The organism is Saccharibacter floricola DSM 15669 (assembly GCF_000378165.1).
GTDB lineage: Bacteria > Pseudomonadota > Alphaproteobacteria > Acetobacterales > Acetobacteraceae > Saccharibacter > Saccharibacter floricola.
The window spans coordinates 57672-115342 of record NZ_KB899333.1 but is presented as its reverse complement, the minus strand read 5'-3'; the positions used below and the strand labels follow the sequence as shown (position 1 = coordinate 115342).

The following is a 57671-nucleotide window of genomic DNA, read 5'->3' as shown; positions in this document are numbered from 1 at the left end:
AGAGAGCGCAACTCCTTTGCGAAAAGCTTAGCCATACTCATCAAGACCCAGTGCACGTAAACGGGCTGTCTCCTTATCCCACTCGGCACGTTCCTTCACATTCAGGAATAAATGACAAGGACAGTCCAGCAATGGCTCCAGATAATGCCGTGCCCGCGTGCCAATTTCACGGATTCGATTGCCTCTTTCCCCAATCAAAATAGCCTTATGACCAGGGCGAGAGACATAAATCGTCACATCAATCCGCACCGACCCATCACGACGTTGTTTAAACGATTCTGTTTCAACCGTCGCATGGTACGGGATTTCTTCATGCGTTTGTAAGAACACTTGCTCACGCACCATTTCAGCAGCCAACAAGCGATCAGGCAAATCTGTTAAATCATCTTCAGGGTAAAGATATGGACCTTCTGGCATAGCTCGCGCTAAATGATCCAAGAGCTCGTCCACACCGTCACCAGAGCGTGCGCTGACCATAAAAACCTGGTCAACTTTCAGCGTATCACTCACCTCTTGCGTTAAAGGCAGGAGCTGCTGTGGGGTCACCATGTCTGTCTTGTTAAGCACAAGCCAAATGGTACGCTTGCTCTCGGCGAGCCGTCCCATAATCTCGCGCACATCATCAGCCAAGCCACGCCGCGCATCAATCATAAAGAGCGTCAGGTCAGCATCCTGAGCACCACTCCACGCCGCGTTCACCATTGCCCGGTCAAGCCGTCGTTTTGGTTTGAAAATCCCTGGAAGATCAACAAAAATTAGCTGCGTCTGCTCCCGCATGACGATGCCCAATGTCCGAAAACGCGTTGTCTGCGCCTTGGGACTAACAATGGAGAGCTTAGCGCCCGCCATGCGGTTAAGGAGCGTGGATTTCCCAGCGTTGGGCGCCCCTACGAGCGCAACGAAGCCACAACGTGACGAGAGGTGATCAGGCATGCTTTTTCTCCTGCCCTAACTTATGAAGCAAATCTTTTGCTGCAGCACTTTCGGCCAAACGCTTACTTCCCGCTTGCCCATGCCCAGTGTGACCCATTGCTTGCACCTGCACACAAAAAACAGGAGCATGAGACGGCCCATCAGACGATACCATTTCATAACACGGCAAAGACTCACCGCGGCCTAGCAAAAACTCTTGAAGCAATGTTTTAGGTTCTTTATGCGGGCGCGCCCCACTCTCGATGCTCTTTCCCCATAGCTGCCGCACAATGCGGCGCGCAGGCTCTAGGCCACCATCAAGATAAATCGCCCCTAAAAGAGCTTCCATCGCATCGGCGCGAACGCTTGCAAGTGTGCGAATACCGGCCGCCTCTTCATGTTGTGCGATATGGAGCATATCTGCCAAGGAGATCGCATCCGCAACCTCTGCCAACACAGGACGAGAGACCAGATGAGCATGCCGTGCCCCTAAGGCCCCTTCTTGCTCCTGAGGATAGCGCTCAAAAAGCCATTCAGCCATCACCAAGCCAAGAACGCGATCCCCGACAAACTCAAGACGCTCATTAGAGCCTTGCCCTTTCGTGTGAGATCGCTTGGATTGTTGCCCAGAACGCCCCTTTCCCTTAGGCGGACGACGCGACAAGGCTGAACGATGCGTCAAAGCCTCATGCAACAGCTCGGAGCGCGCAAACTGATAATGCAGCAAACGCTCAATCGTTTGAGCTGGATTCCCCTGCTCTGCCATTAATGAACACCGTGCAAAAAACGCCCCCAACGGATCTCGGCAGGCCAATACCAGAACTGCCAAGATGGGTGCTTTAGATCAATAGAGAAGAGAACGAATTGCGCATGCCCGACGAGGTTTTCAACTGGCACAAATCCTAGATCACGATCAGACGCACGAAGAAAATCATTCCCTGCAGGCGCCGCACATTTCCCTGTTTCACGCCCACCTTGAAAACGACTATCGGAACTATCGTCGCGATCATCACCCATCGCAAACAGACAACCCTGCGGCACGACATACTCAGTTGTGTTGTTCGCTGGCCCTTCATCCGTCAGCTTCAACACATCATGGGTGACTGAACCCTTGCCATTCTCACGTGTGAGCGTCTCCCGGTAGCGTTCACCCGAAAAATTTGTTCCCATCTCATCACGGAACGAATAAGCCCCCATCGACTGCCGTGGAAGCTCCTGACCATTCAGGATAAGCTTCCCTGCTGTGACACGAATATGATCCCCAGGCAGGCCAACAATACGTTTGATATAATCAATGGATGTATCTTGCGTGTAACGGAAAACTGCGACATCCCCGCGATGTGGCAAACTGCCAAAAACACGCCCTGAGAACAGTGACAAGGAAAACGGGAAGGAATAGCGTGAATAGCCGTAGCTCGGTTTCGTCACGAGCACAAAGTCCCCAATTTGCAAGGTTGGGATCATCGAGCCGGACGGAATATTAAAAGGCTCAATGAAAAAAGAGCGCACCCCAAAAATCACGACCACTAAAATAACAATCTGGCGCACAATGTCGCCCCAGTTTTCCTGCTGGTCTGGCTCCGCGCCCTTATTATAAACACTCATACCGTTCTCCTACTCCCGATAAGACGCTTCGGAGAAGCGGTCTTCACTACGCCCATAGGTATCATCTGAACCATGATCGCGCACTTGTATAATCACCTGAGCCATCGCGAAAGGCGGATCATCACTTAAACTAATAAAGAGTTCCGGCACCATACCCTGCGGCACCAATGCCCATAAAGCACGCTCAGCGGCTCCACTCACATAAAGCCGTGGAGCGCCATTATGGTGACGACCAACAGAAATATCCTGAAAGGAAACCCCTTTAGTAAAACCCGTTCCTAACGCTTTAGCGCACGCTTCTTTCGCAGCCCAGCGCTTAGCATAACCGCCAAAGCGAACACTCCCTCGCAAGCGCTCCACATAAGCGCGCTCATCTTCAGTAAAAACACGTTCCAAAAACGCATCCCCATGGCGAGAGAATACGCCTTCAATACGCGAGATCATGCAAAGGTCAACGCCCATCCCCACAATCATGGCCGTCACCCCTTTGCTCTTTCCACCTGTATAACGCCATCAGCCACCCGGAAAGCCGCTAAAACTGTCGCCATATGTTTGAGATGTTTAACCTCAATATCGACGAGAATCTCCATAAAATCGAGCTGTCGATTGGTAATGCGTAAATTCACCACACTGGCCTCATGCCGCGTGGCCAAATTGGTCAAAGCAGCCAAAACAGCCGGGTCATTCCCCGCAACGACAGAAAGACGTGCTGTGTAACGTGGCGCATCTTTACGCGTGCTATCAACGGCTTCTTCATTCCAAGATACTTCTAAAAAGCGCTCCGGCGTCTCTGCAAAGACAGAAAGATTATGACATTCCCGCCGATGCACCGTCACACCGCGACTCTGTGCGATAATCCCTACCACACGGTCACCAGGGATGGGGCGACAACATCCGGCAAAATGCACCTCAATGCCACGTCCAACACCGTTAAGGATGGAACCCTCATACCCTTTATGATGATGGACGGGCCGTTGATCCACCCGCGCTTCCAACCGAGGGGAAAGCCCTGGCACCACACGCGGTGCGCGCCCTTGGCGGGCAAGCTCAGGATAAGCCGTTCCGACAACATCGCGTGCTTCAATCTGCCCAGCACCGACAGCCACGTAGAGATCAGTCAAACTACGCTGCTTTAAGGGCTGTAAGATGCGTTCCAGCACCTTTTCCGACCCATCAACGCTCTTCTGCCGGAAAGCCCGCGCAATCGCCCCGCGTCCATTATCCAAATGGCTTTGCCGCTGCTGAAGCGCTACAAAACGCCTGACACGCGCACGCGCTTTGCCTGTAACAACAAACCGCTCCCATGATGGAGAAGGCGCCCCACCACGCGCCGTCATCACATCAACCTGGTCACCATTTTCGAGCGTATGACGCAAAGGGACAAGACGCCCATTGACCTTAGCGCCCACGCAACGATCCCCAACTTGGCTATGCACAGCATAAGCAAAGTCAACAGGCGTAGCGCCACGAGGCAGCGGAATGAGCTTTCCTTTAGGCGTGAAGCAAAAAACTTGGTCTTGATAGAGCTCTAGCTTCGTATTCTCAAGAAACTCATTAGGCTCTTGGCTATCTTCCAAAATATCGAGCAGATCCTGCACCCAACGCAACTTACGGGTGTAGGTCTCAAAGGTTTCTGAAAGAACAGCCGCTTCATTCTCTGCCGGTGTGCTTTGCTCTTTATAGGCCCAGTGAGAAGCGACCCCGTTTTCAGCAAGGTCATGCATCTCTGGCGTACGGATCTGCACCTCAATTTTCTGGCTATGAGGCCGGTATAATGTCACCCCCGTATGAAGGGACTGATACCCATTAGCTTTAGGCGTTGAAATATAATCTTTAAAGCGCCCAGCAATCATCGGATAAGCCGCATGAACAGCCCCCAACGCCGCGTAACATGTATCACGCGTTGGCACGACAATACGGAACGCCATAATATCGGAAAGCTGCTCAAAAGCGACATTGCGGCGTTTCATTTTCTCCCAAATAGAATAAGGAGATTTCTCGCGCCCCATCACTTCAACATCTTTGAGCCCGGCCTCTTGGCACAACCGCACGAGCTCACGACGGATCTGCTCAATCATATCCGCGCCCTGCCCGCGGAGATAATTCAAACGTGCACGGATCGTCGCATCAGCTTCTGGTTCTAAATTAACAAAAGCGACATCTTGGAGCTCTGTCTTAACGCGATCCATACCGATGCGCTCGGCAAGCGGGGCGTAAATATCCAGCGTCTCACGCGAAATACGTTGCCGCCGGTCAAGACGCTGCACATAATGGAGCGTACGCATGTTGTGCAACCGATCAGCCAACTTGACGATCAGCACACGAATATCACGCGACATGGCCAAGACAAGCTTACGGAAATTCTCCGCCTGCTTGGTGCGATCGGACTGTAATTCCAGCCGCGTCAATTTCGTCACGCCATCAACAATAGACGCAACATCCTGCCCAAACTGACGCTCTAGAAGCTCGCGCGAAACGCCAGTATCTTCAACAGTATCATGCAGGAGACCCACCATGATGGACACGGGGTCCATACGGAATCCTGCCAAAATATTCGCAACCGCAATCGGGTGCGTAATATAAGGGTCACCATTATCGCGGCATTGCCCTCTATGCGCTTCTGCTGCAATCGCATAAGCCGCCTCAACCTGAGCGAGGTCAGCATAGGGATCGTAACTTTTGATCCGTTCCAACAAACCACTGATGGACGGACGGAACGCATCAGCAGGGAGGCTCTCCTCGGCAGGATGCCGTTCCTCCAATGGAGAGATGGGAGAAGACGGCATGGTCATCATGGTGCAGCCTCTACCTGCTGATTACGATCCAAGACACACAGACATAAACGCGTTTTAGCGGCGCCCACGCCCTGTCTCTGTCGAATCAGCAGCCTTATGAGACGCTTCTTCTTCTGCAGAGACATCCTGCAAACCAAAGATATTCTGATCAGTTGGGATCAAATCCATCACTTCTTCATCAGCAGGCTCAACCTCAGGCTGATGACCCATTGAGCGCACAATACCATTGCGTAGCTCATCAAGATTAACGTGATCTTCTGCAATCTCACGCAAGGCAACGACAGAATTCTTGTCGTTATCACGTGAAACCTTCATTTCTTCCCCACGAGACAGGCCGCGCGCGCGCTGTGCAGCCAGCAGCACCAGCTCAAAGCGGTTGGAAACCTTCTCAATGCAATCTTCGACCGTTACGCGCGCCATAAAACTGGCTTCCTCTTCATCTCAGAAACAAATCACTGCCCACTCACAACCATTGCTATTATCTAAAATGGTTGTGAGTTTTCCCTTCCAGTCTATCATGAAGCATTTTATTGACGCAATGCAAAGCTGGCTTCTTGTCTTTCTCGTAGTAAAACGATACGATTAGGCCATAAAGCAAAATTGTTATATAAAATTATCGATTTTGCTTTATAGCGGAGCTGTCGCCCTTTCATCTTTTAAAAATAACGTGAGATATGTCTAATCTTCTTCTCAGATCAAATGACCGTACATCCCTTTTCATTAATGGAGCGAGCCTCCATCACGCAGCTCGCAACCTTGGTTTTGAGGTCGATTTTCTAGGATTGCGCGCCCTTTTCGAGCGCTCCTGCATGTTCCAGCGCGCTTTTTATTATGCCGCTATGCCCGAAACAGAGGATTATTCCCCTCTGCGTCCCCTCACAGATTGGCTTGCCTATAATGGTTACCATCTTGTGACTAAAACAGCACGAGAATTTACCAGCCATTCCGGGCAACGGCGCGTAAAAGGTAACATGAATGTAGAGCTTGCCGTTGACCTCATGGAGCAGGCCCCTCATCTCGACCATGCCGTTATCATCAGTGGTGATTCGGATCTGCGCCGCGCAGTCGAGGCTATTCAGGCACAAGGTACGCGCGTGACGGTCATTTCATCCGTGCGGACGACACCACCTATGATTGGTGATGACCTGCGCCGTCAAACGGATCATTTTGTGGAGCTGTCTGACATCGCGCATCGCTTTACACGACGCAACACCGACCCACGCGCTGCTGCTGCCGGGCCAGCACCTGACGTGCGCCCTCGCGGCCCCATCCGCCACCCTGCAGATTATGATGACGACGAAGACGAAGATTGAGATCAAAGCTCTTTCGCTTTTTCATAAGTCAGATCAACCCCTTCCATTCTCCAATGGTGGGGGTTTTTCGTAAGTTCATCACGATATGTATAACCAAGGGGAAAGTGCCCTCTTTCCTCAGTTGGCTCATTCAACACACGCTATTTTTTACGAATACACCCAGCGCTCATAGCCCATCTGAAGCCTACTCCTTTCAATAGACCCCACAACATTACTGCTCTTGAGAGGAAGTATTGGTCGATTCGCTGCTCCCAAAAAACCCGGAAAGTCAACCCAACGACCATTTATCGTTCCGCGCACGCTAGCATCCTGTTTTATGAAGCTAAGGTTTTTTGGGTTTCCACAAAGGTAAAGTTCTTTTTCAAAAAGTTCCGCGTTGCCAAAAGCTCAACACGGATAATACGGAGTGACCCGAGAGCAAGGGCAAGATCTCGACGGGCTTCGATATCAAGAGTTTGGTGAAAGAGCATCCAAAGCTCACCCTGCTCTTCACGAAATTCTTGCTCAGAATAATCCTCTCCTTCGATCGCCCCCTCTGCGTCCATCTGCACAATTTGTCCCACCAGAAGTTCTGCCTCTTGGAGGGCACTTAAAGGCAAACGTCTTTCTTGCACATGGTTACGGATCATCAGTAGGTTTCGCCCAACGGTCATGACAGAAAGCGTTCCGCGTAATACGGCTTCATAACTTTCTTGAGGAATTTTACCAGCAAGGCGCAGGGTTTGCTCCATTTGCTGGGTCGTATCATCCACCCAATCATATTCCGTCTGGCGCTCTGCCAAACCGTTACTGAGACGCTTCATCCCTTTAAAGAGCTGACGGCGCAACATGCGCCACGTACTTTGCAGCGTAAATGGGAAAATAACGCGGAAGCTCACCACACCGCTAAAAAGTGCCAAAAGAAGCGCTACGGATGTATTGACCCACGTGATCTCATCAATATGCGTATTATTATCAAGCTCCATCACCCAAGGGAGGAACATGGTGTACCCCGCCCCCATCACCACAAAAGGTTGCGGAGCTCGCAAAGCCAGCCCACCGAGGAAAAGAAGCGTCCCGAGAATAAGAGCCAAGACTTCAAAATTCGAAGTCATCGGCATGATGATAAAAACAGGGACAATACTCGCTAAAACAGCAACGCATGCACCATAGAAAAAGAAACGACTTGCAAGAACCATGTCGTCAAACAAGGAAAAACGCGCACATGCCACCGCGATGAGTGCCAAGTAGGTTCCCCCATTAGACCATGCCGTCACTTCCCATACAAACGCTCCCCAAATCATCGCAACAAATGTTCGCGTCCCGTTAACCCAGGCCATTCCCCAGTCTGGATGACGGTGCAAGCCCCGCGCTTTCGGCGCTGCAATATGTTGTGTTCCTGCATAATGTGACGATAACATCGCGCAGAGATCTTCGAGAAGAACCTCCACACCAGTGAGAACAATCCCCTCTTGCAAAGCTGCGCTATCATCGCGCGGCAGGTAAAGTGCTAATTTTTTCCGACAACTTCCAAGCATTGTCTCCGCATGCCGAAGTGACTCTTCGGCAAGTGAAGCATCTAAAAGCAAAGGAGCAATTGCATCCATTCCAGACGCAAACTCCTCAAGCTCATCCTTCAAAGAAGGAGAAAGACGCCCTACGGAGAGAATACGCGAGCGTAAACCCAGCCCGCGCGACAAAACCACAGCCACTCGACCAAGTGTCATATAAGCGCGGTCAGCATGACGGCCTATATGCTGTGTATCAATTCGAATAAATTCGAGCTGATCGTTAAAACGCTGCAAGGCCCCCAAAAGCAACGATAAGCGAGCTTCACTGCCTTTTTCGCGCCGGATCACACTCCCTAGAGCCTGCGCTGAATTCTCCAAAAGATGAGTTAAATCGCCTTCAAGCTGTTTTTGGGCCGCTTTCGCTGCCCCGGGAACACTCACCATGCCCGCGACCATCTCACAGACCACACCGAGAATGATGTAAGTGCCGCGTTGCATCGCAACGTGAAAAACTTCCCCCGGCTGCGTTACGGCATGCATGGCAATAATGGCCCCTGTGTACCCAGCCAGTACCAATGCATACGCACGGAAATTATCCGTCATGGAGGCAAAACCCGAGCAAACCCCCATCCACAACGCCAGCATTGGGAAAAATAACCACGGATGCTGAGGCACCAGCCCAATCATCGTGATTCCACCAACCATGCCAACGAGCGTCCCCGCGATACGCCAGCGCCCTTTGGACATACTCATACCGCGCGAATCCCGCGCGACAATCCAAACAGTCATGGGAGCCCATTGCGGCTGACCAAGCTCCATCCACATTGCAATGCCTAGAGCAACGAGAGAAGCGATGGTCGTACGAAGGGCAAAAAGGACGGCATTACGGGTGGAAGGCTGAAGCTTAATCGACCCCAACGACACCGTATCTCCTCCTTCTGCCCATCATGGCGCAATGTTTAAAAAACGCCTCACCATGAGCGCTTCAAACGGGCCTGTCTATATGCTTAAAAAAATATATCTATAACAATCATCGCAACATGGGCGGTCTGCCCTATGCGAGAGTGTATTATAAAATAAAATACAAACTTCTCTCTAAAACGTGAGATTATTCCGCTATATGGCCCTTCCATAAGGGATGGTTTTCCTGATTCCCTTCATCCATTTCGGCACACGCACCACGATACAACACAGCATCAACGCACCGTAAAAAGCAGACATGTCGTTTAATGTTTTAAAAGACAGGTAAAAATGCACCATCGCACATAAAGCTGCTGGGAATACCAGCAGATGCAAGCGCTTCCAGCCGCGTTTTAACCAGCGCATGGCCCAGCGGTTAGAGGTCAATGCTAAGGGCAGTAGAGCCGTAAAAGCTGTCATTCCTAGGATAGTGAATGGCCGATGCGTCATATCCTTGAGCAGGATTGACAGATTAAACCCCGCATCAAGTCCCATATACGCCACAAGATGAAAGCTCGCGTAAAAGAAAGCCAACAGCCCTAGCAAACGACGATAGCGCAGAAAATTGAGCCCTGTTTTTGCGTAAAGAGGCGCCACGCACAGGCACAGCACCAAAAACCGAAAAGCCCATAGCCCAAGTTCCCGCTCAAAGACATTGACGGGATCGGCTCCAAGCTGCCCATCAATCCCTTGTTTTAATAGCCAGAGTGCCGGCAACAAGCCAAGCGGATACAACACAAACCGCCAATGCTTCGTCACGCCATATCTCAGCTTCTTTCCCTTAGAAGATCCCTCAGTAATCCTCACGGAGATCCATTCCTTGGTAAAGGGAAGACACTTGCTCGCTATAACCATTAAACATCAAGGTTGGCTGGCGTTTTTCACCAAACAAACTATGGCTGCCAATAACGCGCTCTTGCGCCTGGCTCCAACGTGGATGATCCACCTCTGGATTCACATTAGCATAGAAGCCATATTCTTGCGGAGCCAGCTGGTTCCATGTCGTTGGTGGGGGCTCTGCGACTAAACGGATACGGCGGATCGCCTTAATGCCTTTGAAGCCGTATTTCCATGGCACAACGAGCCGTAATGGCGCCCCATTAGCATTGGGAAGAGACTCGCCATAAGCTCCAACGGCAAGGAAAGTGAGAGGATGGAGCGCTTCATCTAAGCGAAGCCCCTCTCGATAAGGCCATGTAATTCCAGAAAAATCATCACGCTGACCGGGCATCTCAGAAGGTCGAACGATACTTTCAAAGGCAACATAACGCGCCTGAGGCAACGGCTCTACTCTCTCTAACAGCTTATGAAGGGCGAGCCCGTTCCACGGTATCACCATAGACCACGCCTCCACACAACGCATCCGATAGAGGCGTTCTTCAAGATCAGCTGACCTCAAAAGATCCGCTACATCTATCTGCTGTGGCTTCTGCACGAGGCCCGAGATCTCTAGCGTCCATGGGAAAGGATGATACCCGCCTGAGCGTGCTGCGGGGTCTCCCTTATCCATTCCGAACTCATAAAAATTATTGTAATTCTGCACATCATCGCGTGGCGTCGGTGTGAGTGCAGCACTATAGGGGCCGGGATGTGTCTTGAGCGTGTCAGCTTCAGCAACGCGACGTGTCAACGCACTAGCCGCAGAAGCCCCTATCCCGGCCATAATCTGACGCCGCGAAAGAAAAAGAGGTCTTGGGGTGATCTCATCCTGAGCAGGACGAGGATAATCATAACGAGACACGGCAATCACCGCCCATAATGGTAAAAATCTACACGATAACGGGAGAATTTTCGGGAAAGTCTGTCAGCCCCCCTTGAAAATCCTGCCCTCTCTGACGCCATATGGGCATCCAAAGGAGGAATATCCATGTCAGATAAAAAAATTGGTTTCGTTGGTTATGGCGCAATGGCCGTCCCAATGGGTGAAAACCTCAAAAAAGCTGGTTACGATGTCGTCGCTTTTACCCCATCCGGCAAAGCTGCGGGTAAGCCTTCTAACGTGCCGATGCTCTCATCCCCACGGGAAGTGGCAGAAAACGTTGATGTCATCATTTTATGTGTGCCTGATGACAATGCAGAGAACAAAACCCTCAACGGTGAAAACGGCCTTCTCGCTGGTTTGCGTAAAGGGCAGCTTATTCTCGATACATCCACCGTCTCTCCCCCACAGGCTGATCATTTAGCAAAAATCGCCCATGAACATGGCGTTGACGTTCTGGATACGCCGATGTCCGGCAGCACACCTGAATCCGAACGCGGTGAGCTTATTATGCTTGCAGGTGGCACAGATGCCGTGTTGGAACGTGCTCGCCCAATTCTCGACATTGTGGGCCGTATCACCATTCATACCGGCCCTGCTGGTTCGGCTGCTCGCTTTAAGCTCGTCGTCAATGGTGTGATGGGCGCAACACTCAATATCGTTGCAGAAGGGCTGGCTTATGGTCTTTCTGAAGGCCTAGACCGCGATATGCTGTTTAACGCGCTGCAAGAGCTTGCCGTGATCAGCCCGCATCATAAGCGTAAGCTGAAAATGGCGCATAACAAGTCCTTCCCATCCCAGTTCCCGACCCGGTTGATGAACAAAGATATGGGGCTTCTGCTTGACGCAGGACGCAAAACAGGCGTTGATATGTCTGGCATGGCTGTTGCTGCTCAGAAACTGGCACGCTCAAACCTGAGCCATCGCGATGAAGACTATTCCGCTCTGTTCGCACAGATGGAAGCAGACGTCGCAAACGCCCCTTCATAAAACCATGCCTTGACGGAAGGGAAGTAGATACCTAGCTAAATGGTACCGCTTCCCTCTTCTTTTCCGAGGAATATACATCATTATGACTTTTAAACTTCCAACATTGCCTTATTCAGTCGATGCTCTTGCGAGTAACGGCATGTGCCAAGAAACCCTGGAACTCCACCACGGCAAGCATCACCAAGCTTATGTCACGGCTCTTAATGGATTTGTGGAAAGCAAGCCTGAGCTTGCTGGCAAAACGCTGGAAGAAATCATCACTTTCTCCCATGCTAACCCAGAACTAGCCCCTGTGTTTAACAATGCTGGTCAGCATTGGAACCACGGCATTTTCTGGAAGAGCCTTTCCCCAAAAGGCGGCCAGCTACCAGGTACGCTTGAGAAGAAAATCGTTGAAGATTTCGGCTCTGTCGATGCTTTCAAGACCGCCTTTAAGCAAGCGGCTGCAACGCAGTTCGGTTCCGGCTGGGCTTGGCTTGTTCTTGGCAAAGACGGCAAGCTGCAGGTGACGAAAACACCAAATGGTGGCAACCCTCTTGCTGAAGACCAAGGGCGTGCACTTCTCGGGCTGGATGTGTGGGAACATTCCTACTACCTAGACTTCCGCAACCGTCGCCCAGATTATATCAGCAACTTCCTCGATAAACTGGCGAATTATGAATTTGCTGAAGAGATGCTGAAATCCGCCTAATGTAAGGCCGGTAGCTCACAAAAAACCCTGCCTCTACTGGGCAGGGTTTTTTTATAGCCATCAATCAATGACGCTCTTTTAGTTATCGTTTGTTGGCTTATCGCGTGGGATAACCGTTGTAATGGTGCTGCGTACAATCTTCACTTTAACATCGGACGCAATTTCTACCTCAACTTCTTGAGAATCCTCACGTGTTGCCTGCACAACCCCGATGATTCCCCCAGCTGTTACGACCTTGTCACCACGACGCAAACCATTTTGCTGCTCACGCAATTCTTTCTGACGTTTTTGCTGCGGGCGAATCAGTAAAAAATAGAAAACACCAAAAATCAGAATGATAGGCCCATATTGCATCAAAGCTGTCGGGTTAAAGATACCGCCCGCATCAGCAGCATAAGCCGTTGAGAAAAAGAGATTGTTCATCGGTTTTTTTGATTCCATCCTGAAAAGAAAGAGTCCCGACCATATCGCCAAGGGGCTTTGCGTCAAGCATTCTTAATGAGAGAACTTATGCCCACTCCTGACTTGTCATCACTTCTTCCAACACTCACACGCATTGCGGAAAGTTTAGAGCGCCTTGCTCCTCCTCCCACAAACCCGTCAATTCTGGCAGATCCTTCTGTGGATGCGTTCCTCTGGCAAGAAGCTCTAGGCACGCTATGCCCTGTCCCCCACATGCGCGCCCAGCCACTTGCTCTCCTCTGCGGAATTGAGAGCCAAAAAGAACGCGTGATGGCTAATACGCGCTACTTCGCCCGTGGGCTAGAGGCCAATAATGTTATGCTTTGGGGAGCACGCGGGATGGGGAAATCCTCTCTTGTGAAAGCCTCCATAGCCGCTGTGAATGCTGAGCTACGTGCCGACAGCAAAGCACCCCTTGCCCTTATTGAAATTCCTCGCCATGAGCTGCGCAGCCTCCCTAAGCTGCTGGCATTGCTGCGCCAGAGCTCTCGGCGTTTCATCCTTTTTTGCGATGATCTCTCTTTTGAAGAGCAAGATGCCGATTATAAATCGCTCAAATCTGTCCTTGATGGTGGCATTGCTGGCCGTCCTGACAATGTCATTATTTACGCCACATCAAACCGTCGCCATCTCATGCCCCGCCGTATGATCGAAAATGAGTCGAGCGATGCTATTAATCCTTCCGAGGCCATTGAAGAGAAAGTGTCTCTCTCCGACCGGTTCGGTCTATGGATCGGTCTCTATGGGGCCTCGCAAAACGACTACCTCGCCATCATTGACGCCTATGCAAAAGAACGCGATCTGCTGATCGACAAGAAAGACCTCCACCGTCGTGCTCTTCAATGGGCGATGACGCGCGGCAGCCGCTCTGGCCGTGTTGCCATCCAGTTCATCACAGCGCTCAGTGCTGAGCTCAGCTCTCACTAACGCCACAAAAAAGGGCTGAGATTTCCCTCAGCCCTTCCTAGCATCTTCGTATAAGCTTTCTCTCTTAAAAAGCAGCGCTGACTGTTCCGAAGAATTGCCGTGGTGACCCACGCTGCATGGACTGATAATCCCCTTGGACAGGGTTATTATTCTCACCCATCGTCGAGATATATTTGTTGTTAAAGAGATTATAGACATTGAAGCTCACGACAACGTCACGCACCCCGGCAAGCTTCTTAAAGCGATACGACATACCCGTATTCGCCACCCAATAGCTACCAACAGACGTATCATTGAGGTAGCTATAATAACGCTTCCCGTAATAATTGGCGTCAAAATGGACGATAGCACCACGCCATGAATAGGCAATGGATGTTTTATACATCCATGCCGGATAGTTAACGATGTTCTTCCCCTTAAGATTCCAGCTCCCATTGGGGGTATTCACATCGCGGTCATAGGTGCCTTTATTATAGCTTAGGCTGTTCGTAATGCTTAGCCCAGGAAGAGGCATTACGGTAACAATCCCATTTGCCCCCGTCATTGAAATACGCCCAAAATCAATGACTTGAGAGACAGGATTGGTCAATGTCCCCACAGCTGCAGCGGAGAGCTGATGCAACAAAGTAGAATGATACACTGTGGCATCAAGCTGCACAAAATGTGACGTAAAACGATACCCGCCCATATACGTCCAGGCACGCGACGGCTTCGCAACGCTTTTCTGCTGCTGGAACGTCGCTTGATCCTGCACAGAATAAAGCGAATTCGCGACACCAAAACCAGATACCTCGTAAGCGCGCATATTTTCTGCGACATCAATATAGAACTCATTTTGACGATTCAGGTGCCAGTCTAGATTGAAGTGCGGTAGAAATGCGCGCGTTGCATTCAGTGTTCCATTCGGCAATTGAGACGCCCCCGTCCAGTCCGCATCATTTGCATTGGCTCCACCGGATGTTTGAGCGATCATCGAACGGAAACCCGCATTAAACGTCAGGCCGGGCAGAATATTTACCGTATCTTGAATATGTGTTTGGACAACATTCGTACGCCAGTCGAAATTATAGCGCTGCCGCCCTGCCCCATAGGTCGTATAAGGGCCAATCGCTTTTAACGGAGCCCCCTGACCGAGTGCTGGCTGGGGATAATTATACACCCCTGCCTGCTGGTTATCGTTTTCGTACCAAATGCCCCCTTCAATATGATGACGGCCTAGATGATACCGTAAACTAGACGAAATTCCGTAACGCTCCTGCCGATTCTGCCATACCTCTTCAGACAGCGGCACCTCAGCAGAGGTTGGGTCTTCATAGTCAGAATAGCTATAATACCCCGTCTGGCTATGGCCGTATAATGTCGTATGCCACGACAGACGATCGGTCAGGGCAAGATCCAAATTAAGACCGCCCATATAATTAATTTCACGCTGCCCACCATCATAAAGAGCTGTCTGGCAGCTCGAAATCCCCGGCGCACCACTATATCCCGGCACCGTCGGGTTGGAGTTATTCTGGCACTGTTGCGCGACACCGTAAGCCCGTTTGTAATCGGGATAGAGATGAGGCACACGCCATCCTAGATTTTGGATAATCCCCGCAGACAGATCAGGATAGTTCCATTGCTGCAAATCTGACCAATTAAAAAAGGCCGAAAGCTTGCTGCGCTCACCCAACGGCTGAACCAGCTTGGCATCAACCTGCTGCTGGAACTGACGCCCAGCGCCCTCCCACATGCCTGCATCGGTTCGCGCATAGGACGTGTAAAACTTTGTGCCGCTTTGATTCAAACGCCCCGAATCAAAGCGTATATAAGTCCGGTAAGAATCGTAACTCCCAAAACCTTGGCTGACTTTCCCGCCCATTTTGTCATTCGGATTAGACGATTCAAAGCGGATCGTCCCGCCCAGCGTATTGGTAGACGGCACATCCACCCCGCCCCCACCTTGGGACACTGTTGTCGAATCGATATCATCGGAAATAATGGCAGACGCCAAGCTCATACCCGCAACAGACTGATACGTCTGGTCATTAAGTGGCACGCCATCAACCGTCACCCCAAGCTGGTTCATAAAGAAACCACGCATATAGAGGTTTGCCCCAAAGCTATCGATGCCAAAAGGGTCTGTCGACATAAAGCTGACACCGGGCATACGGTCTAACGCACGATACGGGCTGGTGCCGGGCACATATTGCTTCATGATCGACTTTGGCACGGCCATCTCAGCCCCGTGGCTCACATGGCGATTGACCCGCACAGAAAGCGTCTCGGGCGATTGAGCCATCATCGACTTTTTCTTATGCGTCCCTGTACGATGTTTAGGCACAGTAGATGTCGACTGTTTTTTAGACATCTCACGCGCATGAGGAGCGACAGCGCTTTGGCCATAAGCCAGCCCTGTCCAAGAAAACATAACCACAGAGGAAAGGAGAAAATGTCGGCGCAACGCGTCAGGCACTCCACGTCTTGAAGAGTTTACTTCACATCACAAGAATGGCCTTTATCAACCATCCCTATAACAGGCGTATAGGCTTGTCCTACCCAGCTCCTCCCTCATTCGCCAAGAAAAAAGCCCTCGCCTATCCCTTTTCCGCATCAATCTGTGACATAAAGAACGCAATTCCTGAGGTAAGCTGCCTTTTTACTTCTCTTGTTGATTTTAGGAGACTGACATGCCCACGCCTTTTCGCCCACGCACGCTTCTCGTTTCCGCGGGTATTCTCATTAACTCTTCTAACGAGGTTCTACTTGCGCAGCGCCCAGAAGGGAAAGCGCTTGCTGGTCGTTGGGAATTCCCCGGTGGAAAGGTAGAAGCGCCCGAATCTCCAGAAGATGGGCTCATCCGCGAGCTTCAGGAAGAAATTGGGGTTACCGTCGCTGTCGAAGCGCTAGAACCCTTTACATTTGTGAGCGAAAATTGCGGAGCGTTCCATCTCCTCATGCCGCTTTATCTTATTCGCCATTGGGAAGGCACACCAGTTGGCCGCGAAGGGCAAGCTTTAGAATGGGCACCCGTCAGCACACTCGGTGACTACTCAATGCCCAAACCAGACCTGCCTCTTATTCCCAAACTTCAAGAACGTTTGGGCTAATACGCCCGTGCAGTCTCAAGGAAGGCGAAAGGCTTGTTGCGCTTGGCCGGGGATATCCGTTCTGAAAGCAAAGATCCCCCCAGCCTGCGGTTGTTGAGCGAGAGCTTCAGCACTAAGCCCTTTCCGCGCAGTGGTCACAAAAACCGTGCGATCATCCTCACCACCAAAAGCCACCTTCGTCACATTTGAGACAGGCAACGCAATTGGCTCCATCTCTGTTCCATCGGGGCGGAAACGTGTGATCTGCCCACCAGCCCATGTGCCACACCAAAGATTCCCCTGGCTATCGACAACAACGCCATCGGGGAACCCTTTGGTCAAACGGGCAAAAACACGCTTATGGATGAGGTTACCGCCCTCATCAATGTCATACGCATAAATACGCTGACGCGGGCTATCACAGGCGTAAAGAACTTTCCCACACGGAGAGAGAGCTGGGCCGTTTGAAATGGTATATCCATCATCCCAGTGGGCAATCTCTAGGGCGCCATTTTTATACTCAACACGGTAAAGAGAGCCTGTTTCACGCTCTTCTCCGTCATCCATCGTGCCAAACCAAATACGCCCCTGTGGGTCTACACACCCATCATTGAGGCGATTGCCCGGCAAATCTGGTTCCACAGCACAGGCATGAGAGAAATACCCTGTCTTAGGGTCAAAGCGATGAAGCCCATCAGGCAACCCTGCTAGGAAATGGCCATCAGTTACAGGCAGCAAAAAGCCTGTCCGATTAGGCGCATCCCACCCCTGCAATGTTCCGCTTTCTAAAAGATAGCGATAAACGCGATGCTCTAAAATATCGACAAAATAAAAAGCCCCTTCAGAAGCAACCCAAACGGGGCCTTCTCCAAGCGTAGCACGGAAATCTAACAAACATGTTGGCTCATGATGCACGAGCGTCATAGCGTATGCCTTTCTTTGTTTGAGATACTCTTTCGTCGCTCTACAGAAGAGCTTACACTATTTCTTAGGTTTTCAGGAGGTGTCGAAGGAATCTTATGTCCCCAAAAACAGCATGTTTTCTGGTCATCGGCAATGAAGTTCTCTCTGGCCGAACACGAGATAGCAATACACAAACCCTTGCTCATGCCCTTAATGCGCAGGGAATTATTCTCTCAGAAGTACGCGTGATCCCCGATATTCCTCAACGCATCATTGATGCCGTCACCGAATGCCGCGCACGTTTTGACATGGTCTTTACCAGCGGAGGGATCGGCCCCACCCACGACGACATTACAACAGCCTGCGTCGCCGAAGCCTTCGGTGTCGCTTTGCGTTGTCATCAAGAAAGCTATGATGCCCTTAATGCCCTCTTCCCAGAGGAGGCGTTCAATCAAGCTCGCCAAAAAATGGCTTGGCTTCCTGAAGGGTCAACTCCTATTAAGAACACGGTCTCCACAGCGCCCGGTTTTTCCATCGGGAACGTGCACGTTATGGCCGGTGTGCCGTCCATCTTCCGCGCTATGGTACAATGGCTCGTCCCTCAGCTAGAAGCTGGCGCTCCACTCACCATGTGCAGCTGGCATGCTTTTAACGTGTATGAAGGCACCTTTGCAGAGGCTCTCACGACCCTGCAAGGAGATTTCAAAACGATTGATTTAGGCTCTTATCCTTTTGCACGGGACGACAAGCACGGCGTTGCCCTCGTCGCGAAAGGCTACGACTCTCACGCCGTGCAGGAAGCTGGACGAGCTCTCAAATCCCTCTTAACGCAGATTGGCGTAACACCCATCTCTGGAGAGCCTGCACCGTAACAAGATGACATAAAAAAAGCCCTGCAGACGGAAAGATGTGATGCACATCTTCTGTCCACAGGGCTTAGCCGAGGCGGCTCTTACTTACCGCACGTCATCTCAAGATAGCGCGTGCGACGTTGTGCAATCAGCCCTTCTGGGGATAGTTCTTTCAGCCCCATCAGCTCTTCAGCAATCGCATCACCAGCCCATTGCACAGCTTTTTCTGGCAAACGCTGCGCACCACCAATAGGCTCATCAATAATCCGGTCAATCAGCCCTAGGCGTTTGAGGTCTTGTGCTGTCAGCTTCAAGGCTTCAGCCGCTGCTGGAGCAAGCTTAGGGTCACGCCATAAAATAGACGCAGCGGCTTCTGGTGAAATAACCGAATAGATCGCATGTTCCATCATCAGCACACGATCTGCTGCGGCAATCGCGATCGCCCCACCAGAACCACCTTCCCCAATGACCGTCGCCACAACGGGAACAGACAGATTAAGGCATGTATCAATAGACCGTGCGATCGCTTCAGCTTGACCGCGAGCCTCAGCATCGATTCCCGGCCATGCCCCTGCGGTATCCACAAAGGTAAGAACTGGCAGTCCGAAACGCTCCGCCAATTTCATCAGACGCTGCGCTTTGCGATAACCTTCTGGGCGAGCCATCCCAAAATTATGCTGAAGGCGGCTTTCTGTATCCGCACCACGCTCTGTGCCCAGCACAATCACTGACTGACCACGGAAACGGGCTAAACCACCAATCATTGCCTGGTCATCACCAAACGCACGATCCCCTGCAAGCGGTGTAAAGTCCGTTGTAAGAGCACGAATATAGTCCAACGCATGAGGGCGCTGTGCATGACGAGCCACTTGCACTTTTTGCAAGGGGGTCAGCTTATTATACACCGCACGAAGAAGCTTATCGGCCTTGTCAGAAAGACGAGTGATTTCTTCATCAATGTTGAGATCATCCAGATCGGCACCGTCACTCCGGTTGCCTACTTGGCGAAGCTCTTCAATCTTGGTCTCAAGATCGGCGACTGATTTTTCAAAATCTAGAAACTGGCGCATAGTAAGGCCCGATAGCATGCTCTTACCGCTGACAACAGTCCTAAATTCATATCTTAGGGAATCGCTATAGGCACAACATGCCTAAAAACCATCCGATCATTCTTTTAACGGATGATATTTCTGTACAGCCTCTTTAAGACGCTCACCCATAACCTGCGTATAAATCTGCGTTGTCGCGATATCTGCATGCCCTAACAACATCTGCAAAGCACGCAAATCAGCGCCACGATTGAGCAAATGCGTCGCGAAAGAATGCCGCAAAACATGTGGGCTAATACGCTGCGGATCAAACCCTGCTTTTAGCGCACACGCATGGAGGATTTTATCAAAACCCTGCCGTGTTAACGGACGCTGTGGATTACGCCCCGGGAAAAGCCACGGACTATCTAAAATCGTATCATAACGTACCAAAGCTTCTGCCGCTTGCCGTGCTCCTTTTGCGAAAGGCACCAGCCGCTCTCGCCCGCCTTTACCCCGCACCAGCAACATTTCCTCTTGCCGTTGCACACAGCTCGCCGGCAGAGAAAGAAGCTCCGAAATACGGAGCCCGGTTGTGTACAAAAGCTCTATCGCAGCCCGGGAGACATAATCCCGCCGGGGGTCATCATGACCACACGTTCCCTTATCAAGGAGCGTATTGATCTCCCCCTCACTCAGCGGATGAGGCAAGCTCGCCCGATAGCCTGGGATAGGATGATCCTCTGTCGGGTCATCCTCGCGATAATTATCCTGAAGCAAAAAGCGATAAAATTGCCTCAAGGATGAAAGACGCCGGGCTTGAGAACGCACAGACAGACCTTCCCGCCCTTTCGCCACCACATAAGCTCGCAGATCAGAAGAAGCGGCATCCGCAATGGATGCTGGGGCCACCCAACATGCGAAATCCTCCAAATCAGCACGATAGGCCAAGCGCGTCCGCAAAGCAGCTGCTCTTTCGGACGCAAGCATCTCCAAAAACGCCTCAATCACACCGACTGAAGCCGTGATATCGCTTTTAACAGTACTCGTTTCTGTCACGGCTTACCTGGCACCACGTCAGGCAAACTCACCCCGCCTGCTGGAGCAGCTTGCTGAGGGGCGGCAATAACATGATGGACCATGACTGGAACCGGCGGCTGAGCACGACCAAGATAGATGACACCGCCACCAAGACCACCGCACAAGACAATGAGCAGGAGAAGAACAAGACCAAAACGCGATTGAAACATATCACCCCTCACATCATAAGGCCTACACCACGATAGCCTCATCCAAATCAGTTGTACGGCTTCATCAAAGAAAGGCACCATACCTCTCCTATACCCTCTATGATAGAAGCTTTTTCCCGTGATAGAAAAGGCACTATGTCTGCTCATCCTTCGCTTTCTGCCACGCACCCGCCCCGCATTATCATCCTCATTGGTCTGATGGGCGCAGGGAAAACAACCCTCGGCCGCCTGCTTGCACAACGCTACGACCTTCCTTTTATCGATAGCGATCAGGAAGTTGAAAAAGCAGCCGGCACAACGATCGCCGATATTTTTGCCCATCATGGAGAAGCTTATTTCCGTGAAGGAGAGCACCGCGTTATCACGCGCCTTCTCCAACAAGGGCCTTGCGTCATCGCAACGGGCGGCGGTGCATGGATGGACCCACGCACCCGCAAAGCCGTTCAACAAACCCCTGACGCTTGCACCGTATGGCTTGATGTCCCGCCCGACATTATCGCAACCCGCCTTAAGAAAAACGCCTCATCGCGCCCCCTGCTCGCTCACGAAAACCCTCGTGACGTTCTGCGCGCGCTCGCAGCTCGTCGCGCCCCTTTCTATGCTCAAGCAGACATCATCGTTCAATGTGGAGAAGATACTATGGACCATAGCGTGCACACCCTTGATCAAGCTCTACAAGATTTTCGTGCCCCTCATCGCGTGCCTATTCAACTCGCTCATCATCAGTACGATATTCTTACAGGAGCGAATCTTCTCGAACGTGCAGCTTCGCTTTTAGCGCCACATATCAGCAACAACCACGCGATCATTATTACAGATGAAACGGTCGCGGATCTTCACCTCGACACGCTTGAAAAAGCACTTGCCCCCACGCATATCCGACTCGATGTTCTCCGCATTCCTGCCGGAGAAGGCAGCAAGTCCCTTCCCCGCTATAGTGCTCTTATTGAAGAGATTTTGCGCCTTGGAATTGAGCGCTCCACAACCATCATTGCTTTTGGCGGAGGTGTTGTTGGCGATTTGGCCGGCTTTATTGCTGCAACAGCCTTACGCGGCCTGCCCTTTATACAGATTCCCACCACACTCCTTGCTCAAGTAGATAGTTCTGTTGGCGGCAAAACGGGTATCAACGCCTCTACAGGGAAAAACCTTATCGGCGCATTTTGGCAACCTCAGCTCGTTTTAGCCGATAGCTCTGTTTTACAGACGCTTCCCCGCCGTCAACGCGTGGCAGGCTATGCGGAGATCGTGAAATCAGGCCTCATTGCTGATCCTAATCTCTTTGCATGGTGTGAACAAAATGGTTCGAAGCTTCTTGATGGCGATAGTAGCGCCCTTGAGGAGGCTGTGCAGCGTACATGTCGTTTCAAAGCGCAGGTCGTTGCTGCTGATGAACGAGAAAGTGCTGCCAAAGGTGGGCGTGCCCTACTCAATCTTGGCCATACCTTTGCTCATGCCTTTGAGGCCGAGTTCCATTATGATGGACGCCTTCTTCATGGCGAAGCTGTTTCTATTGGTTTGCATATGGCCTTAGCGCTCTCTGTACAATTAGGACTTGCCCCTATTGAAGATCTTGAGCGTCTAGATAAGCATTTAACAGCACTCTCTATGCCAACAACATTAGCTGACCTTCCGAAACGACTCAGCGCAGCAACTCTCATTGAACACATGACGCATGATAAAAAAGTACAAAACGGCCGTGTAAAATTCGTTTTACTTCGCAAAATTGGGGAAGCCTTCACCTCACAAGAGGTCACAATGGAAGATATTAATAAATTATTATCTAAAGAAGGATGTTTAACCTAAAGAAGACTTTAGGAGAGGACTGTATCGTGCGCTTAATTTTGCCACATTGCTTTTTGTGTGACTTTTTTGCAACCAACTACAAGCGCTTAGCACGTTCGCGTTTATAACCTCTTCTATCCACTACCATTTTACACTATGTTTTTGTCATGGGCCACGTTGGGTATTGGTAAGTAAACATCTGTGTGTTTCACCTGATGACTTGGCTGCATGTAATTACAACAAGGACGAGCAAGAATGCGTATCCGTACTGCACTTCTCGCCATGACCTCGATGGTTGCTGCACCGTCGCTTGCCATGGCCAGCACGATCACCGGTCCCTATGTTGACATGGGCGCAGGCTACAACCTGCTCCAGAATCAGCATAACCATTACGCTCAGACAGGTCAGAGCGGCACCATCCGTCACACGACGGGCTTCAATGGTTACCTCTCCACAGGTTGGGGCTTTGGTAATGGTCTGCGCGTTGAGGTCGAAGGGACTTACAACCAGACGCATGCCCGTACGATTTCAGGCGGTGTCGTGAGCGCGCAACCTGGCCATCACCGTGCATATGGTAAAGACCAAGGTTATGGTGGCTTCATCAATGTTCTGTATGACATTGACCTGAAGCAGTTCGGGATTGATGCTCCTGTTACGCCATTCGTTGGTGTCGGTGCCGGTTACCTTTGGCAGCACTATCGTCTGGGCCTCCGCCACGGGACGAACGTTGCTAACATGAACTCCACACGCGGTGGGTTTGCCGCTCAGGGTATCGTTGGTGCGGCCTATGATATCCCAGGTGTTCCAGGCTTGGCTCTGACCACTCAGTACCGTTTCATTGGTCAGACAGCTAGTGACTCTGGCGTGAATATTGGTAACTTCCACAACACTGGCCATCATCGCGTCACGATGGGCACACGCTATACGCACCAGTTCATTCTGGGGCTGCGCTATGCCTTCAACAACGCTCCGCCACCACCACCACCAGCGCCGCATGTGGTTGTTCCACCAGCCCCAACGCCAGCTCGCACCTATCTCGTCTTCTTCGACTGGGATAAGTCTGACCTGACCGCGCGCGCTCGTGAGATCGTGTCACAGGCTGCACAGGCTTCCACACACGTGCAGACCACACGTATCGAAGTTAACGGTTACACCGACAACTCTGCTGCTCATCCTGGCCCACGTGGTGCCAAGTACAACCAGGGTCTGTCCCTGCGTCGTGCAAACAGCGTGAAAGCTGAACTGGTTCGCAACGGCGTTCCAGCGAATGCGATCGACATCCACGGTTATGGTGACACCAACCCATTGGTTGCAACCGCGAAAAATACGCGTGAGCCACAAAACCGTCGCGTTGAAATCATCCTGAAGTAATTCAGAGATTTCTCTGCGCTGGAGTTATAGCTCCTCGATAAAAAGGGGGCACCTGCTAGGTGTCCCTTTTTTTGTGCACTTTGCTTATCTATCATTGCATTATGGGAATCATTAATGTCATGAGTGACCTCATGAATGTTCCGTCTGTCTCCCAGCTTAAAACCCTTTTCCATCAATTTTTCCACTTTGGAATGGTTGGAGCTGTTGGTTTTATAATAGACTGGAGCAGTACAACTTTTCTAAAGACATTCATGCCCCTAAAGGTCGCGGTGTTATTTGCCTACCTCATTGCGGCAAGCGGAACTTGGTTCCTTAACCGCGTATGGACCTTCCGCCATATTGACCATTCTTCCGTCAGTGTTCTCCAACAATGGAAGCGCTTCCTACTGGCCAATCTCCCCGGCTTTGTGATTAACCGTGGCATCGTCCTTCTCGTTCTATCTTACATAACAATCACCCAGCACTGGCCTGTTATTGCTCTTATGTGCGGTACAGCCTGCGGTATGTTTGTGAATTTCACTTTATGCAAAACATGCGTCTTCACGTCAGAAGAACAAGAAGAATCTGAAACGAGTTCAACGGTGCGTGAAGAGGTTTAAGCCCTTCTCCTGCAACACATGCGCTTATCCATTCATCTGAAGCATTTCCAAGACTTTTATAATCCGCTAAGATACTGCGTGATTTTCCTGTTTCTTTTTTCTGGAACCAGATACCCTTAGGCCATGACCAGTACTAACGATATCCGCTCAACATTCCTTGAATATTTTGCCGAACGTGGGCATCAGATTCTCCCTTCAGCCTCTCTGGTTCCTCAGAACGACCCTAGCCTGCTATTTACCAATGCAGGGATGGTGCCGTTTAAGAACATTTTCACAGGGCAAGAAACCACCCCATATAAGCGAGCGACAACAGCTCAAAAAGTCGTCCGTGCCGGTGGTAAACATAATGACCTCGACAATGTCGGCTATACCGCACGCCATCATACATTTTTTGAAATGATGGGGAACTTTAGCTTCGGGGATTATTTCAAGGCCGAAGTTATTGAGTTTGCCTGGAATCTTCTCACCAAAGGCTTTGGTATTTCCAAAGAAAAGCTTCTCGTCACCGTTTATAGTGATGATGATGAAGCCGCAGCCTTGTGGCGTAAAATTGCTGGCTTTTCTGACGATAAAATCATCCGTATTTCCACGTCGGATAATTTCTGGCGAATGGGTGATACGGGCCCTTGCGGCCCATCTTCTGAGATTTTTTATGATCACGGCCCAGACGTCGCTGGTGGCCCTCCGGGTAGCCCGGAAGAAGACGGAGATCGCTTTGTCGAGATCTGGAACCTCGTCTTCATGCAGTTTTTTGAAGAAGCTGGGGGTAAGCGCAGTGCTCTTCCCCGCCCTTCTATTGATACTGGAATGGGACTGGAACGTTTTGCAGCAATTATGCAAGGCAAACGCGACAATTACGACACAGATACCATCCGTGCTCTGATTGAAGCGTCTGCCGATCTGCTTCATCAAGATGCCGATGGCCATTTTAAGATGAGCCACCGCGTCGTCGCTGATCATTTACGCTCAACCGCCTTCCTCATCTCTGATGGTGTGCTGCCGTCACGCGAAGGGCGTGGCTATGTGTTGCGCCGTATTATGCGTCGTGCCATGCGTCACCTTCATATGATGGGAGCAAAAGATCCGGTCTTTTATCGTCTCCTTCCCGCTCTCATTCAACAAATGGGTCATGCTTATCCCGAGCTTGTGCGTCATCAAGCCCTCATCACTGAAACGATGCGTGGGGAAGAAGAGCGCTTTGCGGCCCTGCTCACCCGCGGCCTCTCGCTCCTTGATAGCGAAATGGCGCAGCTTTCAGACCGTGGCACATTGCCTGGGGAACTGGCTTTTAAGCTGTACGATACGTTCGGTTTCCCTCTCGACCTCACCCAGGACGTTCTGCGTGAACGTGGCCATAAAGTGGATGAGGCAGGATTTGAAGCCGCTATGGCAGAACAACGCCAGCGCGCCCGTGCTGCTTGGGTCGGTTCTGGTGATGCTGCGGTTGAAACTGTCTGGTTCGATGCACGTGACCGCTTCGGTGCAACAGAGTTCTTCGGCTATGTGACAGAACAAGCTGATGCCGAAGTACAGGCCATCTTCAAAGGTAATGATGAGCTTGCTGAAGCGACAGAAGGCCAAGACGTAGCCCTCTTGCTTAACCAATCACCGTTCTATGGCGAAAGCGGCGGACAGGTTGGCGACCACGGCACATTGACTGCTGATGGCCTCGACATCACCATTACCGATACACAGAAGAAGAATGGCGATCTGATCGTCCATTATGGACGCGTAGTTAAAGGCAGCGTGAAGCCGGGCATGACAGTCCGCGCAACGGTGGATCATGAACGTCGCACCTCTGTGCGTGCCCATCACTCCGCCACGCATTTGCTGCATGAGGCCTTGCGTCGTCAGGTGGGCGAGCATGTCACCCAGAAAGGGAGCTTGAATGCTCCTGATCGTCTACGTTTTGACATCAGCCAACCGCGCCCTCTGACAGCAGAAGAACTTCGCGCGGTTGAAGAAGACGTCAATGCGCGGATTCGTGAAAATAGCGCTGTGACGACACGCTTAATGACGCCCGACCAAGCGCGTAATGAAGGCGCAATGGCGCTGTTTGGTGAGAAATATGGTGATGAAGTACGCGTTGTTGCCATGGGTGACGGTGATGAGAATCGCTCAGCCTATTCCATCGAACTCTGTGGCGGCACGCATGTAGAACGTCTCGGTGAGATCGGTCTGTTCCGCATTATCTCCGAAGCCGGTGTTGCTTCTGGCGTGCGCCGTATTGAAGCCGTGTGTGGACGCAGTGCGGAACAAACCATCGCTGCGACAGAGAAACAGCTTCACGATATGGCAGACCTCCTTAAAGTGAGCCCTGCCGAAGCGCCGCAACGCCTCGCGAATCTGTTGGAAGAACGCAAAGCGCTCAACGCTCAGATTGCTTCTCTACAGCATAAGCTTGTTGTCGGAGGTGGTGAGAGTGCCAATGAGACCATTAATGGCGTCACTCTAGCCACGCGTATGCTGGGCGATGTCAATCCACGCGATCTTAAAAGCCTGGCCGAAACATTGATCAAAAAGATCGATTCGGGTGTTGTTGCCTTGATCTCTGGCGCCAATGACCGCGGCAGTATCATTATTGCTGTCACGAAAGATCTTTCAGAGCGCCTCAATGCGGTTGATCTCGTGCGTTTGGCTTCTCCTCTTATGGGGGGGAAAGGTGGCGGTGGACGCCCAACAATGGCCCAAGCTGGCGGAGCACGCCCTGCAGAAGATGAGGTTTTCTCTATGCTTCGTGAGCAAATCGCGCAGCTTTAAAACAAACATCTCTGCACATGAGAAAAAAGTTCATGTCCCTCATCGGGGTATGAACTTTTTTTTATAGTTTGCTGTTTATGCCATTTTCCTTCCATAATGATGCACGATAACACTGTTTCGTCATGCCCCAAGGGCAGGCACTCGATGCTTTTTTCAAGGACCATTGGCATGTCTTTTCAGCACACCACTCTTTTGGAACTGCTAAACGGCGTTCGCTCATTTGAAGATGATGTGTACCCTAAAAATGCTGAGCTGTTCCAAAGCCTCGCCTATGATCAGGCTCCTCCTACGCTCTTCATTACCTGTGCTGATAGCCGTATCAGCCCAAGCATGATCACTCAGACAGAGCCAGGTGAACTTTTCCTGATTCGTAACGTAGGAAATATTATTCCTGCTTATGGGGAAATGATGGGGGCCGTCTCTTCTGCCGTTGAATATGCTGTCGGTGCACTGAAGGTTAAGAACATCGTCGTGTGCGGTCACTCTAATTGCGGCGCGATGCATGCGTTGTTGGATCTCGAATCACCGAAGCTCAAAACCATGCCAACCGTACGGCGCTGGCTGCGCAATTCAGAAGCGGCTTATGCCAGCATGAACGGCCTAAAAGCTGAGGATGCAGGGCCGAAAGAAGTGCAATCCCTTGCTGAGGCGAATGTGCTCCTACAGCTGACCCACCTGCGCACGCATCCAATCGTTGCTGGTGCACTAGCCCGTAATGAACTAAACATTCAGGGATGGTTCTACGATATCCAGAACGGCAAGGTTTTAGTGCTCGACGAGCAAACACGCAAAGCACGTCCTGTCGAAGACGTTGTTGCAGAGCTCAAAAAACAGCCCGCTCAGTAAAGCTCACGAAAGAGAACATGCACCCACGACCCTCCTTGCTTTGGATGCTCGGTAGGGTCGTGTTGTTTTTATGTGTCTGTTTACCCACAGAAGTGCAGGCACATCCTCTTAAGATCACCACATGGAATCTCGATTGGCTAACCGATCGCCCTTCAGATGATCCTGACCTGCCAGCCGATATTCCCCATCGCTCAGACCATGACAGAGAACGGCTGCGTCATTACGCTCAAAAACTCAATAGTGACATCATCGCTTTGCAAGAGGTGGATGACACCCTAAGTGCCGAGCATCTGTTCGACCCTTCGCTCTATTCTGTCATTATGATACCGGATCCTATCGTCCAGCGCGTTGGTCTCGCTATTCGGCGGCCGCTCAACGTGACGTTAAACCCCGAGCTGAGCGCTCTGGATGTCTCGCGCCCTCATGCACAGCATCATTTACGCGCAGGCTTAGATGTCACCCTCCATGATGGCGACGCATCGTTGCGTCTTCTTGTCGTGCATCTCAAAGCAGGCTGTTGGGAGCGCCCTCTGGCAGAAAGGAAACATTCCTGTCCAACGCTCTATCAACAGTTCCATATTATTGAAAACTGGATTCTCGACCGCCAAGACGATGGGATGCCTTTTGTCATCTTGGGTGACTTTAACCGTCGCCTTGTCCCCAACGATCCCCTCATGAAGCAGCTCAACAGTGACGCTTCCCTCACCCTGACGACAGCAGGTTACGCGAGCCCCTGTCGAGGTGGGAAACGCTTTATTGACCACATCATTTTAGGCAATAGCGCACAAAATTGGCTTATACCCGATAGCCTCCGGGTGATGACCTACCGGGATGATCGCTCACAGAAAGGGCTGTCGGATCATTGCCCTGTCTCCGTTAAACTCTCTCTCCCTTAACGCGCAAGGATGGTGGGGGTAGCCTTAAAGCCCTCCCCCAACCACCATCATACTTACGCGTCAACCATGCCGATCTGCTTAATATCATGGAAGGTGAGGTCTTCATTCATCTCAACCGCCCGGTTCATCATGAAGCCAGAGCTTGAGAGGAAGACCGGGTCGCCATCCAGATCATCGGCCATAGAAGTACGATTCACCTGCGCGAACTTTTCCAACGCCGCTTTATCGCCTTTCACCCAACGGGCCACGGTGTAAGGCGAGCTTTCAAAGCCAACAGGGACTTTATACTCCGCCTGCAAGCGTGATTGCAGCACATCAAGCTGAAGAACACCCACCACACCGACAATCGGCGGAGAACCATCTTGTGGCTGGAAGAGCTGCACCACCCCTTCCTCAGCCAACTGCACCAAAGCCTGACGCAGCTTCTTCGCTTTCATGGCATCATCTAAACGAACGCGGCGAAGGATTTCAGGGGCAAAATAAGGCACCCCAGTAAAGCGCAATTCTTCACCTTCGGTCAGCGTATCTCCAATGCGCAACGTGCCGTGGTTAGGAAGCCCGACAACATCGCCCCCAAACGCCTCTTCCACGAGCTGCCGATCTTGAGCGAAGAAGAATTGCGGTGTGTGAAGGGCAAATTGTTTCCCAATCCGCACATGTTTGAGCCTCATTCCGCGCGTTAGACGCCCAGAGCACACACGAGCAAACGCCATACGATCGCGGTGATTAGGATCCATATTCGCTTGAATTTTAAAAACGAGCGCCGTCACTTTATCTTCAACTGCGCTCACCTCTCGCGTCTCGGTCGGTTGCGCACGCGGTGGCGGGCCGTACGCAGCGAGCGCATCAAGCAAATCCGTTACGCCAATTTCTTTCATCGCAGAGCCGAAGAAAACAGGCGTTAGATGGCCTTCATCAAAGAACTCTTGCTCAAATTCAGGCAAAGCCGCTTCTGCGAGGCCGCATTCCTCTTCCAATGCGACAAGGCGAGGATCACCCTCTTCAAGTGGTTCTTTTGTATTGAGTTTTTTAGTCCGCACATCATAAGTGCCGACAAAATCTTTTGCACGTCCCACAGGCCAAGTTGCCGGCGTGACATCCAATGCCAAAGCGTTAGAAATCTCATCAAGAAGAGCAAAGCAATCTTGCGCTTCACGATCCATCTTGTTGATGAAGGTCACAATTGGAATGTCGCGCAGGCGGCAAATCTCAAACAGCTTCCGCGTTCTTGCCTCAATACCCTTCGCCGCATCAATCACCATGACAGCGCAATCCACAGCGGTCAGCGTGCGGTAAGTATCTTCAGAGAAGTCTTCATGCCCTGGGGTGTCGAGCAGGTTAAAGACGCAACCCCCATAATGGAAGGTCATGACAGAGGTCACAACCGAGATCCCACGGTCACGCTCAATGCCCATCCAGTCAGACCGTGTGCGCCGGCGCTCCCCTTTTGCGCGCACGTTCCCTGCCATCTGGATCGCACCACCCGCACGCAAGATGCGTTCCGTCAATGTGGTCTTCCCCGCGTCAGGATGGGAAATAATCGCAAATGTACGCCGGCGCGCCACCTCTTGGGCAACATCACCCGACTTGGAAAGATCAGACATGCAGGCTCACCCTGAAAGCATAACACATAAAAGAAACGCCGGACGGATAAACCCCGCCCGGCGCTCCGACAAACGGAAAAAAACCGCTTCTTATCGAGAATAGAACTCGACCACGAGGTTTGGCTCCATCTGCACCGGATAAGGCACATCAGAAAGCTGCGGCACGCGGACGAAGCTGCCTGTCATCTTACGATGATCAACATCAATATAGTCTGGCACGTCACGTTCAGCGCTCTGAACCGCATCCAGCACCACAGCAAGCTGCTTGGACTTTTCGCGCACTTCAATCACATCGCCTTCCTTCAGCAGGTAAGACGGAATATTAACGCGCTTGCCATTGACCAGCACATGGCCGTGGCTGACGAACTGACGTGCAGCAAATGGCGTCATAGCAAATTTCAGACGGTAGATGACCGCATCCAGACGGCGCTCTAGCAGACCGATCAGGTTCTCAGACGTATCGCCCTTACGACGCACAGCTTCGTCATAATAACGACGGAACTGCTTTTCGCTGATGTTACCATAGTAACCCTTCAGCTTCTGCTTTGCCATCAACTGAACAGAATAGTCAGATGGCTTCTGGCGACGACGCTGACCGTGCTGACCTGGGCCGTATTCACGACGGTTCACAGGGGACTTTGCACGCCCCCAAAGGTTGACGCCCAGACGGCGGTTAATTTTGTACTTGCTCTCAAGACGTTTCGACATGGGTTTACCCGCATTTCTCGATCAAGCCCGCTCCCTGCTGCACAGCGGACTGTTTTGTTGCACCGGTAGGCTCTTTTGGGCAGTGTTATACCCTATTAAAGAACGGGACATCTCGTTGCGGCTCTTCTAAAGCAGATACAGCATCCGTTTAGCGCCACCGGGACATCCAACTTTCCCAGCAATGTGTGCGCGGTTACACGATCCCCCCTTTTCTGTCAATGATTGTTCCATTATGCAGTCCTGATGTTGAGAGGACGTGAGCTGTCTATTTTCGCTCTAACATCCTCCGTTTACCCCTATGATTTGGATCAGTCGACATGAGCCACACATCCTCCTCTGAGGCTGGGCGCCTCCGTCCCCCCTATGGTGTTGGTCCGGCCATTTTCGCCCTTATGCTGGGCACGTTTACCATTGGCACCGGTGAATTTGGCATGATGGGCCTCTTGCCCGCCTTTGCCCACTCACTGCACCTTTCTATTGCCGCGGCAAGCTCCGTTATCTCGGCCTATGCACTCGGAGTCGTCATCGGCGCGCCGGTCATGGCCGTCTTTGGGGCCAAATTACCACGCCGCACGCTGCTTCTTCTGCTACTGGCCCTCTTTGTTGTCGGAAATGTCGGCACGGTTCTCTGCAACGCACTCGGGCCTATCGAGATCATGCGTTTTATTACAGGCCTCCCTCATGGAGCTTTCTTCGGCATTGCCGCTCTAACCGGAGCGTCCATGGTTGAGCGCGCCCGGCGCGGCCGCACCATTGGCCGCGTGCTGTCAGGCATCATGATCTCCACCGTCATCGGCTCTCCGCTGTGCACCTTTGCAACACAATATGTCAGCTGGGAAGCCGTCTATGCCACGCTCGCTCTGCTCGGGCTGCTTTGCATCCTTGGTGTCTATCTCTGCGTTCCTGCCGATAAACCACAGGCTGGCGTCAATGCGCTTTCTGAGCTTAACGCCGTCACACGCCCCCAAGTGCTTCTCACGCTGCTAACAGGCGCGATCGGCTTTGGCGGATTGTTTGGTATTTATACCTTTCTGACCTCCTCTTTGGGGTCTGTCACCCATTTAAGCCATTGGTTTATTACCCTCTACCAAGTCATCTGGGGTTTAGGGATGGTCGCTGGGAATGCCTTCGGCGGTGCAATGATTGACCGCAACCTTGATCGCACCACCATTGGCGGTCTGGGTGCCAGCATTCTCTTCATGCTCGCTTTCTGGATCTTCTTACCCTCTGCCTGGGCTATTTTACCGATCTGCTTTCTTCTGCCTGCGGCCACGATCATCCTCAGCCCCGCCATGCAATCACGCCTTATGGATGTTGCAGGCGATGGACAGACACTGGCCGCCTCTCTCAACCATTCAGCTTTTAACGTCGCCAATGCCCTCGGCGCTTGGTTTGCGGCCATGCTGGTTGATGCTCATTTAGGGCTGGCCTCCATCGGCTGGGGCGGGGCCCTGCTCTCCGCTGGTGGGCTGGTGATTTATCTAATCACCATCGCCCTTGCCCGCCGCGCTGGGATGTAATTATGCGCGCTGTAGCACGCGGTAGAGGCGATACCCCAGTGCTACAGCCGTCACCCCAAGGCCTGAAGCCAGGCCAATCCAAAGCCCTTCCACACCAAAATGACCTTGGAAGGCCAGCAAACCTCCGCCACCAATTCCGACGACACCGTAGCTCATAATCCCAATGACCATCGGAACCATCGCATCACCACAGCCGCGCAACGCGCCGTTACAGACAGTTTGAATCCCATCGACGATCTGGAAAATACCCGCAATGCGCAAAAGAAGCATCGTCGTTTGAAACGTCGCTTCATCAGGTGGCGCGCCGGTATAATAGAGTTTTGCGATCACATCTGGCAGGAAGAAGAGCAACAAGCCCGTTGCAAATGTCCAGACCAACACGATGCCCAGCGCACTTAAAGCCGCACGGCGGGCTTGATCCATATGGCCTGCGCCACGCCAATAGGCCACACGCACATTCGCCGCCTGCCCAACCGCTAAGCACACCATAAAGAGCAAAGACGCCGTATTCAGCGCCACTTGATGAGCGGCTAGACTCTGCGTGCCAAGCTGACCGGCTCGTAATGTCGTGATCTGGAACAGCAAGATTTCAGACGCAGCAGAGGCCATCATCGGCCCTCCGAGACGTAGAAGCTCCTTGAGCACAACCCAGCGCACCCGCACTAGCTTCATCACCTTGCGCAACGGGGCTCGACACAAACAGAGCCCTATGAGCGCCAGACCAATCACCCAACCTGTTAACGTCGTCGCTCGTGCAGAGCCAAAAAGACCGTAGGCTGGGAAGCCAAACCACCCATGAATAAGCGTTGCATTCGTAATACCATTAAGGACTGCCATAAGGGGCATAACCCAAAGCAGCATCGCCTCATAGCCCAAGGACGGCAGCGCCACACGACACACACCAATCAAGGCTAAATCTGGCAAAAGGGAATAAAGCAGAATATGGATGAAATCATTGCCATGCTGCACAACCTCGGCAGGCTCACCCAACAACGCAAAGAGCTGACCGGAGAAAAGTAAGAGAATCAGGCAGGGAACAAACACCAAAACGGATAGCGCAAACCCCGCACTCATTACCTGTGGGCCATCATAAGACGCCGCACGCCCGTGCTCTTCTGCTCCGCGTGAGTGGGAGAGCAACACACCGACCCCACCCAAAATAGCTTGAAACGTCACCATCGTGGTGAAAAAGAAATTATTGGCAATACCGCCAACAGCCAGAGCTTCCACGCCCAAGCTGCCAAGCAGGATCGTATCAGTCACCCCCATGGCCATTTCAGAAACCTGCGACAAGGCAAGGGGGAGCCCAACCCGAAAGAGCGACTTCGCATGAGCCGAGAAAGACGTACGAGAAGGTGATAAGGATGTGTGAGGAGGATTCATGCCCCCCTCATACTGACCAAAAATAACAAAACAAGGGCAAAGAACGTGATCCCCTGTTGCACCAAACGCATCTCTGCCGCATTGATCAGAATATGAGTACGAAGAGCATCATAACCCCGTCGATCCCCCTGCGCCTTTATAACAGCCATAGCCGCGCGTTAGAGGTGTTTACTCCTATGGATGCGGACAATGTCCGCCTCTATTTCTGTGGCCCAACCGTGTATGACCGGGTCCATCTTGGCAATCTGCGCGCTATGCTCTGCGCTGATGTCCTCGTACGTCTTCTTAAAGCCCGTTACGAGACAGTCACCTATGTTCGCAATATCACTGATATTGACGATAAGATTATCGCCCGCGCTCGCAACAATCATGAAGACATTGACGCTCTCACAACCCGTACGACCAAAGAATTTCACGATGACCTGAACGCGCTCTCGATTATTGCCCCCGATATTGAGCCCCGCGCAACGCAACATATTGACGATATGCTTGCGATGATCAGCTCCCTCATCGCTCATCATCATGCTTATGAAGCTGAAGGACATGTACTCTTTGATGTGCACTCGTTCGACAGCTACGGTGCTCTCTCGGGCCGTTCCCTAGAAGATATGCAGGCCGGCGCTCGCGTAGAGGTCGCGCCTTATAAACGTAACCCTGGTGATTTCGTGCTTTGGAAGCCTTCAGCAGAGGATGAGCCCGGTTGGGACAGCCCCTATGGACGAGGCCGCCCCGGCTGGCATCTTGAATGCTCAGCCATGTCGCAGCGCTATCTCGGGCCTAGCTTTGATATCCATGGCGGCGGGAATGACCTTCTCTTCCCTCATCATGAAAATGAGCGCGCACAATCGCTCTGCTGCACCCCTGATAGTGCCTTCGCTCGTTACTGGCTCCATGTCGGTATGCTGCTATGCAATGGTGAGAAAATGTCCAAATCTTTGGGTAATTTTCATACCATCCATAAGGCGCTGGAACATGCACCAGCAGAGGCACTACGTCTGCTCTATCTCGGCTCTCATTATCGTTCTACGCTGGATTTCAGTTGGGAAAAGCTTGATGAAGCCCGCCGTATTATGGATCGCTTCTATCGTGCGCTGGAGAAAACACCACCGCGCCCAGACAGCGCCGTTCCACGTCCTGTGCAAGAGGCGCTATGCGATGACCTCAACACACCTCTGGCCATTGCTGAGCTGCACAAATACGCTGATGGTGCTATGAATGGCCAACAAGAAGATGCAGACAGCCTCTACGCTGCCGGGCGTTTGCTCGGCCTCTTCGGCCTTACCTCTTCTGAGTGGTTCCAAGGTGATGTGTCCCTTGATGCTGCCACAATTAACGCGTTGATTAACCAGCGCTTAGAGGCTCGAAAAGCGAAAGATTTCGCTAAAGCGGATCAAATTCGCACCCACCTGACCGAACAGGGGATTCTCTTGGAGGACACCCCCAACGGCACAACTTGGCGAAAGGCATAATCTCCCATGACTGGACGTGATGGCGGGGCTGATCTAGCCCCTCTTAGCCCTTTTGACCCTGTTGTTATTCTGATCCGCCCTCAGCTTGCAGAAAATATTGGCACCACGGCCCGTGCGATGGCGAATGGCGGCTTGTTCCATCTCCGCATTGTCGCCCCGCGTGATGGCTGGCCGCAAGAACGCGCTTGGTATGCCTCTTCAGGAGCCGACCGTATTTTAGACGCCGCGACAGTTCATGAGACTGTTGATGACGCCGTGGCCGACCTTCATCGCGTTTTTGCGACCTGTCCACGCCCGCGCCATATCATAAAGCCCCTCATGACCGCTCGCGGAGCCGCGGCAGAGCTGCGCACAACTGCCCAGCAAGGGTTACGTTCGGGTATTCTCTTTGGCCCAGAACGAACGGGACTGGATAATGAAGATATGGCCCGAGCGGATACGCTCATTCGCTATCCACTCAACCCTCAATTTATGTCACTCAACCTCGCTCAAGCCGTCCTCGTGATGGCGTATGAATGGTACCTCACAGAAGATACCACGCCTGAACAACATTTCATGACCAATGAAACCCATGTTGCGACTAAGGGCGAGCTTGAAAACTTTAACGCTCATTTATTGCGCGAACTCGACGCGTGCGGCTTCCTCCGCAATGAACAGAAAAAACCCGGTATGATCCGGAATTTGCGCCATCTCTTCACACGCGGTCAAGTGACAGAACAAGAGCTTCGTACCCTTCACGGTGTTGTGCGCGAATTGTCCCATAATCGACGTTCCAAACAACCATAGGTCGGCATCATGCATCGCTCCTTTCCTCATCATCATAAGAAAAGTAACAGCATACGATTAACAGGAGAGGACACCTTTCAGAACGTCAGGAAAACCGGCCTGCGAACGAAACATTTCCATGATGTTTATCATCAGTTTCTCACCATGGGATGGACCATTTTCTTCACATTAATCGCCAGTATTTATGTGCTGATTAATATGGTCTTTGGTTTCTTCTATTCACTAATCCCTTCCGGCATTACCGGTGTTTCTTCACATCATTTTTGGAGAAGTTTCTTCTTCAGCGTCCATACCCTCTCTACGGTAGGCTATGGCAATATCGCCCCTGTGGGGGTGCTCGCTAATAGCGTCGTCACACTTGAAACTTTCATCGGCATTATCTTTACCGGCCTTGTTACGGGCCTTATTTTTGCGCGCTTTTCAAGCCCTCATGCACGCGTTCTTTTTAGCGACAAAGCCACCATCGCGACACATAAAGGGAAAACGCTACTTAATCTCCGTATCGGGAACCTGCGCCGCACCGCCTTAATTGACCTCACTGTGGAAGCCATTCTCGTTCGTAGAATTCCAGACATAAGCGGAGAGCCCACCCTACAGCTTGAAAGGATTCCACTGCAAAGCTCGCATCTACCAATCTTACCGATTACGTGGGTCATCTCCCATGAGATCACCCAAGATAGTCCTTTATATGGGCTCTCTAAAGATGACCTTCTTCAGCAAAAAGCAGAAATCATCGTTACGCTTTCAGCAACTGACCAAGCCTCAGCCCAAACAGCTTTTGCGATGCATACCTATACAACAGAGCATATTAAATGGGGGTGCGTCCTATGCGAGATTATGCGTCCACACCCCGATGGTAGCGTGGTAGCAGACTTTAGCCTCTTCCACGCGACCACCACGCTACCGACATCCTCAACACCGCCGCATAATTAATGATGGAGCGCTTCCTCTAAACGCTGCACCGTGCGCTCATAGCCCATCAAAGGCAGAAGAGCCGCAAGCTCTGGGCCCGCATCTTCACCGGTCAACGCAAGACGCAAGGGCATGAAGAGCTTTTTCCCTTTACGGCCTGTTTCTGCTTTAAGTGTATCAATCCACTGCTTCCATGTGCTCCCATCCCACGGCTCTTGAGGCAGAAGCTCTTTGGCCTGTTTGAGGAACTCATGGTCTTCAGGCTGCGCAGGCGGCACCACATGGCCCTGCACAACCTCCCACCAATGTGCAATTTCAGATGCGAGGTCGATATTCCCACGGATGGCCGTCCAGAAGGCTTCATCAGCCCCTTTAGGCAAGCGATCACGAATATCGTCAAACGACATGCTGTGCAGGACACGCCGGTTCAAGCTTAAAAGCTGCGGAGGATCAAAACGCGCCGCAGAACGTGACACATGGCTAATCTCATACGACTCAATCATCTGCTCCATCGTCGCGGGTTCAGGGTCATCAGACGTCCCTAAACGGGCGAGATAACCAACGAGCGCGCGCGGCTCAATCCCATCATTACGCAAGGTTGAAAGAGCGAGGCTCCCTAAACGCTTAGAGAGTTTCCCCCCATCATGCCCCAGAAGAAGGGGAAGATGCGCAAATGTGAAGCGGTTGGGCTTAGCTCCCAATGCTTCGGCAATATCAAGCTGAACGCCTGTATTTGTAACATGATCTTCCCCACGCATAATATGCGTCACGCCGAGATCGAGATCATCAATAACGGAGGCCAGCGTGTACAAGATCGTCCCATCCGCACGCACCAGCACAGGGTCTGACACAGCCGTAAGCTTAACCACGCAATCACCCATCACGAGGTCTTTCCAGCGGCGCTGCGTGTCACTGAGCTTAAACCGCCAATAAGGTGTCTTGCCATTCGCCTCCGCACGCTCGCGCTGCTCGTCAGTCATCCGCAGCATCGAACGGTCATAGATCGGTGGCTTGCCGGCACGCAGGCGCTGCTCGCGCTTATATTTAAGCTCCAGCTCACTTTCAAAGCAGGGGTAAAGCCGCCCTTCTGCCTTCAGCTGCTCAATCACCTCAGCGTAACGGTTTAGGCGGTCGGACTGACGCGCCTCTTCATCCCAAGACAGACCGAGCCATTTGAGGTCGCGGTAAATCCCGTCTTCATACTCCTTTTTTCCCCGTTGCGTGTCGGTATCGTCCATCCGCAAGAGAAATTGCCCCTCATGATGACGGGCAAATAAGTAATTGGCCACAGCCAAGCGAGCATTGCCCACATGAAGGGAACCTGTCGGGGAAGGAGCAAAACGTAGTTTCATGCCGTATCTATTCTCGATAATTAATGGCGGATAATCTCAGGACGAGACGCGTCATCTTCAGCGTCTTCACCATCTAACAACCCCTCAAGCTCGTCCTCATCAATGAGACGCCGTGGGTCAATGCTGCGCCAGTCACGCTCCATCGGCGTTGCCGGGGTTGAAACAAACTCATCAAGCTCTGTGTTGGCCTTCCAGCCTTCATCGCCCGATTGTGGAACCTCTGCGCTTTCACCAAATGAAAGCCAGCTTTCCAATACTTCACGGTCTGTCGCACCGGGCACACGGCAGCGCTCAATACTATCGCGTACATAGGCCCGTGCAAACGCATTGGCATGGAAAAGATCCACAAAACCGCGAACCTCTTCAACCATATCATCCTCAGTTGCCCCGGATTGATCAATAATCCGTACAGTCCAACCATTTTCGGGAGTTTTTGTTTCTGTCTCGCTCATAGGACCTGTCTTTCCTGAAGCTTCGTCAGCAAGAATTCGCGCCCGATTTTAACACGTGGATGACCATCATAGGCCACGATATCGGCTGTTGCGTAGGTTTCCGACCATGAATCAGGAAGAAAAGACCCCGTTCCCACCATATCAATCGGCGTATCTGCATCATGCATTGCCACACATTTGGAAACGCTAAAACCTGACGAAGCAACAATTTTTACTTTGGGGAACCCTGCCTCATTAAGTGCTTCGCGCATACGCCAAATCGCCGCAGCAGAAACGCCCGTTCCCACGAGATAACGCAGCTCTTTCTCTGACCGATAGCGACGGATCGTGCCCGGCGCATAGCGCTCCAGCACAGCATAAGATGTCTGCGGGTCTAGCCCCTCTAGGAAGCGCCCACCATGCGTATCCAACCGCACACTGACCTCGCCAGCTTCTGCTCGTTCGGGAAAGTGACGACATACTTCCAGCGCATCACTCACCTCCCGTCCGAAATAATCGACAAGGACAGAAAGCGGCTGGTCAGGATACATCTCAGCATACATTTCCGCAGCTCTTAGGGTCGAGCCAGCATAGCCAATCAAAGCATGAGGCATCGTCCCCAAACCATGATCAAGGCCAAAGAAGCCTGCCGTTGCATCATTTGCATTGCCAACAAAGCCCGTTGCCCCTTCACGCTGGGCTGCACGCGACCCCACAGAAGCAGCATAGGCCATCTGCTCTTGCATTTCATAGCCTGCACAATGGCGCGCATCCATGGCCAAGAACGGCACTTGCGAAAGCGCCATCGCCATCTGATACGCGTTATGAGCCGCAACACAAACCGGGCCGAGCTTTTGAAGCAAAAGAGTTTCTAACGGGGCAAGAGCTGCCAGAGACCCTGTGAGGTAAAAAAGAGGCTCCCCCGCGCCAACCCATGTGCCTTCTGGGTAAACTTCCTGACACTCAACCTCAAAACCCTGCTGTTCCGCAACATTATGAAGCCAGCGCAACGCCAAACCGCACGCAGCCACAACCGGACGACGAATAAAAACAGCGTAGGTCACGCGGCTATCGCCAAAATGCTGCGCGATTTCACGCGTTCGCACAAAATACGCATCCGTCCGCTTTTCAATAAGCGGCTCATCAAGGGCGTGGCGCGGCCCTTGCGCTTGGTCAAGGGCCTTCTCTGCTGTTGTCATCATCGTCCCTCCACTGAGGAAGTCGAAAAGCCCTTATGAGGCTGAGCGATTCTTTATAAGGGTGTCTGCAAGTGTGAAGGCAATCTCTAAAGACTGCTCCGCATTCAAACGTGGGTCACAGAAGGTCTCATAACGTGTCATGAGATCTTCTTCTGTCAGGCATTGTGAGCCGCCTGTGCATTCCGTCACGTTTTGTCCGGTCATCTCAAGATGAATGCCACCTGCTGGTAAGCCCGCTTTATTAAACACCTCAAAGAAACCAAGAATTTCGTCCATCACATTGGCAAAAGCACGTGTTTTCAGCTTCTGAGAGGTCGTTGTCGTATTACCATGCATGGGGTCGCACAGCCATGTCACGCAGCGGCCAGAGGCCCGAACGGCTTCAACGATCGGCGGCAATAGGTCACGCACCTTTCCACAGCCCATACGTGAGATCAACGTAATACGCCCTGCCTCATCTTTTGGGTTGAGGATATCCAGCAAGCTGACCAGCTCCTTAGGATCCGTCGTCGGGCCAACCTTGATCCCAATCGGGTTATCAACGCCACGCAAGAACTCGACATGCGCGCCTTCAGGCTGACGTGTACGATCGCCAATCCAAAGAAAGTGCGCAGAGCAATCGTAATACTGGCCAGTTGTGCTATCAACCCGTGTCAGGGCTTCTTCGTAAGGGAGGAGCAACGCCTCATGAGAGGTATAGAACTCTGTCTCATCAATCTGCGGGACGTCTTGCTCAAGCCCACAGGCCCGGACAAAGGAAAGGCTGCTATCAATGCGAGATGCGAGGTCATGATAGCGTTCAGCCAGAGCTGACCCTTCCATAAACTCAAGGTTCCAGCGATACACATCGTGCAAATTGGCATAACCGCCATGTGCAAAAGCACGCAGCAGGTTCAGCACACCAGCAGCTTGGAAATAACCCGTTTCCATACGCAGCGGGTCTGGTTCACGCGCTTGGGCGGTAAACTCAGGCGCATTCACATTATCCCCGCGATAGCATGGAAGCTCAACACCATCACGCGTTTCTGTCGCAGACGAGCGCGGCTTGGCATACTGCCCAGCCATACGTCCTAGCTTCACGACAGGCACTTTCGCCGCATAGGTCAGCACAACAGACATCTGCAGCAGAACGCGGAACGTATCGCGCACCACATCACCGGTGAAGTCACGGAAGCTCTCAGCGCAAGGGCCGCCCTGAAGCACAAAGGCATCCCCACGCGAAGCAGCCGCGAGGTGCTCTTTTAAACGGCGTGCTTCACCAGCGAAAACAAGCGGCGGATAGCGATGAAGGCGCTCTTCCACAGCCGTCAGCGCCTGTTGATCGGCATAGGTTGGCGCTTGGCGAATTGGCCGTGAACGCCAACTTTGCGGGGACCAAGGGCTCTGAGACATGGTCTGAGACCCAGCTGGGGAATGCATCAACAGCCTCCAGAAATGAATGAGCGACAGACGTCGCATATATGTCGCAACGCCGTAAGAATATCTCTTATATGGCCGAAAAAGGATAAAAATGGTAGTCCCTCGCCCAGAATTAAAACTCGGAACCCTTGATCCTGATGCCCAGTGAGCCGATGATAAAGGGCAAAGAGATCACCCTTTGATCAGGAACACCGCATGCCTTCGGCTTTACGACTTTCTTCCCTCGCTTTTCTGAGCGCTTCTGCTGCTCTTTGTGGCTTTTCTGTGCCAGCCGTGGCGCAGACCGTTCATTTCGGCCAGCCTTACCAAGAAGGCGATTCCAGCGCAGCTGCTGGGCCTCATAAGACCCCTCGTTCTGGTGGAGAGCATTACCATGCTCAAGGACACCGCCCACCACCTCCCGGCTATCAGGAAGCACCATCCACTGAATTCCAGAATGGCCCAGATCCTGACCATGAGGCACAGGTCAAATCCCATCGTGACAATGTCACAGGCAGCAATCTAGGCGCCTTTGGCTCTGCTTACCAAGATAGCAGCCCTGCTCAGAGCGGCCAGCTTGGTGATGCAACGGGCAATGGCTGGGTCGCGCCACGCGGCAACGGGTTTTAAGCCTGTCGGCCTCATCTATGCAGTTTCCACCATCAACGGGACTGCATAGATGAACACAAAAATATGATTCCCAAGCTTTGGTAAAAAGGACCATAATCCATCTAGCTTAACGCTTTTTCAGGGCCTTCTAGGGTCTCTTGATAAGGCGCGCGCTCCTAGACTTACGCGATGACACTCCATCCGCTCCAGCAGGAGATTGATTATGCCTTTTATTCAAAGTTCCGACGGCACTGCTCTTCACGTTCGTGATATGGGCAAAGGTCGCCCCGTTATCCTCATTCATGGCTGGCCGCTTAACGAGGACATGTGGTCGTTCCAAGTTCCTGCCCTCATAGAGGCCGGATACCGCGTCATTACCTACGACCGCCGCGGCTTTGGTCGTTCTGACCATCCCGCTTCAGGCTATGAATATAACCAGCTCACCGATGACCTCGCCTGTATTATCGACCAGCTCGACCTCACGAATGTCACCTTAGTCGGCTTTTCGATGGGTGGTGGCGAGGTCGCTCGTTTTAACGCCCGTCATGGTGATGAGCGTATTGCACAGCTGGTTTTCTTAGGGGCTGTACCTCCCTTCCTCCTCAAAACAGCCGATAACCCTGAGGGAATTGAAAACGACGTCGTCGAAGACATTAAAACCCAAATTCGGCTTGATCGTTTTGATTTCCTCCGTCAATTCGCACCGAATTTTTATGGTCACAAAGAGTCAGGCGATAACGTCAGTGCTGGCCTTCTTGACTGGACCTTCCTCATGGCATGCCAAGCAAGCCCTGTCGCAACGCTTCAATGTGTTGATGCGTGGAGCAAAACGGATTTCCGCCAAGACCTTACCACCGTCAAGCGCCCTTGTTTGATCATTCATGGCGCTGCGGATGAAACGGTTCCCGTAGCCCTATCAGGGCGTCGAACAGCTAAGGCACTCCCTCATGCGCATTTTAAAGAATATGAAGGCGCTGGGCATGGGCTTTTCGCCACCTTTGCTCATAAGCTCAACCAAGACCTGATTTCGTTTCTGAAGACATCATCGGCTGAGTAAGAAAAGACTGCCCTCTTGGCAGCTCAAACCGCATAATACGCAGCGACCCCATGGCAAGGACAATATCACGCCTTACTGTGAGGTTGCTGGTTTTCCAAAAAAACTGGGACAGGGACTCCTGCTCTGTTTGAAAGTTGGATGACACAAGCGCCTTGTCTGCTTGGTTCTCAACATTCGAGCTCGTCAACTCGTTCATAAGCGCTTCTCCCTCACGCTCAGCTTCTTTAGGAAGGCGCCCTTCTTGCACGAGTTGACGCAACATCAGCATATTTCGCCCCACCGTCACAATCGCTAATGTTCCATGAATCATATGGTCAATATCTTTTTGGGGGAGTTGTCCGACAAAGTGGAAAACCTGCTCTAACCGCTGCGTCGTATCATCCACCCAGTCATAATGCGTAACGTCTTCATCATGGCGGGTAATATGATGCAAGCTATCGAGTAACTCACGCCGCATGAGCCGCCATGCATGGCGCACCGTAATAGGCAAAACTGTACGGAAAACCAGCACGCCACACCATAGCCCCAAGAGCAATGCTAAAGAGACGTTAAACCAGTCGAGCTCACTATAACGTCCCTGGTTATCCAGCCCGAGCACCCACGGAAAGAAATTCGCATATGATGCCGCCATCACAGCCGTTGGGGGATACCGTAAGGCAAGCCCGCCTAGGAACATAAAAAAGCCAAGCGTCATGCCCAGCACCACATAGCTTGAGGTAATCGGCATCACAATAAAAACAGGAATAATACCTGCAATAACTGCCCAAACAGCTCCATAGAAAAAACGGCGGCTCGCTAACACAGTATTATCAAATGTAGAGAAGCGCGTACAAACCACCGCAATGAAGGTGACAAATAACGCACCATGTGGCCAGGCCGTTACTTCCCATACGAGAGCCCCCAGCAAAATAGCGACCATTGAACGCACACTATTGGAAAAAGCGAGGCGTTTATCAACATGCCGATGCAAACGATGGTGCCCAGACAAAGGAACATGTTTCTCCCCCGCACAATGCACCGACAAAGCTTCACACAGATCTTGGAGCATCACCTCCACACCAGTGAGAACGACGCCATCCTTAATCGTCTCTTGATCATGACGCGTAAGATAAACGGCAAGTTTATCACGACAATGAGCAAGCAGAAGTTCAGCTTTCTCCAACGCTTGGTCGGCATGATCGCCGATCGCCAAAAATGCGGAAAGGTCACTCATATCTTGAGCAAACGTCTCTAAATCTGCTTTAAGCTCCTCCCCCAGTGGCCCAACAGAAGCCATGCGCGAGCGCAATCCAAGCCCACGCGACAACATAACCGCCACCCCACCGAAGGTCACATAGGCGCGATCAACTTCATGGCCATAACCATGCATTTCAATACGAATGAATTCGAGCTGGTCACTCACAGATTGCAATGAGGAGAGCTGATTGCACAGCTGGTCAATACTGCCCTCTTCATCGCGCATAACCGCGCTAAGAACGCTCGTAGAGTGGCTTAATACCGTGGACACGCGGTCTTGCAGCTCACGCCGCGCTTTGCGCACAGTTCCTGACACGAACATCATGCCAGCGACCATTTCACACACGACCCCAAGCAGGATATATGTGCCGCGCGCAATGGCGATATTAAACACTTGGTCGGGTTGATCGACCGCGCTTAACGCAATGATCGCTCCCGTATATCCCGCTAGGACAACAGCATAGCCGCGGAAATTCTGCGTCATGGACGCAAAGCCTGCACAGAGGCCAAGCCACAACGCCAACAAGAGAAAAAACATCCACGGCGCTTGTGGTGAAAATCCGACCAGCCAAATCGCGCCGACCATCCCCACGCATGTGCCCACAATACGCCATCGCCCTTTAGACAGACTCATGCCTGGGGAGCTTTGTGCAACAATCCAAACCGTCATCGCGGCCCATTGTGGTTGCCCAAGCTCCATCCAAAACGCAATTGCAAGCGCTACAAGAGAGGCAATCGTTGTCCGGAAAGCATAAAGAAAGGCGCTAAAGTAGGAAGGACGTAGAAGCGGCTCCTTCCTCATCGTCCTCCTCTTTGATTGTCCCACAACGTTGTTATCGCGGCGCGCTCGTACCTGCCACGGTTTCCCCACGAGCGACATGACGGGTCGGCGTGCGCATCGTCACAAATTCTTCCGCAGAGCTTGGATGCAGTGAAATCGTTTGATCAAGCTGCTTTTTGGTTAATTTCGCTGTAACGATCACCGCAAGCATCTGGATAATCTCAGGCGCATCAGGCCCCACCATATGAGCCCCTAACACCACATCCGTTTGACGATCCACCACCAGCTTCATCAGAATTTTACCAGGGCGTTTCGGTAAGCTCTGCTTCATAGCTGTAAAGCGCGACAGATAGACTGTCACGTCATGATCACGCACAGCCTCTTCCTCACTCATCCCCACAGACCCAATGGGCGCTGCGAAGAAAACAGCTTTTGGTGTGGTATCAAACGACCAGCTCCGCCCTTGCGGCGCAAATAACCGTTCCGCCAGCAAATGCCCTTCAGAAATCGCTGTTGGTGTGAGGTTATACTGATCAATAATGTCGCCAATGGCATAAATAGACGGCACATTCGTTTCTGACTGTGCGTTCACCACGACATGTCCATTCTCAACCGCCACACCGGCATTCTCAAGGCCGAGCGCATCCACTGAAGGACGACGCCCTGTCGCCATCATCACCGCATCAACCTCTAATGTTGTGCCATTATCAAGCACCACACGAAGAGCGTCCTCATGCTTCTCAATCCGCACAGGTGAGCTATTGGGATGCTGCGTAATCCCGTTCAGGTCAATCAGTTCACGCATATGGTCACGCACGTCATGGTCAAACCCACGTAGCGGGGACGGCTGCCGATAGATCAACTCAACCGTTGACCCAAGACCTGCGAAAATACCCGCGAACTCCACCCCAATATAGCCGCTCCCAATCACCGCTACACGATGGGGGCGCTCTGGCAGATGAAATGCTTCGTCAGACGTTATCGCATAATCCGCCCCTGGAATATCCAGCTTGATGGGTACAGACCCCGTCGCCAGCACAATACGCTTGGCCTTAATACGTTGCACGGGAGCCTCTGGCGCTAGAGCTGACGGGCCTACTTCGACCGTATGCGCATCAATAAGCCGAGCATCACCGGTATAAAGAGTGACGCCTGCTTTCTCCAACATTGAGACATAAATGCCATTGAGGCGCTTAATTTCAGCATCTTTCGCTTCTATAAAGCGCGACCAATTATGGGCAGGCTTGGTGACCTCCCACCCATAGCTGGGGGCATCATCCAGTGTGCGGCCTGTCTCAGCCGCATACACCATCAGCTTTTTGGGGACGCAGCCAAGATTGACGCAGGTGCCGCCCCAATGCCGCCGTTCAGCAACGGCAACACGTGCCCCATGCTGGGCTGCGATACGCGCGCAACGCACGCCGCCCGACCCTGCACCGATCACAAAAAGATCAACATCCTGCGTCATCATACACCTCCGTCCCGTACTTCTTGCTTAACGTTCAGCAAATGCCTTTTCGACCACATAAGAGCCCTGGCGGCTCATATTACCTTCTTCAAAGCCACGCTCTTCAAGCAGTTTCTGCGTATCAGCCAACATTTCAGGGGAACCACAAATCATGACGCGGTCATGCTCTGGGTCTAGCTCATCAATGTTGAGGTCTTTGAAGATACGCCCGCTATTGATCAACGTTGTAATACGTTCTTGCACAGGGAATTCTTCGCGCGTCACAGCTGGGTAATATTTCAGCTTCGCAGCGATATCTTCACCCAAGAACTCATGCTTTGGCAGAATATTTTCGATGAGATCTTTATAAGCCAGCTCACCGCGCTCACGCACAGTATGCGTCAAAATGACATTCTCATACCGGTCATAAGCGTCTGGGTCTTTAATGAGGCTCATAAAGGGTGCAAGCCCGGTTCCTGTGGAGAGGAAATACAGGTTACGGCCTGGCTTCAAATTATCCAGCAGCAACGTCCCGACAGGTTTGCGCCCAATCAGCACGGTGTCACCCACTTTCACGTGACGCAGACGCGAGGTCAGCGGGCCATCTTCCACCGCGATGGAGAGGAACTCCATTTGGTCTTCAAAATTCGCTGAAGCGAGGGAATAAGCACGCAGAAGCGGTTTACCTTCAACCTCAATCCCGATCATAGCAAACTGACCATTGGAAAAACGGAGGCCGGGATCACGAGTCGTGGTGAAGCTAAACAAGCGGTTCGTCCAATGATGAACCTGCTTTACTTCGGCTGGGTAAAGATGGCCATAGTCCTTGGTTGGCTTATCCAACCGATATTGGCCCTCGTGCCCTTCAAAAGGCACAAGACCCGTAAGCGGCGCATCAATTGTTGGCATTGGGGCGGACTCTGCCGGGTAAGGAGTGGTCATATCCGTCTCTGTCTCCAGTTAAACACAAGCGATGAAGCGTCAACATAGCGTTGCATGACTGCACCATGCCTCATCTTCTATCGCATTGTCACCTCTTACGGGAACCCAGAGAGATTGAAGAAAACGCCAAAATCACCCACAAGAGCTTTATGAGCGATCCTTCTATGCCCCATTCTGACCGTCCACTCTCCCCTGCTGAACATGCCCTTGAGCATGCCGAGCAGGCTTTTGGTGAACATCTTAAGATCACCCCGCGTGAGCGCACCGCCCTTATTCGGCAAGCGGCCCGCCGCCTTAGCGCTGAGAAAGACACCTTAACCGAGCTGGAGCTCCTCCACTCTTTATGCCAAGTGCGCCGACGAGGATGGGCGAATGGCCTCATGAACGTCACCCATCGTGCTGGTGATGTCTGGGTTCGTAAAATGGATGTTCTCACCGTATCAGAGCGCGTGAGTGACCCGATGATCTCACAAGAGGCACTACGTGAGATGCTGGATGTTGTGCTTGAAGAACGCTGGCGTGAGATGGCTGATAGCCCGCATACGGTGATGGAAGAAGTCCGTGCAGACCTTGCTGATGCAGGTACGTTCCTCTCCAGTGGCCAGATTGAGCGGCTTTCTCACAGCATCGCCCAAGCCTTTGGCGGCGTTGATATGGGGTTTGAAGATGACCTCATCGTGGCGGAAGAGCGCCGTGCGCGTGAACAAGAAGAGATCCGCCAACGTGCGGAAGAACGCCGTGCACGCGAGATGGAGCGCCTCAAAGAATGGGAAGCCCATCTCGTCGATTTTAACGCCGTTCCCGCCATTTTGCGCTGCTCACGCCGCGAAGCCCTGCGCTGGATTGCGGAAAATCGCCTCCCCGTTGCAAAGCGTGAAACGAATGCGGAAGGGCTGGAGACATTCTTCTTTGACCCGTCCGAGCTTAAAAAATGCCGCCCACTCGTTAATGCGTGGCGCAAAGGTCTCTCCGGGCAGGCAGAACATGAAGACGATAACAGCCTGAAAAGCCGTCGTGGTAACGCCGCGATTGCCCGCGTTGCCGCGCTTGATCGCTTTGCCGCCCATTTCCGCACGGCTCGGTCACTCAAACGACGCATTACGTTGGTGACAGGGCCAACAAACTCCGGGAAATCCCACACCGCTTTGCAAGCTTTGGCAGAAGCAGAAAGCGGCGTAGCCCTCGCCCCCTTACGTCTCCTCGCCCATGAGTTCCGTGAAGCTATGCTCAGCAATGGTGTGGCGGCCTCTCTCACCACAGGAGAAGAGCGGATCATTGACCCAACGGCCCGCCATTTGGCCGCGACGGTTGAAATGTGCCCGTTCAACAAGCCTGTGGACGTTGCGATTATCGACGAAGCCCAGATGCTGAGCGATCCTGACCGTGGTGCGGCTTGGACAGCGGCTATTATGGGTGTCCCGGCACGGCATGTCTTTATCCTTGGGGCTGCCGATTGTATCCCTCTCGTTAAGCGCATTGCCGAGCTGTGCAACGACCCGGTGGATGAAATCCATCTCGAACGTAAAAGCCCGCTTAAACCCGGCGGTTCCCTTGCTTTGGAAGAGCTTCGCGCAGGCGATGCACTCATTGCGTTTTCCCGCCGTGAAGTGCTGGATTTACGTGCAGAGCTGATGACCCATAATCGCCGCGTTGCCGTGATCTACGGCGCCCTTAGCCCCGAAGTCCGCCGCGCTGAAGCGGCGCGGTTTAATCGTGGGGACGCGGATATTCTCGTCGCCACCGATGCGATTGGGATGGGGCTTAACCTTTCCATACGGCGCGTTATTTTCAGCACGCTACGCAAATATGATGGTCGCCAAACGCGTAGCCTCACCACGCAGGAAATCAAACAAATTGGCGGGCGCGCTGGGCGTTTTGGTAAGCATGAAGAAGGGCTCGTCTGCGTCTTAGACGGTGCCGGGAGCCCGAACTTTATCCGCCAAATGTTGAACGCGCCACCAGAACCCATCAAGGAACTCCGTCCTCTCGTGCAGCCTGATTCCGACATCGTGCAAGCGGTTGCTCAGGAAGTCGACACTCAGAGCCTCTATGGGGTTCTCACCCGCATTAAACGCGCTGTGTTGCGTCCAGACGATCCTAATTATCGCCTCGCCGATATGGAGCAAGCGCTTGAAATTGCCGCCGCTTTGGAAGGGGTGGAAGAGCTCGACCTCCCAACGCGCTGGACTTACGCGATGTGCCCCATCAATACCCGCGATAATGGGATCCCTCGCCTCGTTGAATGGGCGTCTATCCACGCAAAAGGCCGCGCCATTTACCCACCCGGCACAGGCCGCCTTCCCGCCTCTGCAACCGCCAGCCGCGAAGAGCTTGAACGGGCGGAAAAACGCCATCGCCGCCTCGTTGCGTGGCGCTGGCTTGCGATGCGCTTCCCGAAAGCCTACCCCGACCTTGAGCTTGCTGAGCGCAATGCCACCATCCTCGATGAGTGGATTGAGCAAGTCCTCCGCACGCAAAGCCGCATGCGTGAAAATACCCGCCGCCAGCAAGGCCGCAATAGCGCCCCGTGGGAAAAGAAAAAACGCCGCTCCCCCGCACCGGGAAAGAAGAAGCCGTTCAAAAAAGGAAAACGCTCTTAACCCACAGGGCAAGGGCATCATTGCGAGATGGTGCCCTTGCTCTTTCATTGGCCTAGGGGTTCATTAAAACGCGGATGCAACTACGACGTGTTGTCGTCAGTTAAGGAGGCTGGTGATTGATGTATACTGACTGGCCGAAAAAACCTCTCGCTAAGATGATGTTCCCTACAAAGGGCGACGTTCGTTTTTCAGTGTATTGTTCTCTTGGATTTGAGGGGAATAACCGATCTGCGTCATAGGCTTCGTCAGCAAGAAAGGCCTTTGGATTAATATGTCTAACATTGGTTGTGCTTAGTTGATCTCTGCAGCGCATCTCGATGTTATGGAAAACTCTACCGGGTTATTGAGTGCATCACAGACTGCGTGGATCTTAGTCATCGGCCCACCTGCGTGATCGCCCAATGACGTGATCTCCTCCCCTTTTTAGGGACTTAAGCCACTGTACTGATGAGCCCGGATAATCGTGCTATCGCCCCTCATAGTTTCATTGTTATAATCGGTAGTTAGATCACGAAAAAACTCACTCCCCGCTTTTACAAAGAGCCGATTGTCCGAAATTGTGCCACTAACAGGCCCCCTTCTACTGGGAGAAAGGTCTTTTATCCGCTTCCATTGGTCATCAGGTAAACTATCACGACGCGCCTAAAACCGCTCTCAATATTGAAGAAAAGCGATACAAAGCATCAAACATACTCTCCCCATATTCTACCTATAAAATCAGAACTGATAGCGTTAAGATCATCATGCTCGACAGTGCACCACCCCTATTCATTGGAGGATATACATATGAAAGCCCTTCTCGCCCTATCCTCACTTGCTCTTTCTATTGGCTTAGCGCCTGTTTCTTACGCTCAGACAGCCGATGCAAAGGCAGGGGAAATTGTTGATTTCATGAAGCATATGATGACGTTTCCCTCACCTATTGATTCCAACTTAACGCTTAAAAATATCGAAAATTCTGGCTCAACCATTATTTATACAATCGACGTTTCTAACAGCTTCCTTAAAAAAAAACCCATTACCCCCAAAGTGCGCCAATCCTTAAATAGCTCGTTCTTGTCACGCACCTGTGGGAATAAATTTAGCTATATTCTCTTTGATAAAGGGATCTCCGTCAGAGAGCGATATATGCAGGAAAATGCCTCTACCGTGCTCCTCAGCTTTGACGCATCAAAAGACGATTGCCGCTCTTACCATGGCGCCCAACAAGACCCTTCTCGCTAAGAAGCAGACACTCTCTCAGCGTTCCAACGCTATGGGAGCATGTCTGCCCATAGCGTAAAGGCTCGCGTAGGTTGTCATATGCGTGTCCTCAATTACCCTCTTAAACAAGCACCTGCGAGGAAGCACTCACGCAGCCTCATCACCTCTCCCTTACAATGAAAGCATTGGCATAGAACTCGCTTTTTATCCATTCCAATACATATTTCATATATGTATTCACTTTAACGCTCGCGCGACATTACACCCTAAAAAAGAGAATACAGAGCCTTTCTTCAATATATTAGTGTGAACACTTTCCCAGATTAGCTAAATCAGAAACGCAACACTTCGCTTTTGTTGCTCTTTTAAAAAAGGCGTTGCTCCCTAGCCTACCTCCTTTTGGAACGACTTTCCTCACTCTTCCCGACTTACCGCTTACGTCATAAAGCAGGCGGGCACCATAATTTTTATCAAAAAGGCACCGCCCCGTCTGAAGCGATGCCCTCTTAATACTGACAATAAGCCCTCAAGCTTACCCAATATGCTCCAGTCCGCCCATATAAGGACGCAGCACGTCTGGGATGATGATTTTCCCATCTTCTGTCTGGTAGTTCTCCATCAGCGCGATCAACACGCGCCCAACAGCAAGGCCTGAACCATTGAGTGTATGAACAAAGGCGGGGCCTTTCTCAGCACGATAACGCGCATTCATCCGGCGCGCTTGGAAAGCTTTTGTGTTGGAACACGACGATACTTCACGCCATGTATCTTGGCCCGGGATCCATGCTTCCAAGTCGAACGTTTTGGCCGCCCCAAAGCCTGTGTCACCCGCGCAAAGCAACATCCGACGGAAAGGAATACCAAGCCGCTCCAAGACCGTTTCAGCCGCACGGGTCATGCGCTCATGCTCGGCTTCACTTTCTTCTGGCGTCACGACAGACACCAGCTCACATTTCGTGAACTGATGTTGACGCAACATGCCACGCACATCACGCCCTGCTGACCCTGCTTCAGAACGGAAACATGTGGACAAGGTTGTCAAACGAAGAGGCAACTGGTCAGCCGCCATGATCTCACCCATAACGGACGCTGTCAGAGGCACTTCTCCTGTTGGGATCAGCCAACGTCCATCATCGGTATGGAAGGAATCTTCTGCAAATTTCGGCAGCTTATCCGTGCCATACATCGCGCCGTCATTAACCAAGAGCGGAACGGTCGTTTCCTGATACCCAAACTCCCCCGTATGGGTGTCCAGCATAAACTGCCCAAGTGCCCGTTCGAGCCGCGCCAGAGCGCCACGCAGCATCACAAAACGTGAACCAGCAATTTTCCCCGCAGCGGCAAAATCCATCAGCCCAAGCTGTTCACCCAGTTCAAAATGCTGCTTCGGTGTGAAAGAGAATGACGGCACGTCCCCACGCTGGTGGATCACCACATTATCGGCTTCGTCTTTACCATCTGGAACAGAAGCATCCACCTGATTAGGCAGAACTTGCAGCACGTCGGTAATGCGTTTCTGTATCTCATTCGCCCGCGTTTCAAGCTGTGCGATCTGGTCTCGCAATGCCGCACCGCGTGCTTCAATCTCCGACGTATCCTCCCCTTGGCGCTTCGCTTGGCCGATCTCACGGGCAATCGTCTTCCGCTGTGCTTGAGCCTGCTGAAGTTCTGCCAAAGCGGCCCGGCGCTGCTCGTCCTCTGTTACTAAACGCTCGGCAACAGGGTCTAACCCACGGCGAGCAAGGGCAGCGTCAAAAGCTGCAGGGTCTGCGCGAAGGGCTTTCAGGTCATGCATGATTAAGAGGCTCCGTCTGTCGTCGTTGTTCCGTCATGAGGATGAGAAGGGTCATCATCGCTCTCGTCGTCATCCTCGTCCACGCGGCGGGGTTCTACCAACCGAGCAGCGAGAATGGAAATTTCATATAAAATCACCAAAGGAATGGCGAGGCTTAACATCGTAATCGCATCCGGTGGAGCAATCACGGCAGACACGGCAAAGGCCCCAACATACGCATAGCGTCGCACACGACGGAGCTGCGCGGTCTGCACTAAGCCAACACGCACCAGTAAGGTCAGCACCACAGGCAGCTCAAAACATGTGCCAAATGCCAAGATCATCTTCGTGACAAGATCAAGATATTCCGACACGCGCGCCTGCAACTGAATGCCCATATCGCTCGCCCCTCCCGTTTGTTGGAAAGAGAGGAAGAACTTCCACGCCATCGGGAAAACGAGATAATAAGCCAGCGCAGCCCCTAAGAGAAACAGCACCGGTGTCGCTACCAAGAACGGGGCAAAGGCCCGTTTTTCATCCCGATAAAGGCCCGGAGCGATAAAAATCCACGCTTGGATCGCGATCATTGGGAAAGAAAGGAAAATGGCGCCAAAAACGGCCACCCGCAAATAGGTGAAAAAAGCCTCATACAAGGCCGTATAAATGAGATGAGGCTGTTCATTTTTCTGGCGCATAATCTCCGCCAGCGGAGCGGCGAGAAAGCGATAAATCTCGCCAGAGAAATGGTAACAAATCCCAAAGGCAATGACGAAGGTCGCAATCGACCAAATCAAGCGGCGACGTAACTCAACCAGATGATCCAATAAAGGCATCGGCTTGTCCGTGCTCTCCTCAGATGCGGCCATGCTCATCCTCTTTCTTTTCCGTCGTCATCGCCTGCTCAGCCCCTTGAGGGCCATGCGTTGAAGAAATTTCCGTCATGATCGGCACACGCCGCCCTTCATGAAGCGCTATTTCTGGTGGTAAAATAGTAGGACGTTTCCAATGAGGCACGTCTTCAATCAACCGTAACGCCGTTGTTGGAGGGAGAAAAGCCGGCGCTTTTTCAAGAGCCTCAGCGCGCGCTTTCATCCGCGCATTATAGGGCTCTTCCGCTGGGCCTTCATCATCTAAAACCCCATCAGGCGGTGGAGGCATTCCGGGTTCTGCCGTTTGTGAGGCGGTATTGCTTTCAACGTGACGACGAATATCATCATGAGGATCCACCGCACAGCGCACTTGATCACGAAGATTAAACTGCCGCAATTCATTAAGTTGGTCGCGTGTTTCAGAAAGATCAGCCTCACGCACCATTTCATCAATATGCTGCTGGAACTCACTGGCCATACGCTTAACCGTGCGAATGCCCTTAGAGAGTGCCCGCATGGCAACGGGCAGATCCTTCGGCCCAATAAAAATGAGTGAAACAACGACCAGAAGGGCAATTTCAGTCCAGCTGAGGTCAAACACACCCGCTCCCTTTCATCATGATGCCGTCTCTGTTCGGCCATGAACGCTATCATCGTCTGATGACGGCTCCACGACAAGCTCTTCACGCCGTGGCAGGTCGCTCAACGTATCCAGCCCGAACACTCTCAGGAACATCGGGGTGGTGCCCCATAAAACCGGACGTCCCGGCACCGCTTTGCGCCCTTTGGGAGCAATAAGCCCTTCCTCAAGCAAACGATCGAGGATATTCTGCCCTAACGTCACACCACGGATCGTTTCAATCTCCACCCGTGTGCATGGTTGGTGATACACGACGACAGCCAGCGCCTCCATCGCGCTGCGGCTAAGGCGACGTGGCTTTTCAACCGTCTTGGCCAATGCCGGCGCAACAGATTCACGCGTGCGCAGCTGCCACCCTCCTGCCACGGCACAAAGCTCGACAGCGTGGCCCTCATAACGCTGCTCAACAGCCGCAATAACCTCTTCGAGCTGCTCGACCATCGCCTCTAGGCCCTGAGCTGAGAGCATATCAACCAACTTCTTTGGTTTGACAGGCTCTGCATTGGCGAAAATCAGCGCCTCCACCAAAGAAACGGCTCGTTCAAATGACGCTTGCTCTGTACTCATGACGCCCCTCGCCACTCAATCTCACCAAAAACCTGCTCTTGACGAAGCTCCAACGCTCCGCCCTTTGCCATTTCCAACCCCGCCATCAATGCGCCAGCAAGGGCTGCCTTGCGGCTAACAGGCTCCTCATCATCACTGTTAGGCAAAATAGAATGTAAACATTGCCACCCCACAACACGCTGATGACCTAACAAGCGGACGAGAGCTGCCCGTGCCTGCTGGGCACTCCAATAGCGCACAATACGCGGGGCATAGACCCGCTTGCGTCCACCACGTCGACGCGCCTTAAGGTAAGACAGCACTAAAGCTGGCAGGTCTGCACGCAGCTGGGAGCGATCAATATGCGTATGATTTTCGGCCTCAGGCCGCTCAAACATCTCTCTGCCTAAACGCGGTTGCTGCGTGAGCCACTGCGCTGCCCGGCGCATCCGCTCAAGCTCAACCAACCGCTCCTGCAACAAACCTGCAGCTTCCTCAGCCTCATCTCCCTCATCAAGAGACGGCACTAAGAGACGCGATTTTAACCAAGCGAGCCAAGCGGCCATCACAAGCCAATCTGCGGCCTGCTCCAGACGGAGTGTCTCTGAATGCTGTTGCGCTCCTTCAACCACTGCTAAATATTGCTCAGCCAGCTGCAAGATAGAAATCTTACTGAGGTCAACCTTCTGGGCTCGTGCCAGCTCTAAAAGCAGATCAAGCGGGCCTTCAAAGCCATCAAGATGTAACTGTAACGTGTTGCTCACCAGTTCACCTTTCTAAAACGCAACAGGCGCACAGGCTAGAGATTGTGCATGCAGCCGAGCACAGAAATGCCGAGCCGCCTTAGCATTGGCAAAACCACCAATTCTCAACCGCACAAAGTTCTTTCCATTCCGACTAATCGCCTGATAACGCGGCGTATGACCACCCACAATGTCTGGCGCTTTATGCTGAAAAGAAGCCCATGCATGCTCGGCTTTCGCTTGGCTATCAAGCGCTCCTAGCTGCACCTGATACCGTCCTTCCGCTGAGGTTTCGTCTGTGGCAGGCGTGTCTGAAGAAGACGCTTCCTCCGCTTGCGGCGCAACAGGTGGCGATAAAGCTGATGTCTTCGGTGCGGCCTTTTCCACGTCTTTATGCGCATCATGTGGCGGAACGGGGGAAGCCACATGGGAAGAAGGTGCTTCAGCCGGTGCAGAAGGCTGCTGAGATGGTGCTGCCGTCTGCTGCTGCGTTTGTGGCTGTGGCTGTGAAGATGATGGCGTATTCACAGCCTCACCAGCTGGTCGCGCCGCTGCTGGCTGGGCCCCTGTTTCTTCACGATGTGCTAAAAGACGCGCATCAGGCTGCTCCGGTGGGGGGGCGAGATGGACAGCCCCCGTACCCGTCACATCACTATGAGCGGTGTCATCACTCATGATCTGCATGCCACCTGGGTCTGTCGGGCGGTCTTTCACCGCAAAAGCAGGTGGCCCAATGACAGGAATACCCTGATGACGGTTTCCAATAAGCGACCAAATACCTGCAATAAGGAGCAGGACAGCAACAAGCGCTAACGCAAACCCCATCAGCTTACGCGTCGCAGGGTCATGCCCAAGAATTGCGCTAAACGCACCGCCTCGAGACGGCCCCAAAGGCGGCCCCGCCCCCTCCCCTTCAGGAGCAGACCCAAGCCGAGCCCGAGGGCCATCTGCATAGGGGCTATTGTTTAAACGCTCATCCTGCCGTGGAGCTGTGACGGCCTCGGCATGTTTGTCGTCCTGCTCATCCATTTAGCGCATTTCCTCTACAGCCTCGACACCCAGAATAGCCAACCCTGCTCGCAAGGTTGCTGCAATAGCAGCCACCAGCGCCAGACGTGCCATGCTGGCATGCTGATCATCCTCTTGGATGAAACGCAGACTGGTCTCCTCACGCCCCTTATTCCACAACGCATGGAAG

At 52.3% G+C, this 57671-nt stretch carries 52 protein-coding genes (1 of these 52 only partly in view); 20 read left to right on the top strand and 32 right to left on the bottom strand.

The genetic code is table 11. The annotated features are described in order from the left end of the window. Positions 1 to 27: 27 nt before the first annotated feature. The 6 genes from era to rpoZ are packed head-to-tail and all read right to left on the bottom strand — an operon-like array spanning position 28 to position 5732. Positions 28 to 933 carry a GTPase Era gene (gene era / locus F457_RS0100515; RefSeq protein ID WP_018979169.1) on the bottom strand — a complete coding sequence of 302 codons (906 nt, stop codon included), beginning with the start codon at positions 931 to 933 and terminating at the stop codon, positions 28 to 30. Beyond that, positions 926 to 1678, bottom strand: a complete 753-nt coding sequence (rnc, locus tag F457_RS0100510; protein ID WP_018979168.1) for a ribonuclease III — start codon at positions 1676 to 1678, stop codon at positions 926 to 928. The genes era and rnc overlap by 8 nt, the downstream gene beginning before the upstream one ends. Then, a complete protein-coding gene (lepB, locus tag F457_RS0100505) occupies positions 1678 to 2517 on the bottom strand; it encodes a signal peptidase I (RefSeq protein ID WP_018979167.1) in 840 nt (279 codons plus the stop codon). The genes rnc and lepB overlap by 1 nt, the downstream gene beginning before the upstream one ends. 9 nt (positions 2518 to 2526) lie before the next feature. Continuing rightward, positions 2527 to 2991, bottom strand: coding sequence for a holo-ACP synthase (gene acpS / locus F457_RS0100500; RefSeq protein WP_040920523.1), 465 nt, complete (start codon positions 2989 to 2991; stop codon positions 2527 to 2529). 5 nt (positions 2992 to 2996) lie between these two features. Beyond that, the gene (locus tag F457_RS0100495; RefSeq protein ID WP_018979165.1) at positions 2997 to 5312 is read right to left on the bottom strand and encodes a RelA/SpoT family protein; all 2316 of its coding nucleotides are present in this window, start codon (positions 5310 to 5312) and stop codon (positions 2997 to 2999) included. Between the two features lie 54 nt (positions 5313 to 5366). Continuing rightward, positions 5367 to 5732 (bottom strand): DNA-directed RNA polymerase subunit omega, encoded by a 366-nt coding sequence (gene rpoZ / locus F457_RS0100490; protein ID WP_018979164.1) that lies wholly within the window; start codon positions 5730 to 5732, stop codon positions 5367 to 5369. A gap of 254 nt (positions 5733 to 5986) precedes the next feature. On the opposite strand from rpoZ, the gene F457_RS0100485 reads away from it, so the two are divergent. Beyond that, the gene (locus F457_RS0100485) at positions 5987 to 6625 is read left to right on the top strand and encodes a LabA-like NYN domain-containing protein (protein WP_018979163.1); all 639 of its coding nucleotides are present in this window, start codon (positions 5987 to 5989) and stop codon (positions 6623 to 6625) included. A gap of 314 nt (positions 6626 to 6939) precedes the next feature. On the opposite strand, the gene F457_RS0100480 is transcribed toward F457_RS0100485, so the two are convergent. The 3 genes from F457_RS0100480 to msrP form a co-directional block, all read right to left on the bottom strand. Then, positions 6940 to 9039, bottom strand: a complete 2100-nt coding sequence (locus tag F457_RS0100480; protein WP_018979162.1) for an FUSC family protein — start codon at positions 9037 to 9039, stop codon at positions 6940 to 6942. A gap of 192 nt (positions 9040 to 9231) precedes the next feature. After that, positions 9232 to 9834: a protein-methionine-sulfoxide reductase heme-binding subunit MsrQ gene (gene msrQ / locus F457_RS0100475; RefSeq protein ID WP_018979161.1), complete on the bottom strand. Its 603-nt coding sequence runs from the start codon at positions 9832 to 9834 to the stop codon at positions 9232 to 9234. A gap of 34 nt (positions 9835 to 9868) precedes the next feature. Continuing rightward, positions 9869 to 10816, bottom strand: coding sequence for a protein-methionine-sulfoxide reductase catalytic subunit MsrP (gene msrP / locus F457_RS0100470; RefSeq protein WP_026294042.1), 948 nt, complete (start codon positions 10814 to 10816; stop codon positions 9869 to 9871). Between the two features lie 99 nt (positions 10817 to 10915). On the opposite strand from msrP, the gene F457_RS0100465 reads away from it, so the two are divergent. Both F457_RS0100465 and F457_RS0100460 read left to right on the top strand, forming a co-directional pair. Then, positions 10916 to 11824 (top strand): NAD(P)-dependent oxidoreductase, encoded by a 909-nt coding sequence (locus F457_RS0100465; protein ID WP_342661925.1) that lies wholly within the window; start codon positions 10916 to 10918, stop codon positions 11822 to 11824. 82 nt (positions 11825 to 11906) lie between these two features. Beyond that, a complete protein-coding gene (locus F457_RS0100460) occupies positions 11907 to 12515 on the top strand; it encodes a superoxide dismutase (protein ID WP_018979158.1) in 609 nt (202 codons plus the stop codon). 78 nt (positions 12516 to 12593) lie between these two features. Here the strand turns inward: F457_RS0100460 and yajC are convergent, their stop codons facing one another. Then, entirely contained in the window at positions 12594 to 12938 is a 345-nt protein-coding gene (gene yajC / locus F457_RS0100455; RefSeq protein ID WP_018979157.1) for a preprotein translocase subunit YajC, read from the bottom strand. 87 nt (positions 12939 to 13025) lie between these two features. Here yajC and F457_RS0100450 point away from each other — a divergent pair, with 87 nt between their 5' ends. Continuing rightward, positions 13026 to 13904, top strand: a complete 879-nt coding sequence (locus F457_RS0100450; protein ID WP_018979156.1) for an ATP-binding protein — start codon at positions 13026 to 13028, stop codon at positions 13902 to 13904. A gap of 64 nt (positions 13905 to 13968) precedes the next feature. Here F457_RS0100450 and F457_RS0100445 read toward each other — a convergent pair whose 3' ends face one another. Continuing rightward, positions 13969 to 16317 carry a TonB-dependent receptor gene (locus F457_RS0100445; protein WP_083912683.1) on the bottom strand — a complete coding sequence of 783 codons (2349 nt, stop codon included), beginning with the start codon at positions 16315 to 16317 and terminating at the stop codon, positions 13969 to 13971. Positions 16318 to 16576: 259 nt separating this feature from the next. Here F457_RS0100445 and mutT point away from each other — a divergent pair, with 259 nt between their 5' ends. Continuing rightward, the gene (gene mutT / locus F457_RS0100440; RefSeq protein WP_018979154.1) at positions 16577 to 16996 is read left to right on the top strand and encodes an 8-oxo-dGTP diphosphatase MutT; all 420 of its coding nucleotides are present in this window, start codon (positions 16577 to 16579) and stop codon (positions 16994 to 16996) included. A gap of 15 nt (positions 16997 to 17011) precedes the next feature. Here mutT and F457_RS0100435 read toward each other — a convergent pair whose 3' ends face one another. Continuing rightward, positions 17012 to 17899, bottom strand: coding sequence for an SMP-30/gluconolactonase/LRE family protein (locus tag F457_RS0100435; RefSeq protein ID WP_018979153.1), 888 nt, complete (start codon positions 17897 to 17899; stop codon positions 17012 to 17014). Positions 17900 to 17994: 95 nt separating this feature from the next. On the opposite strand from F457_RS0100435, the gene F457_RS0100430 reads away from it, so the two are divergent. Next, positions 17995 to 18750 (top strand): competence/damage-inducible protein A, encoded by a 756-nt coding sequence (locus tag F457_RS0100430; protein WP_018979152.1) that lies wholly within the window; start codon positions 17995 to 17997, stop codon positions 18748 to 18750. A gap of 80 nt (positions 18751 to 18830) precedes the next feature. On the opposite strand, the gene F457_RS0100425 is transcribed toward F457_RS0100430, so the two are convergent. From F457_RS0100425 to F457_RS0100415, 3 genes are all read right to left on the bottom strand, one after another. Beyond that, entirely contained in the window at positions 18831 to 19799 is a 969-nt protein-coding gene (locus F457_RS0100425; RefSeq protein WP_018979151.1) for an acetyl-CoA carboxylase carboxyltransferase subunit alpha, read from the bottom strand. A gap of 96 nt (positions 19800 to 19895) precedes the next feature. Further along, complete coding sequence (locus tag F457_RS0100420) at positions 19896 to 20816, bottom strand: tyrosine recombinase (protein WP_018979150.1); 921 nt, start codon at positions 20814 to 20816, stop codon at positions 19896 to 19898. Then, positions 20813 to 21007 (bottom strand): hypothetical protein, encoded by a 195-nt coding sequence (locus F457_RS0100415; protein ID WP_018979149.1) that lies wholly within the window; start codon positions 21005 to 21007, stop codon positions 20813 to 20815. Before F457_RS0100415 ends, F457_RS0100420 begins: the two co-directional genes overlap by 4 nt. A gap of 135 nt (positions 21008 to 21142) precedes the next feature. Between F457_RS0100415 and aroB the strand changes: the two genes are divergently transcribed. From aroB to F457_RS0100380, 6 genes are all read left to right on the top strand, one after another. After that, the gene (gene aroB / locus F457_RS11755) at positions 21143 to 22813 is read left to right on the top strand and encodes a 3-dehydroquinate synthase (protein WP_018979148.1); all 1671 of its coding nucleotides are present in this window, start codon (positions 21143 to 21145) and stop codon (positions 22811 to 22813) included. Between the two features lie 234 nt (positions 22814 to 23047). Beyond that, on the top strand, positions 23048 to 24163 hold the full coding sequence (locus F457_RS0100405; protein ID WP_018979147.1) for an OmpA family protein: 1116 nt from the start codon (positions 23048 to 23050) through the stop codon (positions 24161 to 24163). A gap of 119 nt (positions 24164 to 24282) precedes the next feature. Continuing rightward, complete coding sequence (locus F457_RS11750; RefSeq protein WP_169584095.1) at positions 24283 to 24762, top strand: GtrA family protein; 480 nt, start codon at positions 24283 to 24285, stop codon at positions 24760 to 24762. A gap of 123 nt (positions 24763 to 24885) precedes the next feature. Further along, positions 24886 to 27522: an alanine--tRNA ligase gene (alaS, locus tag F457_RS0100395; RefSeq protein ID WP_018979145.1), complete on the top strand. Its 2637-nt coding sequence runs from the start codon at positions 24886 to 24888 to the stop codon at positions 27520 to 27522. Positions 27523 to 27690: 168 nt separating this feature from the next. Then, entirely contained in the window at positions 27691 to 28368 is a 678-nt protein-coding gene (locus F457_RS0100385) for a carbonic anhydrase (RefSeq protein ID WP_018979143.1), read from the top strand. Positions 28369 to 28385: 17 nt separating this feature from the next. Continuing rightward, entirely contained in the window at positions 28386 to 29264 is an 879-nt protein-coding gene (locus F457_RS0100380; protein ID WP_018979142.1) for an endonuclease/exonuclease/phosphatase family protein, read from the top strand. Between the two features lie 53 nt (positions 29265 to 29317). On the opposite strand, the gene F457_RS0100375 is transcribed toward F457_RS0100380, so the two are convergent. Together F457_RS0100375 and rpsD are read right to left on the bottom strand one after the other, a co-directional pair. Then, complete coding sequence (locus tag F457_RS0100375; protein ID WP_018979141.1) at positions 29318 to 30868, bottom strand: peptide chain release factor 3; 1551 nt, start codon at positions 30866 to 30868, stop codon at positions 29318 to 29320. Between the two features lie 90 nt (positions 30869 to 30958). Continuing rightward, on the bottom strand, positions 30959 to 31576 hold the full coding sequence (rpsD, locus tag F457_RS0100370) for a 30S ribosomal protein S4 (protein ID WP_018979140.1): 618 nt from the start codon (positions 31574 to 31576) through the stop codon (positions 30959 to 30961). Positions 31577 to 31893: 317 nt separating this feature from the next. Here rpsD and F457_RS0100365 point away from each other — a divergent pair, with 317 nt between their 5' ends. Further along, complete coding sequence (locus F457_RS0100365) at positions 31894 to 33096, top strand: MFS transporter (RefSeq protein ID WP_018979139.1); 1203 nt, start codon at positions 31894 to 31896, stop codon at positions 33094 to 33096. Here the strand turns inward: F457_RS0100365 and F457_RS0100360 are convergent, their stop codons facing one another. Continuing rightward, entirely contained in the window at positions 33097 to 34479 is a 1383-nt protein-coding gene (locus F457_RS0100360) for an MATE family efflux transporter (protein WP_018979138.1), read from the bottom strand. It abuts the gene before it with no gap. Between the two features lie 92 nt (positions 34480 to 34571). Here F457_RS0100360 and cysS point away from each other — a divergent pair, with 92 nt between their 5' ends. Genes cysS through F457_RS11745 form a run of 3 tightly spaced genes read left to right on the top strand, consistent with a single transcriptional unit; the run spans position 34572 to position 37667 of the window. Next, positions 34572 to 35948 carry a cysteine--tRNA ligase gene (gene cysS / locus F457_RS0100355; RefSeq protein ID WP_051081267.1) on the top strand — a complete coding sequence of 459 codons (1377 nt, stop codon included), beginning with the start codon at positions 34572 to 34574 and terminating at the stop codon, positions 35946 to 35948. 6 nt (positions 35949 to 35954) lie between these two features. After that, the gene (locus tag F457_RS0100350; protein ID WP_018979135.1) at positions 35955 to 36734 is read left to right on the top strand and encodes an RNA methyltransferase; all 780 of its coding nucleotides are present in this window, start codon (positions 35955 to 35957) and stop codon (positions 36732 to 36734) included. 9 nt (positions 36735 to 36743) lie between these two features. Continuing rightward, positions 36744 to 37667 carry an ion channel gene (locus tag F457_RS11745; RefSeq protein ID WP_018979134.1) on the top strand — a complete coding sequence of 308 codons (924 nt, stop codon included), beginning with the start codon at positions 36744 to 36746 and terminating at the stop codon, positions 37665 to 37667. Here the strand turns inward: F457_RS11745 and gltX are convergent. Genes gltX through F457_RS0100325 form a run of 4 tightly spaced genes read right to left on the bottom strand, consistent with a single transcriptional unit; the run spans position 37664 to position 42047 of the window. Further along, entirely contained in the window at positions 37664 to 38998 is a 1335-nt protein-coding gene (gltX, locus tag F457_RS0100340) for a glutamate--tRNA ligase (protein WP_018979133.1), read from the bottom strand. The genes F457_RS11745 and gltX overlap by 4 nt on opposite strands. A gap of 20 nt (positions 38999 to 39018) precedes the next feature. Further along, the gene (locus F457_RS0100335) at positions 39019 to 39450 is read right to left on the bottom strand and encodes a hypothetical protein (RefSeq protein ID WP_018979132.1); all 432 of its coding nucleotides are present in this window, start codon (positions 39448 to 39450) and stop codon (positions 39019 to 39021) included. Next, positions 39447 to 40628 carry a nicotinate phosphoribosyltransferase gene (locus F457_RS0100330; protein ID WP_018979131.1) on the bottom strand — a complete coding sequence of 394 codons (1182 nt, stop codon included), beginning with the start codon at positions 40626 to 40628 and terminating at the stop codon, positions 39447 to 39449. Before F457_RS0100330 ends, F457_RS0100335 begins: the two co-directional genes overlap by 4 nt. A 33-nt stretch (positions 40629 to 40661) precedes the next feature. Beyond that, a complete protein-coding gene (locus F457_RS0100325; RefSeq protein WP_018979130.1) occupies positions 40662 to 42047 on the bottom strand; it encodes a class II 3-deoxy-7-phosphoheptulonate synthase in 1386 nt (461 codons plus the stop codon). Positions 42048 to 42242: 195 nt separating this feature from the next. Between F457_RS0100325 and F457_RS0100320 the strand changes: the two genes are divergently transcribed. Both F457_RS0100320 and F457_RS0100315 read left to right on the top strand, forming a co-directional pair. Beyond that, on the top strand, positions 42243 to 42656 hold the full coding sequence (locus F457_RS0100320; protein WP_018979129.1) for a hypothetical protein: 414 nt from the start codon (positions 42243 to 42245) through the stop codon (positions 42654 to 42656). A gap of 202 nt (positions 42657 to 42858) precedes the next feature. Beyond that, positions 42859 to 43692, top strand: coding sequence for an alpha/beta fold hydrolase (locus F457_RS0100315; RefSeq protein ID WP_018979128.1), 834 nt, complete (start codon positions 42859 to 42861; stop codon positions 43690 to 43692). Here F457_RS0100315 and F457_RS0100310 read toward each other — a convergent pair. Genes F457_RS0100310 through F457_RS0100300 form a run of 3 tightly spaced genes read right to left on the bottom strand, consistent with a single transcriptional unit; the run spans position 43646 to position 48098 of the window. Beyond that, on the bottom strand, positions 43646 to 45730 hold the full coding sequence (locus F457_RS0100310) for an FUSC family protein (RefSeq protein WP_018979127.1): 2085 nt from the start codon (positions 45728 to 45730) through the stop codon (positions 43646 to 43648). The two genes, F457_RS0100315 and F457_RS0100310, sit on opposite strands and share 47 nt — an antisense overlap. A gap of 31 nt (positions 45731 to 45761) precedes the next feature. Next, positions 45762 to 47177, bottom strand: a complete 1416-nt coding sequence (gene gorA / locus F457_RS11740; RefSeq protein WP_051081266.1) for a glutathione-disulfide reductase — start codon at positions 47175 to 47177, stop codon at positions 45762 to 45764. Positions 47178 to 47204: 27 nt separating this feature from the next. Continuing rightward, positions 47205 to 48098: a ferredoxin--NADP reductase gene (locus F457_RS0100300; RefSeq protein ID WP_026294037.1), complete on the bottom strand. Its 894-nt coding sequence runs from the start codon at positions 48096 to 48098 to the stop codon at positions 47205 to 47207. A 149-nt stretch (positions 48099 to 48247) separates the two neighbouring features. On the opposite strand from F457_RS0100300, the gene F457_RS0100295 reads away from it, so the two are divergent. Then, on the top strand, positions 48248 to 50698 hold the full coding sequence (locus tag F457_RS0100295; RefSeq protein ID WP_018979124.1) for a helicase-related protein: 2451 nt from the start codon (positions 48248 to 48250) through the stop codon (positions 50696 to 50698). Positions 50699 to 51484: 786 nt separating this feature from the next. Further along, positions 51485 to 51922 carry a hypothetical protein gene (locus F457_RS0100290; protein ID WP_018979123.1) on the top strand — a complete coding sequence of 146 codons (438 nt, stop codon included), beginning with the start codon at positions 51485 to 51487 and terminating at the stop codon, positions 51920 to 51922. Positions 51923 to 52433: 511 nt separating this feature from the next. Here the strand turns inward: F457_RS0100290 and serS are convergent. The 7 genes in view from serS to argS are tightly spaced (at most 15 nt apart) and all read right to left on the bottom strand, a layout consistent with a single transcriptional unit that may run on beyond the window. After that, a complete protein-coding gene (serS, locus tag F457_RS0100285) occupies positions 52434 to 53696 on the bottom strand; it encodes a serine--tRNA ligase (RefSeq protein WP_018979122.1) in 1263 nt (420 codons plus the stop codon). 2 nt (positions 53697 to 53698) lie between these two features. Next, positions 53699 to 54541 (bottom strand): twin-arginine translocase subunit TatC, encoded by an 843-nt coding sequence (tatC, locus tag F457_RS0100280; RefSeq protein WP_018979121.1) that lies wholly within the window; start codon positions 54539 to 54541, stop codon positions 53699 to 53701. After that, entirely contained in the window at positions 54528 to 55145 is a 618-nt protein-coding gene (gene tatB / locus F457_RS0100275) for a Sec-independent protein translocase protein TatB (RefSeq protein WP_018979120.1), read from the bottom strand. Before tatB ends, tatC begins: the two co-directional genes overlap by 14 nt. A 15-nt stretch (positions 55146 to 55160) precedes the next feature. After that, a complete protein-coding gene (scpB, locus tag F457_RS11735) occupies positions 55161 to 55751 on the bottom strand; it encodes an SMC-Scp complex subunit ScpB (protein WP_018979119.1) in 591 nt (196 codons plus the stop codon). Further along, a complete protein-coding gene (locus F457_RS0100265) occupies positions 55748 to 56494 on the bottom strand; it encodes a segregation and condensation protein A (RefSeq protein WP_018979118.1) in 747 nt (248 codons plus the stop codon). Before F457_RS0100265 ends, scpB begins: the two co-directional genes overlap by 4 nt. Before the next feature lie 12 nt (positions 56495 to 56506). Then, positions 56507 to 57502: an SPOR domain-containing protein gene (locus F457_RS11730; RefSeq protein ID WP_018979117.1), complete on the bottom strand. Its 996-nt coding sequence runs from the start codon at positions 57500 to 57502 to the stop codon at positions 56507 to 56509. Continuing rightward, on the bottom strand, positions 57503 to 57671 hold the end of the coding sequence (gene argS / locus F457_RS0100255; protein ID WP_018979116.1) for an arginine--tRNA ligase. 1646 nt of this gene lie beyond the right edge of the window; 169 of the gene's 1815 nt are visible here — the last part of the coding sequence; its start codon lies beyond the right edge, outside the window; its stop codon occupies positions 57503 to 57505. It abuts the gene before it with no gap.

Bases quoted from the DNA above. Each gene is read 5' to 3' on its own strand.
- era (WP_018979169.1), bottom strand. From the start codon at position 933: ATGCCTGATCACCTCTCGTCACGTTGTGGCTTCGTTGCGCTCGTAGGG.
- rnc (WP_018979168.1), bottom strand. From the start codon at position 1,678: ATGGCAGAGCAGGGGAATCCAGCTCAAACGATTGAGCGTTTGCTGCAT.
- lepB (WP_018979167.1), bottom strand. From the start codon at position 2,517: ATGAGTGTTTATAATAAGGGCGCGGAGCCAGACCAGCAGGAAAACTGG.
- acpS (WP_040920523.1), bottom strand. From the start codon at position 2,991: ATGATTGTGGGGATGGGCGTTGACCTTTGCATGATCTCGCGTATTGAA.
- F457_RS0100495 (WP_018979165.1), bottom strand. From the start codon at position 5,312: ATGATGACCATGCCGTCTTCTCCCATCTCTCCATTGGAGGAACGGCAT.
- rpoZ (WP_018979164.1), bottom strand. From the start codon at position 5,732: ATGGCGCGCGTAACGGTCGAAGATTGCATTGAGAAGGTTTCCAACCGC.
- F457_RS0100485 (WP_018979163.1), top strand. From the start codon at position 5,987: ATGTCTAATCTTCTTCTCAGATCAAATGACCGTACATCCCTTTTCATT.
- F457_RS0100460 (WP_018979158.1), top strand. From the start codon at position 11,907: ATGACTTTTAAACTTCCAACATTGCCTTATTCAGTCGATGCTCTTGCG.
- yajC (WP_018979157.1), bottom strand. From the start codon at position 12,938: ATGAACAATCTCTTTTTCTCAACGGCTTATGCTGCTGATGCGGGCGGT.
- F457_RS0100450 (WP_018979156.1), top strand. From the start codon at position 13,026: ATGCCCACTCCTGACTTGTCATCACTTCTTCCAACACTCACACGCATT.
- F457_RS0100445 (WP_083912683.1), bottom strand. From the start codon at position 16,317: ATGTTTTCTTGGACAGGGCTGGCTTATGGCCAAAGCGCTGTCGCTCCT.
- mutT (WP_018979154.1), top strand. From the start codon at position 16,577: ATGCCCACGCCTTTTCGCCCACGCACGCTTCTCGTTTCCGCGGGTATT.
- F457_RS0100435 (WP_018979153.1), bottom strand. From the start codon at position 17,899: ATGACGCTCGTGCATCATGAGCCAACATGTTTGTTAGATTTCCGTGCT.
- F457_RS0100430 (WP_018979152.1), top strand. From the start codon at position 17,995: ATGTCCCCAAAAACAGCATGTTTTCTGGTCATCGGCAATGAAGTTCTC.
- F457_RS0100425 (WP_018979151.1), bottom strand. From the start codon at position 19,799: ATGCGCCAGTTTCTAGATTTTGAAAAATCAGTCGCCGATCTTGAGACC.
- F457_RS0100415 (WP_018979149.1), bottom strand. From the start codon at position 21,007: ATGTTTCAATCGCGTTTTGGTCTTGTTCTTCTCCTGCTCATTGTCTTG.
- aroB (WP_018979148.1), top strand. From the start codon at position 21,143: ATGTCTGCTCATCCTTCGCTTTCTGCCACGCACCCGCCCCGCATTATC.
- F457_RS0100405 (WP_018979147.1), top strand. From the start codon at position 23,048: ATGCGTATCCGTACTGCACTTCTCGCCATGACCTCGATGGTTGCTGCA.
- F457_RS11750 (WP_169584095.1), top strand. From the start codon at position 24,283: ATGAGTGACCTCATGAATGTTCCGTCTGTCTCCCAGCTTAAAACCCTT.
- alaS (WP_018979145.1), top strand. From the start codon at position 24,886: ATGACCAGTACTAACGATATCCGCTCAACATTCCTTGAATATTTTGCC.
- F457_RS0100385 (WP_018979143.1), top strand. From the start codon at position 27,691: ATGTCTTTTCAGCACACCACTCTTTTGGAACTGCTAAACGGCGTTCGC.
- F457_RS0100380 (WP_018979142.1), top strand. From the start codon at position 28,386: ATGCACCCACGACCCTCCTTGCTTTGGATGCTCGGTAGGGTCGTGTTG.
- F457_RS0100375 (WP_018979141.1), bottom strand. From the start codon at position 30,868: ATGTCTGATCTTTCCAAGTCGGGTGATGTTGCCCAAGAGGTGGCGCGC.
- rpsD (WP_018979140.1), bottom strand. From the start codon at position 31,576: ATGTCGAAACGTCTTGAGAGCAAGTACAAAATTAACCGCCGTCTGGGC.
- F457_RS0100365 (WP_018979139.1), top strand. From the start codon at position 31,894: ATGAGCCACACATCCTCCTCTGAGGCTGGGCGCCTCCGTCCCCCCTAT.
- F457_RS0100360 (WP_018979138.1), bottom strand. From the start codon at position 34,479: ATGAATCCTCCTCACACATCCTTATCACCTTCTCGTACGTCTTTCTCG.
- cysS (WP_051081267.1), top strand. From the start codon at position 34,572: ATGAGTACGAAGAGCATCATAACCCCGTCGATCCCCCTGCGCCTTTAT.
- F457_RS0100350 (WP_018979135.1), top strand. From the start codon at position 35,955: ATGACTGGACGTGATGGCGGGGCTGATCTAGCCCCTCTTAGCCCTTTT.
- F457_RS11745 (WP_018979134.1), top strand. From the start codon at position 36,744: ATGCATCGCTCCTTTCCTCATCATCATAAGAAAAGTAACAGCATACGA.
- gltX (WP_018979133.1), bottom strand. From the start codon at position 38,998: ATGAAACTACGTTTTGCTCCTTCCCCGACAGGTTCCCTTCATGTGGGC.
- F457_RS0100335 (WP_018979132.1), bottom strand. From the start codon at position 39,450: ATGAGCGAGACAGAAACAAAAACTCCCGAAAATGGTTGGACTGTACGG.
- F457_RS0100330 (WP_018979131.1), bottom strand. From the start codon at position 40,628: ATGACAACAGCAGAGAAGGCCCTTGACCAAGCGCAAGGGCCGCGCCAC.
- F457_RS0100325 (WP_018979130.1), bottom strand. From the start codon at position 42,047: ATGCATTCCCCAGCTGGGTCTCAGACCATGTCTCAGAGCCCTTGGTCC.
- F457_RS0100320 (WP_018979129.1), top strand. From the start codon at position 42,243: ATGCCTTCGGCTTTACGACTTTCTTCCCTCGCTTTTCTGAGCGCTTCT.
- F457_RS0100315 (WP_018979128.1), top strand. From the start codon at position 42,859: ATGCCTTTTATTCAAAGTTCCGACGGCACTGCTCTTCACGTTCGTGAT.
- F457_RS0100310 (WP_018979127.1), bottom strand. From the start codon at position 45,730: ATGAGGAAGGAGCCGCTTCTACGTCCTTCCTACTTTAGCGCCTTTCTT.
- gorA (WP_051081266.1), bottom strand. From the start codon at position 47,177: ATGACGCAGGATGTTGATCTTTTTGTGATCGGTGCAGGGTCGGGCGGC.
- F457_RS0100300 (WP_026294037.1), bottom strand. From the start codon at position 48,098: ATGACCACTCCTTACCCGGCAGAGTCCGCCCCAATGCCAACAATTGAT.
- F457_RS0100295 (WP_018979124.1), top strand. From the start codon at position 48,248: ATGAGCGATCCTTCTATGCCCCATTCTGACCGTCCACTCTCCCCTGCT.
- F457_RS0100290 (WP_018979123.1), top strand. From the start codon at position 51,485: ATGAAAGCCCTTCTCGCCCTATCCTCACTTGCTCTTTCTATTGGCTTA.
- serS (WP_018979122.1), bottom strand. From the start codon at position 53,696: ATGCATGACCTGAAAGCCCTTCGCGCAGACCCTGCAGCTTTTGACGCT.
- tatC (WP_018979121.1), bottom strand. From the start codon at position 54,541: ATGGCCGCATCTGAGGAGAGCACGGACAAGCCGATGCCTTTATTGGAT.
- scpB (WP_018979119.1), bottom strand. From the start codon at position 55,751: ATGAGTACAGAGCAAGCGTCATTTGAACGAGCCGTTTCTTTGGTGGAG.
- F457_RS11730 (WP_018979117.1), bottom strand. From the start codon at position 57,502: ATGGATGAGCAGGACGACAAACATGCCGAGGCCGTCACAGCTCCACGG.